This is a genomic window from Corynebacterium sp. KPL2838 (assembly GCF_040225455.1).
Lineage (GTDB): Bacteria > Actinomycetota > Actinomycetes > Mycobacteriales > Mycobacteriaceae > Corynebacterium > Corynebacterium rhinophilum.
Genome location: NZ_JBEHFT010000014.1, coordinates 1 through 57,477, shown reverse-complemented (window position 1 = coordinate 57,477; position 57,477 = coordinate 1). Strand labels below are relative to the sequence as shown.

Below are 57,477 nucleotides of genomic sequence, written 5' to 3'. Positions count from 1 at the left end.
CGTACCCTGTTTCGTCAGCAGGTGATCGGCCTTATCCAACGAAACGAGGGATTTGGGGTAGCGGGTCATGCGGAAGATATTTTGCGCATTGTCGATGCCCACCGTCTGATCGATGGGGGAATGCAGGGACAAGAGGGGCTTGCGCAACCGCGGTAGGTATTCTTCCGGATTGGTTTCTGCCAGATCCTCCAGGAATTTACGCGAAATGGTCAGGGCCCTGCCTCCCAAGACGACCTCGACCTCGCCATTAGCGTCTACCTCGCCGATCTTATCCGCGTAGTGCAGCACGGAGTGCGCCGGATCGAAGGGGGCGCCGATGGTGGCAACGGCCCGAATCTTTTTCATTGCCGTGGCGGCCTTGAGCACCGCCGCACCGCCCAGGGAGTGGCCAATGAGCATCTGCGGTGCGGAATAATGTTCTTCTAGCCAGTCCGCTGCGGCGCGGATATCGTCGACATTCTGGTTAAACGTAGTGTCCGCAAACTCGCCTTCTGATTGCCCCAAACCGGGGAAATCAAAGCGCAGCGTGGCGATGCCGAATTCCGTTAATTGCTTCGAGGTGCGGGCCGCGCCAGGGGTATGGCGCGAGCCGGCAAAGCAATGCGCGAAGACGGCGAAGGCGAGAGGTGGAGCATCAGGAAAGTCGATGGTTCCTGCCATCTCGGTTCCTCGGCTGGACAGCAGCTTAACATTGACGGATTGCATGGCACCTACAATAACGGCCCCATAAGTTCCAAGCCAGATGAGGTTGACTAGAGTCGTAGGCAGCCAGCCCCTAAAGGAGGAATTGTCGTGGGAGCATTCGATTGGTTCTGGAAAGCGATGGGCTCGCAAAGCGAGCGAAACGATAAGAAATCCAAGGCCATCGTGGATGAAGCTCGCTCCGCCGCGGAGAAATTCGCGCAGAGCGACGATGCTGCCGTGGCCCAAGCCGCCCGCGATGCGGTGCGCGGCGGCGAGGTCGCAGACAAGGCCCAATTCCTGGGTGCCCTTGCCGTCGCGTGTGAACGCACCCTGGGCCTGCACCCATTCACCGTGCAATCGCAGGCGGTACTGCGACTGCTTACCGGCGATGTCATTCAAATGGCTACCGGTGAGGGCAAGACTCTCGTTGGCGCGATGGCCGCAACGGGTTTCGCGCTGACTGGAAAGCGCGTCCACGTCGTGACGGTCAATGACTATCTGGCCAGCCGCGATGCCGAATGGATGCGGCCTGTCGTGGAATTTTTTGGGCTGCAGGTAGCCTCCGTCACGGAGGGCATGAGCGCGGATGAGCGCCGCGCAGCCTATGCGCAGAATATTATTTATTCCCCGGTCAATGAATTGGGATTTGACCTATTGCGCGATAACCAGATCACCGAACGCGCACAGACGGTGCAGGCGCCTGGCGATGTCGCCTTGGTGGACGAGGCCGATTCCGTCCTAGTGGATGAGGCCCTCGTGCCCCTGGTTCTAGCAGGAAATCGCCCCGGTGAAGCTCCCACGGGGCAAATTACCAATGTGGTCTCCCGCCTCCGAGAGAACCACGAGTACGTCATCTCAGATGACGGGCGCACGGTGCAGCTTACCGATGTCGGCGCAGCCCGCGTAGAGCGAGAGCTCGGCATCGATTCCCTTTATTCCGAGGACAATATCGGCACCGTCCTCGTCAAGGTCAACTTGGCGCTGCACGCAAAGGTGCTGTTGATACGCGATATTCACTACATCGTGGTGGACGGCAAGCTGCAGCTTATCGATGCCTCCCGTGGTCGCGTCGCCGATCTGCAACGCTGGCCCGACGGGCTGCAGGCAGCGGTAGAGGCCAAAGAGGGCTTGGAAGTCTCTGAGGGCGGGCGCATCCTCGATACGATTACCCTGCAAGAACTCATGCGACGGTACCCGCTGGTCTGTGGAATGACGGGTACTGCGGTAGAGGCCACCGACCAGCTGCGGCAATTTTATGACCTGCACGTTTCCGTTATCGATCGGAATAAGCCACTGCAGCGCTTCGATGAACAAGATCGCATTTTTGCCACCATAGGGGAGAAGTCAGCGGCCATCGTCGAAGAAATTGCCCACCTGCACGAAGCCGGTCAACCAGTGCTTGTGGGAACCCAAGACGTTGCGGAATCAGAAAATTTGGCGGAGGCCTTGCGCGATCGCGATATCGAAGTCAACGTGCTCAACGCCAAAAATGACCGCGAAGAAGCACAGATTGTTGCTGAAGCCGGCGATATTGGGCGGGTAACCGTCTCCACACAAATGGCCGGCCGCGGCACCGACATCAAGCTCGGTGGTGCCGATGAAGCCGACCACGATGAAGTAGCTGAGCGCGGCGGCCTTGCCGTGATCGGCACCTCCCGGCACCGCACGGCGCGGCTCGATAACCAGCTGCGCGGGCGTGCAGGGCGCCAAGGAGATCCTGGCCTGGCGCTGTTTTTTGTCTCCCTGGAAGATGATGTGGTGCAACAAGGCGGCGCTGGGGAAAAGGTCAGCGCGCAACCTGGCCCTGGCGGGCTCATCGAATCCAAGCGGGTGCATGACTTCGTAGCCCATTGCCAGCGGGTGACAGAGGGCCAGTTGCTAGAGATTCACGCCCAGACCTGGAAGTATAACCAGCTCTTGGCGGATCAGCGCATCATCATCGATAAGCGCCGTGCAACGCTATTGGATACGGACCAAGCCTGGCAGGAACTAGCCGAGCGCGCCCCAGAGCGGGCGAGCGAGCTTGCGGATATCCCGGAGGCGGCGCGCATCCAGGCAGCGCGCGAAATCATGCTGTATCACCTGGACATGGGCTGGGCAGACCACCTCGAGCTGCTCGATGATGTGCGCGAATCCATTCACCTGCGCGCCATCGCGCGCGAGACCCCGATCGATGAGTATCACCGCATTGCGGTGCGCGAGTTTAAGGACTTGGCGCAGCGGGCGGTGGACCAGTCAGTAGAGACCTTCAGGCAGGTGCCTATTGACTCTGAGGGGGCACACCTTGCAGACTCAGGATTGAACCGTCCAAGCGCAACGTGGACCTATATGGTCTCTGATAACCCCCTTGCGGGGCAGGGAAATTCCGTGTTGAGCGGCATCGGAAACATTTTCCGGTGAAATAATTGCCCACTGAGAGATCAAAGACTCGGTAGAGTCGCTATTATTGGTATAAGTAACTCAAAACTAATCCCCGGAGGTAACAATGAGCGAGAACACCGGAACCCCGGAACCACAGGTGGAGACCACCTCTGTATTCCGCGCTGACCTGCTCAAGGAAATGGAAAATGGCACCAAGGGAACCGATACCTCTGCGGTAGGTACGGAAAACCTGGAAGATGGCCAGGCGTTGCTCGTCGTCAAGCGCGGCTCCAACGCCGGTGCCCGCTTCTTGCTTGACCAGGACACCACCACGGCAGGGCGCCACCCAGAGGCAGATATCTTCCTGGATGATGTCACCGTCTCCCGCCGCCACGCTGAATTCCGCAAGAATGATGACGGCCAATTCGAGGTAGTAGACGTGGGATCCCTGAACGGCACCTACGTCAACCGCGAGCCGCGTAACTCGCAGGTGCTCGAGGTGGGAGATGAGATTCAGATCGGTAAATTCCGCCTCGTCTTCATCACCAAGCAGGACTAAAACCGCAGCAGACAAGCCGTTTTGCCGTACTTGGTTAAAGCGGTTTAGTCTCCTTTTTATATCCAACGACTACTGAGACACTTTTAAAGAGATAGACACAGTGAGCGCAGCAGAATCCGCGGCGGCATCAGCTCGCCGCAAAAGCCCGAACACGAAGAAGGCTAAGACCATGTCCATTGGCGTGGTCTTAGAAACGCTGAATCAGCAGTTCCCTGATGTCACTGTGTCTAAAATCCGCTTCCTCGAGTCAGAGGGGCTAATTTCTCCCCAGCGCACTGCCTCCGGCTACCGCCGGTTCACGCAGGAAGACGTGGATAGGTTGCGCTATATCTTGACCACCCAGCGGGATAATTACACCCCGCTTAAGGTTATCCGCGAGCAGCTGGAAGCGATGGATTCTGGCCAGGTCACCGCCATTGTTTCTGCTGGCAATGCGGAGACCTTGCTGTCCCCGCAACAGTTCAAAGCACCCGCGGTAACGCGCTTGACCGATGCCGAGGTAGCAGAGCAAGCCGGAGCATCCGAGGCGGATATTGCCACCTTTATCAAGGACAAGCTCATTAAGCCGGATGCCGCGGGATTTTTCAATACCGATGATGTGGCCATTGCTTCTGCCGCAGTTGCACTGCAGGCTTTTGGCTTTAGCTCTAGCCAGCTGAAGTCCCTGCGAAATAGCGCCCGCCGCCAGGCGGATTTAATCTCCCAAGTCGCGGCCCCCGTAGCGCACTCGAATTCCGATACCGCTCACCAGCAGGCAGAAGAACTGTCCCAGCAGATGACGGCGCTAGTGGTTTCTTTGCATGCCACCTTGGTAAAGACGGATTTGCGCCACGAATTTAACGGCTAACTCACCATGGCTGCCTCCCATGTGGGAGAGTGGTAGCTATGAGTGATGTAACCCTTGAATTTCACGGCATTCACCAGCTTGGGCCAGAAGATGATGTCTGCGCACTGCTGCGTTGGCCCGAAGACAATCGCCTCATTCCCGTCTGGCTTTCGGCCGTAGACGGAATCCAATTGGCTACCGTTTTTGCTGACCAGCGCCCGAACCGCCCCACGACCCACGATCTTCTGTGCGAGGTCTTGGAGGCTGCAGGTGGCGTCGAGGCCATCGAGATTGTCAACCACCATCAAGGCACCTTCATGGTGGATATTCAGACCGCGCAAGGTGAAGTTTTTGATGCGCGTGTAAGCGATGCCTTGGCGGTAGCCGAGTACTTTAAGGTGCCCATCGTTGCCGAATCTGCGCTCTTGGCGCAGGTATCCGTCTTCGCCAGCGAGGAGGACATCAAGGAATACTTCGACCTCGAGCTTCCTACCCCCACACAGGACTGGGAAGACAGCGATGCCTCCTCCGCCGAGGAAAGCACCTCTGCATCCGGAAACGCGCAGGCCGATGCCGATTTCGAAGAGATGATGCGCAGCCTTGGCATGGATGAATCCGATTTCCACACGGGGGAAGAAGACGAAAAAAATTAATGACACGCGTGTGACTAATGGTGACAATGTGGTTTTTAAAGTCTAAAGTTGTACTCGAAGGTTAAGCAAGCACCGCTTGACGGGGGTGTGCGCTTGGCATTTAATTGATCTTTAGAGCTTCCAACAAACCCCATTGGAGTAATTACGTGAGCATCACCGAGGACACTCAGTCCGAGTCCCAGTACGTCCAAGAATCCCTCTTTGATGTGGGACCGGACGAAGAAGTGGGGTACCGCGTGCCCATCGCCTGCCAGGTTGCTGGCATCACCTATCGCCAGTTGGACTACTGGGCACGCACCAACTTGGTCAACCCCTCCATTCGCACCGCCCGCGGCTCGGGTTCACAGCGCCTTTATTCTTTCAAGGACGTCTTGGTCCTCAAGATTGTCAAGCGCCTGCTCGACACCGGCATTTCCCTGCAGAATATCCGTTTGGCCGTGGAATCGTTGCATGACCGCGGCGTTAACGATTTGGCTGAGCTCACCCTCGTCTCTGATGGCACTACCGTGTACGAGTGCCGCTCCAATGATGAGGTCATTGACCTTCTCGCCGGCGGGCAGGGTGTCTTCGGCATCGCAGTGCCGGGAATCTTGAAGGAACTGTCCGGCACGATTACGTCCTTCCCCGCAGAGCGCATCGAGGAATTGCCCGATGACAACGTGGTTGGCTTGGATGAGCTCGCCGCTCGCCGCAACCGCAAGAGTTCCTAAGTCCTCTTAATAAGTTCTCCCTCCAGACCCCAGCTCACGGGGGTGGAGGGAGAACTTTTTTGTTTAAACCCCAGCGGCCTTATCCATCGCGGCGTTGAGGTCCTCCTGCGTACCCGCATCGACGCTAGTGAAGTTGTCAGCGGCGTTCTTTAGCTGTTCATCGATAGCCCCTGGGCCCACGTGGACGACGGATAGCTCTACGTTGTCTGACTTCGCGCCGTCAAGAGCGGCGGCAAACTGGGCATCGTCCATATCGAGCTCGGTGCCCGTTGTCACGAGGAGCACCCGTGCCTTCCGGTTGGTACCGGCGGCCTGATCCGCAGCGGTGTTCAGCGCGGCAATTGTGGCGCTGCGCGATTGCGGCACCCCACCGGTGCCGAATGCCGCGAGCGTCTTCGGCACCGCAGGGCCATTGCCGAATCCGAGGTTATCGCGGTAACCCACCGACGCGGTCTCCGAAATGGGGGACGAATAGTTCCACAAGGCTACCTGGCTATTGTTGTCACTCAATTTTTCCGCGGTGCCAGATAGCGCCTGTTGCGTTGCATCAAACATCGCGGTCATATTCGCAGAAGTATCAACGAGCAGGAGAGTATTGGGGGCCATCTCCACGGTGGAGGAGGAAGCCGAGCCCGAAGCCTCTTTGCCCTCTTCGCCGTCGTCCGGCGTACTCGGAGCGGAGGAGGAGACTCCTGGGCTGCTTTCCACAGGGGATTGGGACGCGGTTTCTGCGGCCGTAGGCTCTCCAGAGTCATCCCCAGCGCGCAACAGGAAAATCAACGGTGCGATGACGGCAAGGATTGCGATGATGATAACCGCGATAACCCAGCCAGCTAGTGCGAATCTGTTTTCCCCGTTTGAGTGCCGTGCCATGTAGTGCCTTTCTCCAAAACTCCCGAGCCAGCGCATGATGCGTTTAATCTAGTGTAACTGGCAATAAGCCCTTTCCATTACTGCGACAAGCCGCTCGCGCAGCGGTTGCGCTCGCTGCGCGAGGCCCCGTTGACGATTGACATACGTCGCCTTGCCCTCTGGTGTTTCAATAGGAACTACCCCAAGGCCCCAGTTACGGCAATCGTACGGGGAGGCCTCCATGTCAAGGATGCGGGCATCGATAGCCAGATCCAGGCAATCGAGGAAGAGATCACCTGGGACCAGGGGGCCCAGCTTCCACGCCCATTTATAAAGATCCATGGTCACGTGCACGCAGGCTGCCTGGTCGTTGGCAGGTTGATCCTCACGGTGGAGCACCGTCAAGTTGAGCGGACGCGCGGGCGGGGTAAAGAAACGGAACGCATCATAATGCGAGCACTTTAGGGAATGAGTATTAACGACGCGGTTGGTTCCTTCTGCGCCTAAGCGCAGCGGGAGATCATGGCGTGGGGAATCGGTGTGGTAAACCATCGCCCATTCATGCAGACCAAAGCAATCAAAGTGCACCGGGTTGGTGGCAGAGCGCCGCAGCAGATCCAAGATATAGTCAATCGAACTTCCGCGCCGTTGCATATAGGATTCCACGTCCACGGTGATGCCGTCCGCAGTCTCGTGGTAATCGCGCCAGCTAGCCTGCGGCGCGTTACCCTTGAGCGCCGTGTCGATGCCCGGGTGCCAGCGCTTTAGGTGCGATGGGCGGACAGGGTAGTACTCAAAGAGGAAATCAAATACGGGATGATAGCTGCCCGGATGGCGAAACCTCTCCAGGCGGTCCGCCGCCCGCCGTTCGTGCTCATTCATGCGGGTTGTCCAGTCAGCGGTAGATAAAACCTGCACGGGCGTCTCCTCCTTTCTATTGTGCTAGCGCTTAGCGACGCCGCCCCTTACCCCTCCTGGCTCCACCAACCTGCCGCTTTTGTTGGCGTGGGGGTTGTTTCTTTTGTTGCTGGCCCGCGCCGTTAGACCCGTCTTGGCCCGGCGGTGGAAGGGCCGGTCCGTGCGGCTTGCGGGCGCCGGTGACCGTGCGCAGCTCAGGAGCACCGGCCGGATTTTCGCGGTGGGAAATATCGTGTTCGGTAGCGCTCACACCGGCCTTCTTGATGAGGGTAGCTACTTCTGAGCGCTGTTCATCGGTGACCAAGGTAACCACCGTACCTGTTGCGCCGCCGCGCGCAGTACGCCCTGCGCGGTGGAGGTAGGCCTTGTGTTCTGCAGGCGGATCCACGTGGACGACGAGTGAAACGTCTGCAATATCGATGCCGCGCGCCGCGATATCGGTGGCAACCAGGACTGGAATGGAGCCATCGGCAAAGCCAGAAATGGCGCGGGTGCGCGCGCCCTGGCCCTTATCCCCGTGCAGTGGATAAGCGTTAATGCCGGCACGCCGAAGCTTTTTCACCTGCCTATCCACGCCGTGCTTGGTACGCATGAACATGATGGTCTTGCCTGCGCGCGCGGCGATGCGCATAACCACCTCGTTGCGGGCGGGGCGATCGCCGACGAAAAACAGGTGGTGCGACATCGAATCCACCGCTGCGGCAACTGGAGCAGTGGAGTGGACCACGGGATCGTGCAGGAATTGCTCGACCAGCTTATTAACATCCCCATCGAGGGTCGCAGAAAAAAGCAGCCGCTGACCGGTGGGTGGGGTGTAGTTTAAAAGCTTGCGCACCTGGGGAAGAAACCCCATATCGGCCATCTGGTCCGCCTCATCCAAGGTAGTGATCTGTACCTTGTCAAAGGACAACTTGCCTTGTGCGATGAGATCCTGAGCGCGACCAGGTGTGGCGACTAAGAGGTCCACTGGACGCGCCAGAGAGCGGATGTGGTGGTTGATATTGACGCCGCCGACCACCGCGAGAACGCGCAGCCCTAATGCGGCGGCGGGTTCATCGAGGCGTTGCTGGATCTGCGTCGCTAACTCGCGGGTGGGGGCGAGCACGACCGCGCGGGGCTGGCCCGGGGTAGAGGCGCCCGAGCCAGCCAATCGGGCCAATGTGGGAAGCCCAAAGGTAAAGGTCTTTCCGGAACCGGTAGGCCCGCGGCCAAGTACGTCTTTGCCTGCGAGTACATCCGGGATGGCTGCGGCTTGGATGGGAAATGCTTCCGTGATTCCTTGGTTGTGTAGAACGTGAACCACGCGCTGAGGTAAGCCGAGTTCGGCAAAAGTAGTCATCGTTGGGCAATTCTAACCGGTGGGTGCGCAAAATCCTGCATCGGGCAGCGCACGATTGGTGGACCACCGTACAAGTGAGAAATCCCATAGCAAAAATAGGTCCCTACTTTAGGTATTTCACTGGTTATTACCTAACGTGGAAGGTGGTGCTGGGAAGCACGCAAGATTTATTCCTCCACTCACCGGCCCCCCTCCAAGGGCCACACCGAACTGTTAAGGAGTCGTCTCCATGGCTCAAGCACAAGCAACCGCAGCCAGTTCTTCTTCCCACTCCTCGCCGCAGGAATCTACAGAACCCACGAAGAAGGAGAAATTTCACCTTGATGCCGTGTGGTTCGCGCTGGCCTTCCTGGCCCTAGCGGTCGTCTTACTTATCCCGATTCCGGGACTCGACTGGCCCGCTAAAGTGGCCCTAGGCATGCTGGCCTTTGCGGTGATCATGTGGGTGACCGAGGCCTTGAGCTATCCGGTGAGCGCCTTGCTGATCGTCGGCCTTATCTCCCTACTTTTGGGGCTCGGGCCGGATCCAGAATCCGATGGTATCTACGGCACCTCCAACGCCCTCAAGGTCGCGATGGCAGGATTTTCCTCGTCTGCGGTAGCGCTTGTGGCCGCGGCGCTAATCTTGGCCGGAGCGATGCAGGCTACGGGCCTGCATAAACGGATTGCGCTGTACGTGCTGAAGATCGCGGGGGAGAAGACCTCCCACATCGTTATCGGCGCCATCGCGATCGCCATCATCTTGGCCTTCTTCGTTCCCTCTGCCACCGCGCGTGCGGGCGCCGTGGTGCCCATCTTGCTCGGTATGGTGGCCGCCTTCGGCCTATCCTATGAGTCGAAGCTGGGTGCCCTACTCGTCATTACCGCAGCGCAGGCCGTCTCGATCTGGAATGTAGGTATTAAAACCGCAGCCGCACAAAACCTCGTGGCGGTGGGATTTATTGAGGATCAAATGGGGCAGTCGGTCTCCTGGGGGCAGTGGTTTATTTGGGCCGCGCCCTGGTCCATCCTGATGTCCATTGCGTTGTATTTCATCATGCGCGCTGTCATCAAACCGGAAACGGAACGCATTGAGGGAGGAAAGGAGCTCATCGCCAAGCAGCTAGAGGACCTCGGGCCCACCTCACCGGAAGAGAAAAGGCTCATCGGATTTTCCCTTCTCCTGCTCTTCTTCTGGGCCACGGAGGGACTGCTGCACCCGATTAGCTCGGCCGTCATTACTGCGGTGGCCGTTGCCCTGATGCTGTTACCGAAGATCGGCGTGTTTACCTGGCCAGAAGCGCAAAAATCCGTGAGCTGGGGTACCCTCATCGTCTTTGCCATTGGCATTTCCCTCGGCTCGTTCCTGCTGGATACGGGCGCCGCAACGTGGCTATCAGAAAAGACCTTTGGGTTAATGGGGCTGGATTCGCTGCCGATTCTGGCAACCATTGCGCTGGTATCGCTATTTAATATCCTGATCCACTTGGGCTTTGCCTCTGCTACCTCGCTGGCCTCCGCGCTCATCCCGGTCTTTATCGCCTTGGCCGCCACACTGGATGTGCCCAACGGCGGCATCGGCTTCGTGGTCATCCAACAGTTCGTCATCTGCTTCGGATTCTTGCTGCCTGTCTCGGCGCCGCAAAATATGCTGGCCTATGGCACCGGTGCCTTTACTACTAAGCAATTCCTGCGCTCCGGTATCCCGCTGACCATCGTCGGATACCTGCTCATCCTGCTGCTTTCTGCCACCTATTGGGCGTGGCTCGGCTTGGTCTAACACCAGGTACTAAAAAGGGAGGGCCTGCACGGTGCAGGTCCTCCCTTTTTATATGCAGCGCTTAATCCGTCTGCGTCAGGCTGCGATCGCCGGACCACTCGACGTGGAAGGTGCCGGGCTTGTCGGTGCGCTTGAAGGTGTGCGCACCAAAGAAGTCGCGCTGGCCCTGGATAAGGGCGGCGGGCAGGCGGGTGGCGCGCAGGCTGTCGTAGTACGACAGCGAGGAGGCAAAGACCGGAGCCGGCAGGCCCATCTGGGTTGCAGCGACGACGACGCGGCGCCACGGTTCGATGAGGTCTTCCAGCTCACCCTTGAAGTAGGGATCCAGGATGAGGGCAGGAAGCTCTGGATTGGTATCAAATGCCTCGCGGATGCGGTCCAAGAACTTAGCGCGGATGATACAGCCGCCGCGCCAGATGGTGGCCAGGTCACGTGGATCGACATCCCAACCGAATTCGGCGGAACCAGCCTTGATCTCATCGAAGCCCTGGGAGTAGGCGATGAGCTTGGCGGCATACAACGCACGGCGAACGTCTTCGATGAACGCATCCTTGTCGATGTCGAAGTCCGCGTTCGTGCCTGCTGGAAGCTGTCCCTCCTGCGCGGCGGCGCGCTGTTGGCTCGAAGAAGATAGTGCGCGGGCGAAGACGGACTCGGCGATGCCGGTAATCGGCACGCCCAATTCCAAGCCATTGATGGCGGTCCAGCGGCCAGTACCTTTCTGGCCGGCGGCGTCCAAGATGACATCGACAAGCGGGGCGCCCGTGTCCGGATCCTTCTGGGCCAGTACCTCGGCGGTGATCTCGATGAGATAAGAATCCAGGTCGCCGGAGTTCCATTCCTTGAAAATCTCCGCGATTTCGGCCGGCTCCAGACCCGCGCCGTAGCGCAGCAGCTGGTAGGCCTCGCCGATGACCTGCATATCGGCGTACTCGATGCCGTTGTGGACCATCTTGACGAAGTGGCCGGCGCCATCCGGGCCGATGTGGGTCACGCACGGGGTGCCGTCCACCTCGGCGGCGATGGATTCCAGGATGGGGCCCAAGGTCTCCCAGGACTCAGCAGGCCCACCGGGCATGATGGATGGGCCATTTAGGGCGCCTTCCTCGCCGCCGGAAATGCCCGCGCCGACGAAGTGCTTGCCGCGCTCGGCCACTTCCTTTTCGCGGCGAATGGTATCCGTAAACAGCGCATTGCCGCCATCGATGATGATATCGCCGTCATCCATGGCGCCGGCAAGCTGATCGATGACCGCATCGGTAGCCTTGCCCGCCTGCACCATGATGATGGCCTTGCGGGGGCGCTCCAAGGAAGCCACGAAATCCGCGATGGACTCGGAAGGAATAAAGTTTCCTTCGTTACCGTGGGCCTCGATAAGGGCGTGGGTCTTTTCCGGGCTGCGATTATAGACGGCGACGGTATTGCCATTGCGGGCAAAGTTGCGGGCGAGGTTGGAGCCCATTACCGCTAGGCCGACAACACCAATGTGCGCGAGTTCGTTCTTTTCAGTCATGTTGCCTATACTACGTCAACGCCTCACTTTCGCCGCGCTGGCGGCTAGGCTGGAAGACTATGTCAGATACCCAGATACTCAATGACTTACTTCATACCGCGCATACGCGCCTGCTCAACGAGGAGGAACTGGAGAAACTAAATGCGGTTAACGGCGGGCTTGCTGAGTTCATCGGGCTCACCTTCGACCGCGTGGGCCCGACCGAGGCCCGCGCACACCTCACCGTGACTCCTCAGCACCACCAACCGTGGGGCGTGGCGAATGGCGGGCTATATTGCACCATCGCGGAAACGGTGGCCTCCCTTGCCAGCGTCGCGGCTGCCGATGCCCCAGCGATGGGGGTCAATAACTCCACGGACTTCATCAAGGCGACAGGTGAGGGCGAGCTAGAAGCTGTGGCCACCCCCATTCAATTGGGCACGCGGACCCACGTGTGGAGCGTAGAAATGTGCCAAGGAGACACCCTAGTTGCACGCACCACGCTGCGCACCATGATTATGGATAAGCGCAGCTAGAGCCAGTGGTTTTTGCGGAACCACGCCCACAGGCCGCCCACGACAGCGACCATGATGATGATTGCCATGGGATACCCAAAGGCCCAGTGCAGTTCCGGCATGATATCGAAGTTCATGCCGTAAATACCCGCGACGAGGGTCGGCGCGGCCCACATGCCGACGACCGCGGAGATGGTGCGCATATCGGAGTTTTGCTGCATGGTGACCTTGGCCACCGAGGCATCAATAAGCGAGGTCAGGCGTTCATCGAAGCTGGCCACCAAGTCATTGACCACGAGCTCGTGGTCATAGACATCGCGCAGATAGGACCGGATCTGCTTAGAGATGAGGTCCTTGTGATCCGAAACCATCGCCTTTAACGCCGCAGACAGCGGGTAAATGGCGTGCTTCATTTCCAAGACTTCGCGCTTGAACATATATATGCGGTCGACGTCGAATTTGAGGTTGGGGGTAAAGATTTCCTCTTCGAGTTCATCGACTTCATCGCTAATTAGGCGCGCGACCTCGGAGTAGCGGTCAACCATCATGTCCAGGATCTTCCAGGCCATGGCGACGGGGCCGAGCTCCACCAAGTCCTGCTCGTCTTCGACTGTGTAGGCCAAGTTAGGCAGCTTTGCACCGTGGCGGACGGTGATGATGAAGTTAGAGCCCATAATCATCTGAATTTCGCCCGTAGAAATGATCTGGCGCTTATCTTTTACCTCATCGTGGTCGCGGTAATTCACCGAGCGCGCCACCACAAAGAGCTGGTCATCGTAGCGCTCCAGCTTCGGTCGCTGGTGGGCCATAACGGCGTCTTCCACGATGAGCTCGTGGATGCCAAATTGCGAAGCGATCTTCGTCATCTGGGATTCATAGGGCTCATGCAGGCCCACCCAGACAAACCCGCGGCCATATTCCGCCACGGTTTCCAGGGCGGAATGCGCGGAATACTCGCCGGGTAGGGCCTCACCATCGACGAAGACGCGGCAGTGCTCGATGGCGCGCTCCGCGGGAACCGGTGGGAAGGAAGGCTGACTAGGAGGCGTGGGTTTCTTTCGGCCCCTAAAGGGCGTGGGTACGGACGGCATCGTTTCAGCCTCCTTTGCACGGTAGTGCGGATAGTAACGCAATCAAGTAGTAAAACGGGCCACGTTTTAAGCAGCGGGTAAAGCTTACACCGACGGTGGGTAATATAATCGAATCTATGCCTACGTGGAAAGAAGTTACCGAAGCCAATCCCGCCCACTCCCATAATTTCGCCCGCAAATGGAAGATGCTTGAGGCGCAGGGCAAAGACATTCATGGGGAGGCCCGGCTTGTCGATGCCATGGTGGAACGCAATTCCACCATCCTCGACGCCGGCTGTGGAACCGGCCGCGTCGGCGGGGAATTGCTGCGCCGCGGACACAGCGTGGTGGGCATCGACGTGGATCCCATTTTGATCGAACACGCCGAACATGACTTCCCAGACGGCGAATGGTTCGTCGGGGACCTGTGCACCGAAGAGGTTCCTGAAGGACCCTTTGACCTCGCTGTTTCTGCGGGAAACGTCATGGGCTTTTTGGCCGTGGACGGCCGCGAGGAAGCCCTGCGAAATATTTTTAACTCTCTGACCCCCGGCGGGCGCTTCGTCACTGGCTTTGGGGAAGGCCGCGGTTGGGATTTCCAGGACTTCCTCGATATGGCGCAGAAGGTGGGCTACCGCGTTGACTTCACATTCTCTTCTTGGGACATGAAGCTATTTTCGGAGCATTCCACCTTCTTGGTCGCCGTGCTTTCTAGGCCTGGCGCGGATCTATTGGCTTAAGGTTTTAAAAGCGCCGGTCCGCTTGGTCGAAGAAATCGACCTCGTGGATGCTGGCGCTGATAAAGGCGCGCTCGGCACGGGTCCGAGTGGCCTCATCCGCCTTTTCTAAAGTTTCCTCCACAATCTTGATGCTCTCGCGCACCCCGGCGAGGAAATCTTCCCCGCCGTAGACCTCCAACCAAGCATGGTAGGGGTGATCGGGCGAGTCGAATTCTGCCAAGTGCAGGCCTACCTCTGCATACAGCCAGTAGCAGGGAAGTACCGCCGCGATGCCAACCGCATAATCATCCGTGTGCGTGCTGCGGATGAGAAAATCCGTATAGGCACTGGTGACCCGCGATGGCGCCGTAGTAGCAGAATCCTTCAACCATCCGCGGTGCAGTTCAGCCTCCTCCGCGAGGCATTCGTAGGCGCCCTGCGCCCAATGCAATTGCTGTGCGGTATCGGGCGCTTGGCTGGCCAGGCGAGCCAAGGCCTTCGAGTAGGACGCCAGGTATTGCGAATCCTGATCGAGGTAGAAGCTGAAAGCATCGTTGGCAAGTGCCCCGGACCCCAGCTTCTGAATAAAGGGTAGTGCCTTTACCTGCTCCCAGTGCTCCGCCGCGATATTCCACAGGCGCTGCGTGTACGGGCCAGCGGCCGCTACTCGCGGCTGTTCCGGATTTTCTACCTCTTTCACAGGTCCAGCCAAGTGAGGAAGCGGTACGGACGACGCAGCCCGCATCAAGCGCTGCGAGCGGTGCAGGTGGTCTACCGGCCCGCTGCCTTTGCCGACGGCCAGCGCATCCGCGTTGGCAATCGCCTCGTGCAGCCAGTCCGTGGACCACTCTAGGGCGGTGACGGCATCATCGCCTGCACCTAGCCGCGTTGCTAGGGCAGAGGAGAGGGAGCAGCCCGTGCCGTGGGTATTCTTGGTCTGCACTCGAGCCGATTCCACGCGGTGAACCTTGCCATCGGCAGTGACCACGGCGTTATCGGCAATCGCCGAGTCGAGGTGCCCGCCCTTGACGATGACCGCCGTATTCGCCTCAGCGGCCCACGTCTTAGCCACCTCGATGGCACGGTCCAAATCCGTGGCTTCCTCCGTCTGCGTCAGCACGGCCAGCTCCTTGAGGTTGGGCGTGATGACATCAGCTCGGGAACACAGCTCGCGCACCGCCTTTTCCGCCTCTGGGTCCAAGAGGCGGTCGCCACTGGTGGCCACCATGACAGGGTCCAAGACCACGGGGACGGACGGGTCGATCTGGTCGAGGAACGTGCATACGAGGTCGGTGATGGGGGCATCGGCAAGCATGCCGATCTTGATGGCATCGATGTTTACGTCTTCGCGGACGGAATCCAGCTGCTCTTGGAGGAAATCCAGCGGCGGGACGTGGACGCTGCGCACGCCCTGGGTATTTTGGGCCACCAGCGCGGTGACCACGCTCATTCCATACCCGCCCGCGGCGGCGATGGACTTCAAATCGGCCTGGATACCGGCTCCGCCTGTGGGATCGGTTCCAGCAATCGAGAGAATACGGGGGTAGGTTCCTTTAGCCACAGTAGGCCTCCTTTAGGTTGTGTGCTGCCGCTGCCGGGTCATCGGCAGCCATAATGTCGCTGACCACGCAGATCCCTGCGAAGTCGCTTGCAGAAAGTTCGTGGACATTGTGTGCCTTGATGCCGCCGATGGCGACGGACTCGATGCCGCGTTCGCGCGCCGCGGTGGCAAGCCGCCTGGCGGCCTCGGCACCGATTCCCGCTGGCGCATTCTTCTTGGTCGCCGTCGAGTGAACCGGGCCGATGCCAATGACATCGGGGGCCTCCTGCGGGTCAATGGCGTCCAGCTCTTCCCGCGTGCCCACAGAAAGCCCGATGAGCTTATCGGGGCCGAGCAGCGTGCGGGCTTGGTTAAAATCCATATCGTTTTGGCCAATGTGCAGGTGGCATCCCACCCTGGCCGCTACCTCGGCGCGGTCATTGATAAAAAGCGGTACGCCGCCTAAGACCTTTATGAGTGCGCGGGCGGTAGCCTCGACCTCCTCGTCGCTGGCTTCTTTATCGCGCAATTGCACGACGGTAGCCCCGCCGCGCACCGCCTCTTGCACGATGGGAACGACCTTGTCCCGCCCGCCGGCGAGCTCAGGATCGGTGATGAGATACAGCGTCCAATCGATGCTCATGACAGCTCCGCAATGTCTGCGACCTCGGAGGCAGAGATGCGCTCCTCGATTGCATCGGTGGACAGCCCATACAGCGCATCGAGCCAGGCAACCGCAAAGGAGCCGGGCGCCGTGGATTTCTCCGCGGCAACGCTGCCTGCGGCCCCGACATGCGCATGCGCTGCGATGATCGCTGTGAATGGATCCTCCCACGCTGCCAGGTAAGCCGCGCAGATAGCGCCCAGCGAACAACCCGTGCCGATGACGTTTTGCAGCATCGGGTGTCCAGACCCGAGGCTTACCGCACGCGGCGTTTCGCCTGCCTGCACGATGAGATCCGTGGGGCCAGACACGGCAATTACGGCTCCAGTATCCCGGGACAGTTTGAGCGCTGGTTCCAGTGCCGCCTCCACGCCATCGGTAGATTCCACGCCGCGCCCGCCGGCTCCGGTTCCGGCCAAAGCGATGATTTCGGAGGCGTTGCCGCGAATCGCCGTCGGGCGCTGCGGCAAGACTTCATGCATGAACTCGGTGCGCTTTTGCAGACCACCCGCGCCGACGGGATCGAGGACCCACGGGTTTCTAGCCGCGGTCGCACCGGCGATTGCCTCTCGCATGCCGGCGTATTGCTCGGAATTCGGGGTTCCGCAATTGATAAGCACACCGCTGGCGATCTTCGCAAAATCTTGCGACTCATCTGGGGTATCTACCATTGCCGGGCTGGCGCCGATGGCCAAAAGCGCATTGGCAGAAATATTGCTGACGACCTTATTGGTCAAGCACTGAATAAGTGGAGCGGTATCGCGCACCGCATCGTGGGCGCGGAGAAATGAACAATCCACAACAATCCCTTCGCTAGTTCTAACTGAGAGCAGGTTCAATGGGTGTATCTCAGCCACTGCGTGGCACCCCATGTTGTAATGCCCAAGCCTAACAAAAATGGGAAAATAGGAACGAAAACCACAAAAGCCGCCGCCCACAGCCCCATAGCGGGGTAGTAGGACAGCGGCTGGTACCGAGGAGGATTTAGTTCTTTTCTTCTTCCGCCTCATCGATAAGGTTGCGGGCGATGCGCTGCTGGGTAGTAATCTCCAGGTTGCCGCGGTTGCGGGAGAGGATATTAGCCGCCCAGTTGACCAATACAGCCAAGCGGCTGCGTAGACCAACGACGTAGGTCAGGTGCAAGGCCAGCCATGCCAACCAGCCTGGGAAGCCGGAGAATTCGGTCTTGCCCAGCTTCACAACGGCATTGAAACGGGTCACGATGGCCATCGATCCCTTGTCGAAGTACTCGAAAGGTTCCTTTTCATCGGCCGTGGACTCCTCGTCCACCTTGGTCTCGATGAGCTTGGCGACGTGCTCGCCACCCTGAATTGCCACCTGTGCCAAGCCCGGCAGGCGGTTCAGGGACATCATGTCACCGATGATGTAGACGTTGTTGAAGTCACCAACGGTCATGTCATCGTTGACGGAAACGCGGCCCGCGCGGTCAGCCTCGACTCCGGCCTGGTCAGCGACCATCTTGCCCAGTGGGGAAGCGGAAACACCAGCGGACCAGATCTTGGTCGCGCCCTCGAGGGTGACCTCTTCCCCGGTCTTCATGTTCTTGTAGGTCACGGAGTCTTCGTTGACGTTGGTCACCATGGCGTTCAGGCGAACGTTGACGCCTTCCTTCTCTAAAGTGCGCTGAGCACGGCGGCCGAGGCGCTTGCCAAACGGAGGGAGTACCTGCGGCGCGCCGTCGAGCAGGTAAATCTTGGCGGCGGAGGTGCCGTAGGTGGAGTAGACATCGCTAAGCGTGCGGTTAGCCAACTCAGCGATCTGGCCGGTGAGCTCCACACCGGTCGGGCCGGCACCGACGATGATGAAGGTCAGGAGGCGCTCGCGCTCAGCGGGGTCATCGGTAAGCTCAGCTTTTTCGAAGGCGGAAATGATGCGGGAACGCAGCTCCAGGGCATCATCCAAGGTCTTCATGCCAGGGGCAAACTCCGCGAAGTGGTCGTTGCCAAAGTACGACTGGCTGGAACCAGCGGCAACCACGAGGGAGTCGTAGGAGTAGGTGCGCGAAAAGTCATCGAGCTCGGCGGTAACCGTCTGGTCCTCCAGGTTAATGTCGGTCACGTTGCCGTTGACAAAGTCCACATTATCCTGGTTGCGCAGCAGCTGGCGGGTCGAGGGGGCAACCTCACCAGCGGAAATCATGCCGGTAGCCACCTGGTAGAGCATTGGCTGGAACAGGTGGTGGTTCTTCTTATCGATGAGGGTGATCTCAACATCGGCGTTCTTCAACTTCTTCACAGTGTTAAGACCGCCGAATCCACCGCCAACCACGACGACGTGGTGACGGCTTCCGTTTGGACGATAAGGGGTATCAGTCATGGAATTAATGCGACCTTCCTCGAGAAAGCTTATTTAAGTACCCGTATAGTGTAAACGCTCGTTACATAACGTGCATACTTGATACCCATTTACATGCGTTTCAGGTTTCCTTTCATGCGGAGCGCCTTAACCGAAACCGCTCAGAATCTGGCTAAAATAAGCCCAACCGTGACCCTTGCACCCAGGAGCGCTCCCCAAACCATGAGTTTTTCCACCCCCGAGCATCTACGCTCCATCGACGCGGAGGCATGGCCCAATATCGCGACCGTGCCATCGCAGCGCTGGGCGGCGCTAAAATCCCGCCGGGCCGAGGCAGAATTCGCCAAGGCCTGCGATAATGCCGGCTTGGAACTGGAACTCGATGCTGCTGGCGGCCCCGATTTGAAGATAGGCCACGATGCATTATTCGAGCGAATCGCCGCCACCGGATGGTTAGGCTTCGCCGAAAGCTATATGGCAGGCGAGTGGACCGTCTCATCCTCCACCCAATTAGTGAAAGTTTTAGGCAAACTCCTGCAGGTGGGGTATCTTCCCAAACCGCAAGGGGTAAGCGTGCGCGATTCTGAGCCAGGGGAGCTGCCTCTCGACCTAGTGCGCCTCTATGCTGGCGATGGTCTAAGCCACGTTGGCGGGATCTTCTCCAGCGGCGTGCCGACGACGATCCGGGAAACGGTCGAAAGCTTTAGTCCAAAGGCCGGCGGCAGGGAACCGAAGAGCCACTTTGTCGATGTCACCACGGTGAGCGAACCCACCAACGTAGACCGGGATGACTTGGGCGAGGCGCAGCGTAGGGCGGCGGATTGGCTTCTCGATGCCACCCGCACCGGCGCCGGCACCCACCTTCTGGTCTATCCCGCGGCCGGAATGCAGGCCGCGATACGCGCTACCAAACGCCGCGCCACTGTCGATGTCCTGACCAGCGATGTTGAACAAATCACCCAGATGCGCGAGGCGCTTGTCTTCGCCGGAACGGAGGACTCTATCCACGTAGAGCGGATTCCGGATTCTGTTCCGAGCCCGAAGCAATGGCGCGGGCACTACGATGCGATCATCAGCGTGGAAAAGTTCGAGCAATTAAGCCCGCGAGAGCGAAAGGCCTATATCCGAGTCCTCGACCGATTCCTTACCGCAAACGGTCGGGCGGCTTTTCAATCCATCGTGGCCACCGAGTCCATGTCGGAGGCTGCCCGAGCATCCTTGCAGGCCATGCGGGCCTATATCTGGCCAGGACTCGACTATCCGCTGACTATGGACGTGCACCGGCTCGTAGATAAGAACTCTCACCTGCGCATCGTGTCCGAAACGCACGTGGGCAGCCACTATATTGAATCCCTGCGCCAGCAGCGATCCTTTTTTGATGGGCACCTTCGCGAGGCCGCCGCTGCCGGCTTTGATCCGGTTTTCCGCAGGTTATGGACCTTCCAATTCGCACTTCGCGAGGCGCTCATGACCCTCGGAATGATCGATTCCGTCCAATTCGGCCTGACCCACCGCAATCGCGGCGGGCGCCGTTAGGCTTTCTAGTGCTTTTAGTGCGGAAGCTCATCGAATTCGTCTAGCAAATCGACGCTCGGGACGAAAAAGTTCGTTCCAGTCAGGGCGGTGGAGAAGTCCAGGATTCGGTCATAATTGCCTTCGGGATCGCCGATGAACATATTGCGCAAACGCTCGTTGATATCTTCTGGGTCCTTGGCATATCCGATGAAGTAAGTACCCATCTCACCTGCGGCAAAGGAACCAAAGACCATGTTCTCGCGGTAGATATCTTCCTCGAGGTCATTGAGAGCGACGTGGGAATTTGATGGCTGTGCATCCTCATCGAGCTCCACGTCATCGGCCTTGGTGCGCCCGATAACGCGTTCTTGCTCTTCGGTGCTGATGCCGCTCCACTTATCTAGGTCATGCGTGTATTTTTGCACAGTGACGTAGGAGCCGCGGGGATAATCGGCGTCATCGGCAAGCAGCACTGTCTCTAGGGCTTCCTCGGGGAGGGGATTAGCGGTGCCGTCCACAAAGCCCAGGAGATCGCGCTGGTCCAGGTACTTGAAGCCCTGGGTCTCATCGATGACGGTGGCGGCATCGCCCAGCTGACGCAAGACCTGGCGCGCCATCTCGTGGCAGAGGTCATAAGTATTCGCGCGGAAATGCAACAGGATATCGCCGGGCGTGGAAGGCGCCTTGTACGCGCCCTCGAGCGGCTCGAACTCCTTGAGCTTGTCCGGCCGGGGAGCGCTGGTGAGGCGTGGCCACATGGACGCACCGATGCCAACGACTGTATACAGCTCGCCCTCATTGTGGCGGAAATTGACGGACTTGAAAGTATCGCCAAATGCGGAGAGCATGTCCCGAGTGGCTTGCTCGCCGCCTTCCGCAATGTCCAAGACCAGGAACAGGGCGGCGCGGGAAGGCTTAGTGACAACGCGTTGAATAGTCATGAGTTCCAGCATATGTGTTGGCTTTCGGCGGTGCACGTTTGGTGTCGTGTGCTGACGCCGCTTGCTGACGCCGCTTGCAGGCGTGAGGCGTTGGCATGGCGTGATGCGTTTTTGCAAATAGCGAGCCGATCTGGGGGTTTCGAAGGCCACTACTTGTAAATTTGGAACAAACTGCGCCCGGAGTGGCTTTGCCATTCTTGGATGAAAGGCCTCGGCACGATGGGAGGGGCGTTCATGGATCTAAAATGACATAATGTACATTATCGGACAATAATGGAGATCCACAGGTTAAGTTGAGGGCGGTTTGAGCATAATCCCTTAGGCTCGTGGATTCACTCCGAGGTTTGGCTGGCCCACCTGTTGGCGCGCGCTAAGACCTTGAGAGACTCGAAGGTTCTGTGGCCAAGGTGGGCTCGATCCCTAAGCTGCCAGAGCTTAGATGCCTGAAGCGAGCCGTGCTTGAGGATTCGTTTCGGCGAGGCTCGTGTGGGGTGTCTGGCAAGCGGCACGCCACGACCTCGGAAGGCTCGGACATCCGATTGGGCGCAGATTCGCTTCAGGCGGGCCTTTCCTGCCGCTGGACCTTGGCACACTTATACCCCGTCATTTAGTCACTGTGACGTTAAAACAAGAGGAACGCTATTTATTTTTGTAGCCGCTCCACAGCTGCCAGATGGTTAATACGGCTAGCAATGCTGCAAACGCCGTGACTAGCCACATCTGTTGAACCGCAACGAAAATCGAGAAAGCTATGACGACTACGAGGCGGAACCACAGTACGGAAATTAAACGTCGAGAATTCACGGTCTAGTCCTTATTTAAGGAGACGCGCAGGTTGATCTCGCCGTCCTCGGCAACCTTTGCCGCCAGCATGTCTGGCGTCTCCACGTTGTAGTCCAGGCGGTTGATCGGAACGTCTCCGCCAATGACGATATCGTCACCGTCGCGCAGGACATCGAACTCGTGGGTGATTTCCTGCGTTTTATCCTTGATCGTGAGGTCACCGGTGAGCTTAACGGAGCCGATGGTGCCGTCTTCGGGGACATCGGAAAGCGAGGCGGGCTTAGTAAGTGTGAAGGAAGACTCTGGGAAGTCTGAAGTCTTAAAGAGCTTGGACTTCATGTTTTGGTCGCGGACCTTCTTGTCCGTGGTGAGGGCATCCATATTGACCGTAATGGTGGCGGATTCCAGCCTGGAATCGGAAATCTCCGCCTGGCCGGTAACCTCCGTGGTCGATCCAGAGGTGGACGTCCTTTCCGCCGGTAGAACCTCGTCGAAGGTAAAGCCCACCGAGGTGTGATTATCGGCGCGGCCCTTGGCCACGGACCAGGAACCCTCGAGCGGAGTTGAGGCTGCCTCGGCGCCATCGGCAGTCACGGGCTCTGTCTTGACGCCGCCGCTTTTGAAAAGCGAGTACACAATCGGGCCGATCGCTACGGCGGTAAGCACGAGGATTAAAACCACGAAGATGGAAACGACGAGTTTCCGGTTATAAAAAAGCTTTTTCATCTACTATCGAAGTCCTTCTAAACGCCGAGCCAGCGAAATAAGCTCCTCACACAGACTGGAAAGCTCTTCCGCGCTCGCGCCTTCTTCTGCGGCGGTTTGAATGTCTTCTGCGGAGCACCGCAATTCAAAAAGGCCGTCGCGCAAACCTTGCACTTTATCTGGGCTTAAGATTACTGCATCGGCAGGAATATCCGTGCCACTAACATTGTTTCTTTGTTCATAGGCACGCTGTTTGCACGAGGCGCTGCAAAACTTACGTGGTCGTCCCCTACCGCCTTGGTCAATATCCTTTCCACACCATTGGCAGGAACCGACATTGCTTTCACGACTAGCTGTACGGATCACTAGATACACTTTAGTCCATTAAACGGCGGGCTGGGAACAATACCGCGTGGGTGTTCGTTATAATAAATAGCTCTTAGGCGAAACTATCGCCGTCAATCAGGGATCTCTTTGAAAAGGATGATGTTGCATGGCAGATCGCGTACTCCGTGGCAGCCGTATGGGTGCAGTCAGCTACGAAACTGACCGCGACCACGACCTCGCACCGCGCCAGATGGTGAAATACCGCACGGACGATGGTGAAATTTATGAGGTGCCCTTTGCACATGAGGCAGAAATCCCTGAAGAATGGATGTGCAAGAATGGCAAGCTGGGCCACCTCGTAGAGGGCGAAGGCGTGGAAGCTAAGCCCATCAAGCCACCTCGCACCCACTGGGATATGCTGCGGGAGCGCCGTTCCATCGAGGAACTCGATGAGCTTTTGGAAGAGCGCATTAACCACCTGCGCTCCCGCCGTCGGACCGCTGCTCGCCTCCTCAAGGAGCAAGAACAGCAGAAGAAGTCTTAAAGGCTCAAGCGGAATTAATTTAAGCCCGTACCCTGGCTGCCATATTGGCACGGGGTACGGGCTTTTTAGCTGCCTAGGTTATTTCTTCTTGGTCAGCTGGCCCACCTGGTGCTTGACCAAGTATCCCAGCTCATTGGCCAAATTGGTGGCCCAGCCCACACCGTTGCGCGCCTTCTGGCCAGCATTGTGAACGGAGCCGTGTTTGACCTCGTGGTCCGCCAGCTTGGACATCTCGCCGGCAAAATCTTTCACCTGCTCCGCGCGGTGGGCCACGCCCCACTTGGTTACCTCGAAGAGAGAGTCCTTGACAAAGGAACCATCCAGCTTGGACTCGCCGTACTCGCGCTCGGTGAAGGTGATGGGTACCTCGCGGATATCGTATCCAGCCTTGACTGCGCGGAAGGCCAGGTCCACCTGGAAGATGTAACCGGCCTTAGACAGCTCATCAAAGTCGATGTCTTCCAAGAGTTCGCGGCGGAAGGCGCGGTAGCCGGCGGTCATATCGGACAGGTCGGTACCGAGCGCGAAAGAGATGTAGAGGTTGCCCAAGCGGGACAGGTACTCGCGGGATGCCGGCCAGTTGACGGTCTCGCCACCCGGCACGTAGCGGGAACCGATAACGAGGTCAGCGCCCTTGTCACTCTCTTCCAGCAGCAGGTGCAGCTGTTCTGGGGCGTGGGAGCCATCAGCATCCATTTCACAAAGGACCTGGTAGTCGCGCTCCAGTCCCCATTCAAAGCCTGCGATATAAGCGCCCAAGAGACCGCCCTTGCCCTCGCGGTGCAGCACGTGAATGTGGTCATCTTCTGCTGCGAAAGCATCGGCTTTCTCGCCGGTGCCGTCGGGGGAATTATCATCCACAACGAGGATGTGAACCTCTGGCAGCGCCTCGCGGACACGGCCGGTAATCAGGGGAAGGTTTTCAATCTCGTTATACGTTGGGATGATAACCAGCGTCGCAGAATCAAGAGTGCTCACAGTAATTAATGCTCCTACTTTTCTTTAGCGCCGACACCGCGAGGTGTACGACCCAATCGGTTGGTACGCACGGCAACGAGTGCGCAGACGGTACCAATAATAACCATCAGCCACTGCATGAGCGAACCGTAGCGCACCGAAAATGTTTCACCGGATTTCAGCGGCAGGCTTTCTACCAGTGCCGCGGGCTCAAATAGCTCCGTGGATTGGCTCACGCTGCCGTCTGGGTGCACGAGTGCGGAGACCCCGGAGGTGGCTGCAACCACGACGGCGCGGTCGGTTTCGAGCGCCCGCAGCCTGCTCATGGCCAGCTGCTGGTACGTCATATCGGAAAAGCCGAATGTTGCGTTATTGGTTGGCGTCGTAAGAATCTGCGCGCCGTTTTTGATGGATTCGTGGAAGGCGTTATCGAAGGAGACCTCGTAGCAGGTCGCCACACCTACCGCGACGGTATTCATGGAGACCACACCGGGCCCGTCCCCTGCCTTGAAATCTCCAGCAAGGGCAACGTAGTCCGAGAAATGCGCGAAGAAGTCCCGCATGGGCATGGTCTCACCGAACGGTTGCAGGTACTTCTTATGGTGGTGATCGCCCACACCGTGGCCGGGGGTAAAGACTTGCATGGTATTGCGCGCGCCCACCTCATCGCGGGTGGCGGTACCGACCAACACGGGAGCGTCGATGGCATCGACGGCACCGCTAATGGCCTGGGCTGCTTCGCCGTCGCGGAAAGGATCGATATCGGAAGAATTTTCCGGCCAGATCACCAGATCTATATCGTCTTCGCGGCGCGCGAGTTTCTCCGTTTCCTGGACGTGGTTATTCAGGACCGCGCGACGCTGCCCAGCGAAGTCCAAACCGCTGCGCGGCACGTTTCCTTGGATGGCCGCCACCTTGGTATCTCCCACTTTGGTATCTGCGGGATCGATTCCGCGCCCAGCCGCGAGTCCCGCAACGAGCGGGAGGATGAGCGCGGCGCCAGCGGCTACCTTTACCCGCCCGCCTCGCACTAACAAGCCGGCAAGGCCGCAGGCACACAATGCCGTTGCCACCGTAATCAGCGAGGTCCCGCCCCACGGCGCGAGATTGGCTAAGGGCCCTTCAATTTGTCCCCATGCCAGTTTGACCCAAGGGAAGCCGCCAAAGGGCACCGAGGAACGCAGGACCTCTACGGCGAGGTACACGAAGGGAAAGACCAGGAATCCGTATCGCCACCGCGCCACAGCGGCCCCGAATATCCCTAAAAGGACCGCATATACCGAAAGCCAGATAGCAAGCGCCGCATAGGGAACGGTGCCTACCAACTCGCCAATCCAGGGCAGGCTCAGCAGGTACAGGATCAGCCCGTGTGTCACCGCCAAAAGGGCGCCTAAGGATCCGCGCACCTGCCGCTCACGCCATGGCATCAGGCTCACATACAGCAGGGCGATGCCAATAATCGCGCCCCACCACCAGCCGCGCGGCTCAACAGCGGTAAAGGTCAGCGCACCAGATATGCCCGCTATGACCAAGCGGGCGAAAAATACGGCCACTTATTTTCCACCCTGCGAATTATCATCGCCGCGGGGACCGAAGTCATCAGGATCTAGGTTCTCGGACCAGTTGCGCAGCTCTTCCTCGTCGATTACCTCGTGGGAGTCGCTCTGACCAGACGATTCCCCAAAGGATCCAAAATTGCCATAGCTATCGTGCTGCTGTGCCATGGGCGATGCCTCGTAGATGCGCACACCCATCTTCTCTACCTTGCGGTAGATGGATACGGCCATAAACTTTCGAAAGAGCGACCGCGTTGGGGCGAAGATGAGCAGGATCCCCATAAAACTAGTCAAAAATCCGGGCAGGGACAGCAGCATGCCACCGGCCAGGGTGAGGCCCACATTCCCGGCGGTTTTGCCCATATCGTTATCGCGGACGTAGTAGGTCCCGTCACCGGCCTGCTCTACTTGTTTACCCATCAACCGGCGCACCTCAATGCCGGCGATGGACATGCCAAAGAACATGGTGATGAACAGGGCAATGAGCGCCCAAAAGACACCAATCCACTCGGCGACGGCCCAAAACGCTAGGGTTTCCGCCAGCATATAGAGGACGAGATATAAAAACGGCATAGTTCCCAGTTTAACGAGCAAAGCTGACGATATGCTGGCAACACTCGTTTCCGGCGCAGGGCTTCTCACCGGCTACACTGGCAAGCTATGCATTACCCCAAATTTTTCCAGCATCCCGAGTCCGGCACCTGCCTGCGCCTGCACGTTGTGGGCGGTTTTACCAGCCCTAATGATTGGATCCATTTGGGTTATTGCGCGGCGCACTGGGCCGATGGCAGCGTTTATATTCGCCCCAATTCCGCCATCGAGTTGCGGGGAGTTACAGACAAGGCCCAGCTTGCGGCGGAGCTGGATAAATTAGAGCTGCTAAGCTTCCACATTCCCGTGCTGGCCTCTCCCCTTGCTCCCGCGGCGCAGCAGGCAGCGCGCCAGCTGACCACGCACCTGAATACCGAACAGCCGGGCTTGGAGTCGCTCGCGATTACCACTGACGCCGACGACCTGCCGGTTTCTGCCGCGCAGGTCAGTATGCAGCTGCTTGACGATGCCACCTTAAACATCACCCATTCCCCTGCCACCAACAGCCCGACCGCGGGCCTCTCGCTTGCCGATGCCGCAGCCCACCTCCGTCGCCTCGGTGCCTTGCGCACCGAGGCGAGGAATACCGAAGCAAAAGGCACTGGGGCAGCTGGTGTGGAACTCGCCGCAGAGCCTGGCCCCATTGGCTGGTTGGATGAGCACCAGGCAGAAGGCGTGGTCGACCTTGGTGCGGGGGTCTACCAAGGCGCCATCCCGGCGCAGTTCACGCAGCTTATCGGTCAGCTAGAAGTGGACATCACGGTCACCCCGTGGGGAGGCCTAGTCTTTCACGACATCGCAGAGGGCGATGCCGAGGTCGTCCTCCGCATGCTCGCCCCGCGCGGTTTCATCTTCGATATCAATTCGCCCCTGCTACGGGAGGGCGAGGCCGGCTAACGCGGCATGTGCCGCCACACGGGCCGGGGCACGAGCCGCATGACCCAGGCCAAGGCTTGCAGGGCCTTCGGGATCCACAGGGTGTGGCTGCGCGCCTGACCGCGGCGGTCGTCGTTGTCTATGCAGACAACGACGGCATCGGCGACATCGCCTGGCCGCACCGATAGCGGGGCCGGTGTCATCCCCTGGGTCATGGACCCAATGACGAACCCGGGGCGCGCGGTAATCAGCCCGAGCCCACTGCCGTGCAGTCTGTCCGCAAGGCCCTGGCAAAAAGCATCCAGCCCAGCCTTGGTGGAACCGTAGACATAATTGGCGCGGCGGGCCCGCCACCCAGCGATGGAGGAAAAGGCCACGATATGGCCGCGCGGCATCGACTGCGCCGCTACCGTGAGCACGGAGACCTGGGCGGTGTAGTCGATAGTGGCGATCTGTGCTGCGTGGGACGGATCAGTTTCCGCCTTATCTTGATCTCCTAGGATTCCGAAGGCGACCACAGTCAGCTCGATGGCGCCGACGCGTTCCTTGGCCTCGGTAAAGATCTGGCGGTGTTGGGAGAAATCCTCCGCGTCAAAGGACAGCTGGTGGACGCTGCGTGCACCTGCGGCCTTAAGCTGGGCGGTAATCTCCTCCAGCCCGTGGGTCCCGCGGGCGGCGAGGACGATGTCGTTACCGCGGGCCACGCGTCGGGCGATTTCGCCGCCGATATCGCTGCGCCCGCCCAGGATCAGTACGCCAGCCACTTAACGCACTTCGCGTTCAACGACGTTGAGGGACTCGTAGCCATCCTTGGTAAGTACCACGATGTCTTCCAGCCGCATGCCCCACTGGCCTTCTAGGTAAATGCCTGGCTCAATGGAAAAGGCCATGCCCTCTTCCAGCGCTAGGTCATTTCCCTCCATGATGAAGGGCTCTTCGTGGGTCGAGAGACCAATTCCGTGGCCGGTGCGGTGGACGAATTTATCGCCCCAGCCGGCATCGGCAATAGCCTTCCTAGCAATCCCGTCGATTTCTTCAGCCGTGCTGCCGGGCTTGGCGGCGGCGCGGGCGGCCGCTTGGGCATCGTAAAGCACGGCATATGCGTCTTGGAAGTCCTGCGGCGCCTGGCTGAGATCGCCGCCTACGACGTAGGTGCGGGTGCAATCGGAGTGATAGCCGGAGGGCAAGGTACCCCCGAGATCCACGACAACGGGCTCGCCCGCAGCCAGCTTCCGGTCAGAGAAGCTATGGTGCGGATTGGCGCCATTCGGGCCAGAACCTACGATGACAAAGTCAATAATGGAATGCTCTTTGAGGATGAGCTTTTCCAGTTCATGCGCCACCTCGGCCTCGGTACGGCCGGACTGCAGGAGCTCAGGAACCTGGGCGTGCACGGCGTCGATGGCCTGGCCGGCTTTGCGCAGCTCCGCGATTTCCGCCTCGTCCTTGCGGGTAAACAGCTCCGCGAGCGCGTAGGTAGCAAGAACGTAGTCCGCCTCAGATACAAGCGCCTGGAACTGCAGGATGTGGTCTGCCGTCAGGGATTGGCCCAGCGCTATTTTTCCGATGGTGGACGCAGCGCCCTGCAGCGCGAGCTCGTAGGGATTATCGCCGTCATTCCACCCCCGCAGCTCAACGTCAAGCTCGCCCACGGGTGCCGATTTAATATCCGTAATATCCGTATTCGGCGACACAATCCACGGCGTGCCGGTTTGGGGAACCGCCAGCACCGTCAGGCGCTCGTGGGACGAGACCCACGAGCCGGTGAGGTAGGCGAAATCGGGGCCAGTGCCAATCAGCAAGAGGTCAATACCCTGCTGGGCAGCCGCTTCTTGCGCAGCCGCAAGCCGACGCGAATAAACTTCCGGAGAAAAAGCCTGAGTAGTCATGCCCCATAGTCTACTAGCGAGTAGTCCGCGCTAGCTTAAGCCCCGATCGCGACGACCCCGCGCTGAATAGCATCGATGGCGCGGCGCGCGTTCCGCTGGATCTGGCCATCATAGCCAGTCTTGGCGATTTGCTGCAGTAGGTCCACAACTTGGCGGCACCACCGCACAAAATCACCAGGGGTAAGCTCCGCGCCCGCCTCATTGGCCGCCGCCATGCAATAGCCCAAGGGCGCACCCGCCGACCACTGGTGAATGGCCAGCGCAAATCCGGCTTCAGGCTCGCGCGTTGGGGGCAGGCGGTGGCGGCGTTCATCGGCGCCGAGCTCGGTATAGATGCGCCAGGTCGCATTCATGGCATCGGCCATGCGATCCGTTGCCGCCTCCGGCTGGCCCCCAGTGGCCTTCCTATTTTCAAAGCAGCACAGAGATGCAACGCCGGCCAATTCCGCCGGATCCAGCCCATCCCAAATGCCTCGCTTCAGGCATTGGGCAACGAGCAGATCGGATTCGCTATGAATCTTTGCCAGGCGCTCGCCTTCCTCAGTGATGACCGGCGTGCGATCATTGCCGGCACCAGAGAACTCGACATAGTCCATCTCCGCGAGCAGATCCACGATGCGTTCAAAGGTTCGGCCCAATGTATCGGTCGCCTTATTCACCTTGGCCTGCAGCTTTTCGAGGTCGCGCTCGCGGCGCGCCAACTTCTGCGCCACGCCGGCCAGTTGCTCCCTGTCGGTGGCGGGCCAGTCGTGTGCAGGGTGCTCGCGAATGGCATCGCGCAACTCGCCTACCCGCTTATTGGGTCGCAGGCGCGGCTTCGACTTCATCCGCTTTGGGCGGTCAAACTTTTCGCGGTGGAAGACATCCTGGATGTACTTGGTATTGCGCCGCGGATTCTTCCGCACCGGCTTCGGGATCTTAATACGGCCCAGTTGAATCGGCGGATTGCTAATGCCAGTGGCATCGATGCGCCCTGACCACCCAGACTCCGTGGTCACCCACGGGCGAGGATCCTCAGTCTGGTTGGCCGGGGTGACCACCGCGGCAAGAGTGGGCCGCTTCTTTCCGGCAAGCGCGATGACATCGCCCAATTGCAGGCGGGCTAGCACCGCGACTACTTCCTGGGTGCGCTGGTGTTCCTTATCGACCTTGGATTGCTTTTCTTCCGCCGTCAACTCGCGGCGCAGCCGGATATAATCCATGAGCACCTCGGCGGGATCCTCGCCGTCCTTGGCTGGTGGTGCGAGGGCATCCACGGCATCGTCAAGCTGCTCACGCAATTCGCGCACGCGATGCTCCGCGCGCTCTAATTCGCGGGTTTCTTCCACCACGGAACCATCGGCCTGGAACTGCGCGAAAGACTTTTCCAGTAGCCGCAGCGAGTCCTCAAAGCCGAGCATGCCCAACAGGTTGATGGCCATGTTATAGCCCGGCGCAAACGTAGAAATGAGCGGATACGTGCGCGTTGAAGCTAAACCGGCGACAAAACGCGGATCCATAGCCGGTGCCCACTGCACGACCGCGTTGCCCAGGGTATCGATTCCGCGCCGGCCGGCGCGCCCGGTCAGCTGCGTGTATTGGCCTGGCGTGAGATCCACGTGTGCTTCGCCATTGAACTTGATCAACTTCTCGAGCACCACCGTGCGGGCGGGCATATTAATGCCCAAGGCAAGGGTCTCGGTAGCAAATACGGCGCGTACTAAACCGCGGACGAAGAGATCTTCTACGATGTGGCGAAACGCCGGGAGCATCCCTGCGTGGTGGGCGGCAAAACCACGGGAGAGCGCTTCGCGCCACCGCCGGAAATCCAGGACCTGCAGGTCTTCTTCCGGAATGCCCTCAACGCCGGCATCGACGATGGCCTTGATCTCTTCTGCTTCCTCTTGCGTCGTCAGCACCATTCTGCTGCGCAGGCACTGATAGAGCGCGCCATCGCAACCGGCGCGGGAAAAGATGAACGTAATCGCGGGCAGCATATCTTGCGATTGCAGCACCTTCAGCACCTCAGGGCGTCCTAAGGGGCGGTAGCGATCTTGCGGCCGGGAGGAACCGGAACGCCCGCCCGCTTTACCATGAAATTCGCTGCGCCCGCCGCCCTTGTGGCGCGCCCTCGCGCGAAAACCCTTGCCGGATTTATAGTCCGCGTGCCCATCATCGCTATCGCCTGCCTCCAAGCGCTGAATGCGGCGCTCTAATTCGGAATTGACCTGGCCGCCGGATTCCGGCTCAAAGAGCGGGTAAATCTTGCGGCCCAGCATCATCCATTGATCAAGTGGGACCGGCCGGTGTTCGGTCACAATGACAGAGGTATCGCCGCGGACCGTGGCGAGCCATTCACCGAATTCCTCGGAATTGGACACGGTGGCAGACAGCCCAATGATGGATACGTGGTCCGCCAAGTTCAAGATGACTTCTTCCCAGACCGCGCCGCGGGAGGCATCTGCAAGGAAGTGGATTTCATCCATGACCACGTGAGTAAGTCTATCCAGCGCGGGAGAATCCGCGTAGATCATATTGCGCAGCACCTCGGTGGTCATGACGACGATTTCGGCATCGGCGTTAATGGAGACATCGCCAGTAAGCAGACCGACGGCATCCTCGCCGTGCTCAGCGACGAGGTCGTGGTATTTCTGGTTGCTCAGCGCCTTAATCGGGGTGGTATAAAAGCACTTCGTGCCGCGGCTTAGTGCCAAAGAAACGGCGAACTCGCCAACGACGGTTTTACCTGCACCAGTTGGGGCGCAAACGAGCACCCCTTGGCCATTTTCTACCGCCTCACACCCCTGCACCTGGAACTCATCCAAGGGGTATGGGAGGCCGGCGGCGAAGGTATCCAGGTGAGTTTCAGTCATATCTCACAAGGCTACCCGTGCTTAAAGCACATCGTCGAAAAAGCCGCCTTCATCGGTAGGTCGCTGCGGACCCTTGCGATCCTCAGCCCGTTGGGAAGTGCTATCCGAAGCCCGATTTTCCGTGCGGACGGTCTGCGATGACGCCCCAGCTGCCGCAGGCTTAGGCGAGGCATATACGCCCGACGGGGCATCGACAGGCGCGGGCCCGCCCACACCAGTGGGGCTTTCGTCTAGCGCAGACGCGGATTCATCATCAAGATCCATCCAGTCAGGACGCTGCCGGTTCTGGCGCTTGTCGTGAATGCGGCAGAACTGGAAGGCAATCTCAATAAGCAGCATCAGGCTGGCGGACAATACCACCATCGTGAAGGGATCTTGGCCTGGGGTCACGAAGGCGGCGAAGATCATCACCACGACGATGACGATGCGGCGCTTATCCTTAACGTGGTTATATTCCAAGACGCCGATGAGATTGAGCGAGACGATTAACAGCGGAATCTCGAAGCTGATGCCAAAGATGAGCAACAGCGCCAAGAGGAAGTAGAAGTATCGCTCACCAGTTAATGCTGCGGTTTGATACTCAGCGCCAATGCCGACGAGGAATTCCAAGCCCACGGACAAGATGAAGTAGGCCAAGATGGCGCCCGCGAGGAAGAGGGAGACGGCCACAACGACGAAGCTCAAGGTGTAGCGGCGCTCATTCTTATACAGGCCTGGCACGATAAATGCCCACACCTGGTAGAGCCAGACTGGGGACGAAATAACCGTACCTGCCAACGCACCGACCTTCAGGCGCAAAATGAGCATCTCGAAGGGGCTGGTGGCAAGCAAGCGGCATTCGCCATCGTTATTGAAGTTGGCTCGTTTATCTTCCGGCAATGAGCAATAAGGCTCGCGCAGGATTTCTCCCAGCGGTGGAATCCGGAAGGGCGCCTGCTGGTACCAAATAAAACCGATGATCGCGCCGATAACCAAGGCAAGCAAGGAAATAATGATCCTTCGCCGCAGCTCTTGCAGGTGCTGCACTAAGGTCATCTCGCCCGTTGGGTTCTTGGGCTTGCGTGAAAAACCTCGCCGCTTGCGGCGCACGCGGGATCCGTGTTCACCGGCAGGGTTGGACTGTGAGGACATCAATTTGGCTCTTTCAACGCACAAGAACGAACACTACCCTGCCCACTCGAATTCTGAGGGCCGGTCTCCGACACGGCCGACGAGTGCATAGGCAGAGCGTGTTCGCCTTTTTAGCTGGCAGGCGTTAATTCTGGGAGGAAGAGTTTCCCTGCTGGTGGCCAGGCTGCATATCTGGGCGGTTCCAGAACTCCTCATCGGACTGCTGGCGCTTCTGGCTCAGTTGAGCTTGGGTCTCAGAGCGCTTGGTGTCCTCCGATTGCATTTCATTGACCTCAGATTTGAAAATGCGCATCGAGCGGCCCATGGAACGAGCAAGATCGGGCAATTTCTTCGCGCCAAATAGCAAGATGATGACGAGAACAATCAGGCCGATTTCCAATGGTCCTAAGGTCATAAGATCCTCTTTCGGTTCTTCTTTGCCTGCGCCAGATGGCCGCCGCGCTCCCTGACTTCGCGGGAAAATTCGCGAGGCAATTTTTAGACGCATGTGCGTGCAGTAACTGAATTTTAAGTATAGCCCTTCAACGCGACATTTCCGCGTTCCGCAATGAGATTCACAATAGATTGAGGGGCTATAACGCGTAACCTATCGGCCTGTCCGAGGGCGAAACGAACCAGCCAATCAGCGGACCCCACCTGCATCGTTGCAGCTATAGCGCCGTTTTCCAGGCGTTTGCCTAGTTGCATATCGTAGTATTCTGCAAGCCAGGTGAATTCTTCATGAATGATTAATTCCACGGAATCCGCCGTACCTAAATTAAAGGGTGCTGCAGCGTCGAAATCCAGCTCTTTAAGGCGCGGATGAGCAGTCTCCTCGGTCAACTCGGCATGCTTGATGCGGTCAATACGAAAGGTCCTGTGCCCCTGCTTTTCTTCTTCCCACGCCGCGAGATAGGGCTCGTCATCCACGATAAAAATCCGGGCCGGATCTACCAGGCGCTCGGTTTCCTTATTTGATGAAGCGCTCCAATAGCGCATCCGGATGCGCCGTTTTTCATTAAGCCCGCGGTTCAAGGTTGCCTGGATGTCGGATTCTTGCGGGTCCACCGTCGATAACGTGTCATAGATGCTCAGCGTGCGTTCATCCATAATGGAGCGCAATTTCGCGGCGGAAGACTTAATCGCCCGCGCATCCAACAGCCCAGGCATAGCCTCGAGGGACTCAAGGGTAAGTAAGAGCGCGCCCGCCTCGGTCGGCGTAAGCCGCAATGCTTGCCCCAAGCCTTGGTCATTGTAGATGGTGACCCCATCGCGGTAGCTGAAAGAGAGATCGATGAGCTCTTCGGTATTGCGGCCGGTCCCAGAGCAAAATAGCCGGTCCACGGCATCTTTGAGCTCTCCTGGGTCCATCCCCAAATCCGCGGCTGCCTCCATCGGGGTTTTATCCGGATGGTTTTGAAAATACGGGATGAGGTTCAGCGACCGGACGAGCGCTTGCAGTTTATGAGATCCATCGGCCATGGTTTACTCAGCTCCGTTGTGGTTGGCGGCTGCGCGCAAAAGGTTAATGATGTCAGTGCGCACCTCGGGGGGATCGAGCACTTTTACTTCTGGGGCATAGCCCGCTGCGGTGCGCACCAACCAATCCTTCTGGACCCCGCTAAGCACTACGGTGCCTTCGACGGTGCGCTCCCCCGCGCTTTCTAGCTCTTGGGCTTGACCTTCAGGAATATACAAGGTCGCGTCCACCTTTTCGCCGCGTTGTAGCGCCTCTTTGACGAGCTTGTCGATGTCCACCGTCGGCTCGGAATGCTCAGCCGGCTGGTGTGACCTTTTGATATCGGAAAGCCGCAGGGCGCGGAAGACGCGCGGGGCGGCGCGGTCAACATCGAAGCCAACGATATAGATGCGGCTTTGATGGTTGACCACTCCCCAGGGATCCATGGTGCGTCGCACGGTCTCTGCCGCTGGGTGGGGGCGATAGGCAAAAGTAATCCGGATTTTATTACGCACGGCGGCCAAAACAAAAGTGATCACCTCGGGGGCAAGGCGGGTGATGTCATTGACCGCGGTATAAACGGGCGCGCCCTCCAGGTTCCGGGAGGCGCCCGAGGCGGCAATCTTGGTCCACCCGGACAGGGAGAAATCGCTCAAGCCACCAGGGGTTCCCACTCCCCCTGCGATGCCTAGCACCATCGCTTCTTCCGGTGAAAATTCCACCGGTGGGAGCTGGTAATTGCTTTGGTCGAGGCGGTACGAGGCACCGTCTTCCCCACCGGTGTGCACGATGGGGACTCCGGCGCGTTGCAAGGTGGCGATATCGCGCGCCAGGGCCTTGGTAAAAGCCTCGTCGGATTTATCGCTATAGCCTGCGACGTGGCTGCGGATCCAGGCCGCAGAGCGGTCCGGTGAACCACCCGAATTCGCCGCTCCTTGCAGCGCAAAGGATAAGTTGGTGAGCCTTTCTACAGCCGCATCCTGCCGGCTCGGCGTGGATCGTGATGCCACCACGTTGTCTACTCTCCCCAGTGCTCAATGTGCACGCCCTAGGCGTGATTATCGTGCATATAGTCTAGCAATGCCGCAACGCGCGGATCGGTGGACGCGAAAGGATCCAGCAGCTCCTCGGTGCGAGGTTCTGGGCGGTTGACCTTCAGCCGCGTCCAATCCACGGTCACGTGCGCACCGCAGTCTTCGGCGGCAGTCAGGAACGCGCCGCGCAAGGCCGCACGCGTGGTCGGCGGCGCGGTCGATACTGCACGCTCGATGTCTTCATCTTCAATCCAGCGCTCGATCATCCCGCGGCGCAGCAGCACGTCGTACAAACCTCGCCCTGGCCGGATATCGTGATAGGTCATATCAACCTGCGTAAGTTTCGGATGCGCCCAGTCACCGCCCAAGCGCGAGCGGTAGCGCTCGAGCAGCTCGAACTTGATGACCCAATCAATCTCGCGGTTTACGCCGGAGAAATCTCCGGTCTCGATGGCGCGCAGGATGCGCTCCCACAGGTCAACGACACGCTCCAATTCCGCCGTGGGGGTGCCGGCATCCTCGCGGTGAGCGAGCCAATCGCGCGCCCGCGCACAGAGCTGTTGCTGGACTTCTAGGGCCGTAATGGTTCCCCCGCTAACAAGCGGCAGCGGCGTAGAGCCAGTCAGATCGCGCGCGATGGTGCGAATGTGGTGGATGGGATCTGCGATCTCGAGTTCGGGCAGCTCGAAGCCTGCCTCCAGCATCTCTAACATGAGCAGGGTGGAGCCGACCTTCAATGCGATGGTGGGCTCTGCCATATTGGAATCGCCGACGATGATATGCATCCGGCGGAAGCGCTTGGAATCCCCGTGCGGCTCATCGCGGGTATTGATGATAGGCCGGGAACGGGTGGTCGCAGACGAGACACCCTCCCATACCTGGTCGGCGCGCTGGGATAAGAGGAATTGCGCGGGTTGATCGCCCTTGGCAGGCTGCACCATTCCCGCCCCGCAGATAAGTTGGCGGGTAATCAGGAAAGGCAAAAGTGCCACGCCCAGATCTTTGAGCACCATATGCCGGCTAATGAGGTAATTCTCGTGGCAGCCAAAGGAGTGCCCGGCGGAATCCACGTTGTTCTTAAACAGGTAGACCGGCCGCTCGTTTCCTTCTGCGGCCAAAGCATCTTCCGCTTGCAGCGCAAGGCGGTTCATCACGCGGTCACCGGCGCATTCATAGGCGATGAGCTGGCTAAGGCTATCGCACTCGGCGGTAGCTACTTCTGGGTGCGAGCCGACGTCGAGGTAAAGGCGGCTGGCATTGGTCGCGAAGATATTGGACGAGGCGTATTTTTCGACGATCGGCCGGAAGAGCACGCGCGCAACCTCATCCGGGCTTAATGCCCGCTGGCTCTTCGGCGTCGCCGTGGACAGGCCATATTCGGTCTCGATACCCATGATGCGCCGAGCAAAAACGGGACGGGTGGATTCCACGCCTACTGTCCGCCCTTTTGGACGTAGGAGCGGACGAATTCTTCCGCGTTATTTTCTAGCAGGCCATCGATCTCATCTAGCAGGTCATCGGTGCCAGAGGTGTTGATATTGAGCTGGGTTGCGGTAAATTCTTCCTCTGACTCGGGGTCATTTCCCCCGTTATTGCTAGTGACCTGGCGATTCGAATTGGACACGATGTCATCCTTTCGTCGTATTAGGTGATCATTACTTACGATACTCGGGCTGGATACCGATGGCAGCAAGGCCTTCGAGCAACTCTTCTACGCTGCTTGCGCCATCGATGATGTCTTCGCAGTCCGCGCGGGTGAGCCCGCGGGCATCATCCATGGCCACGGTGGCCCAGACTCCGTTTCGGGCGTGTCCGTCCTTATCACCACGGCGCAGAGTGAGGCTTTGCCAGCTGGCAGCGATGATATCTTCGCCGAATTTCTGCGTTATGCGCCCGCGGAAATATGCCCGCGTATCAGCGGGCGGCTCGGCCGCAGCGCGGTGCAAATCTTCGGCGCTAAAGAGCTGGCGCATCTGGCCCTTGCGCACCAGCGCATGGTGCAGCGACTTCTCCGGATCGATTTCCGCGTATTGCAAGTCGATGAGGCGCAGCTTGGGATCATCTGGGGCAATGCCGCGGTCCAGGTAGCTTTTGATCAACCGGTACTTGGCCACCCAATCTAGGAGGTGGGAGGCCTTGAGGGGGTCATCGGCAAGCAGCTCTACTGCCTCGTCCCAGGCCGCCAGCACCTTGCGATCGGCGTCGGTCTCCGGCTGCAGGCGGCGGCGGTATTCGTTGAGCAGCTCGAGGGCGGTGAGCGTGCGGCCATCGGCAAGCGTGAGCCGGTGGCGCAATTCAAGATCGCGGCTTACCAGGGGAACCTCCGCGACGGCATCGGCCAAACGCAGATCGCTAAAGTCTGTGCCCGCCTCAATGGCATCGAGCACCAGCGAGGTCATGCCCAATTTCAGCAGCGTCGAGGTCTGCGACATATTCGCATCGCCAATGATGACGTGCAGGCGGCCAAAATCATCGTGGATGGCATGGGGCTCATCGCGGGTATTGATAATGCCGCGATTGAGGGTGGTTTCCAGAGAAATTTCTTGCTCCATATAATCCGCACGCTGGGAAATCTGGAACCCCGGTTCCTCCCCAAACTCGCCGCGCCCCATGCGCCCAGCACCAATGACGACCTGCCGGGCCACGAAGAAGGGGATCAGCGCCTGGGCCATGACCGAAAAATCGGTGCTGCGGGCATACTGATAATTTTCATGCGAACCGTAGCTGGCACCCTTGCCATCGACGTTGTTTTTATACAACCGTAGCGGCGGGCACGGCAGCCGGTCCGCCAAGACGGACTTTCCCTGTGCTGTTAGCTCCGCGACGGCATCCCGGGCCTGCAGCAGTGTGAAATCGCCGGCGGCATCATAGAGCGTTGCGTCCCAAGCATTCGTGCACTCCGGAGCCGAATACTCGGGGTGGGCGTGGTCCACATAAAACCGCGCCCCGCTCGGGGTGACAACATTGGCTACCCCCACCGCATTGGGGTCTACCACGGGAACCGTATCGTAGCGCTTGAGATCGAAACCGCGCGAGTCCCGCAAGGGGTGTTCCTCCGCAAAATCCCAGCGCGAACGCGCCCCCGTATACAGCGCGGCATAGGCCACAACCGCATGGGTCGAGGTAATGATTGGGGATTCCTCCGGCGAATCCGGCGTAGAAATACCGTATTCCGTTTCCGTTCCTAGCACGCGGGCCACGTACAGCTCCTTCCGCTTAAAAGTTCCACACTGGTCACGCGCGAACCGCTGTGATCCGTGGAGACAATCTTGCTCCATTCCTCGGGGTTGGTTGAGGTGGGCATGTATTCCGATTCCTCCTGCTCAGCGGCGATGGCTGCGCGCAGGTGCTGCTTGCCGATGCCCCCTTCAACGCCCCCAGTGCCTTCCTCCACGGCGCGCTCCGCACCGTGGTGCGATAAAGCTTCCTTGATGGCCAGCTTTTTAGCCCGGGCCAAAATATTGGCAATCATCGCGCCAGAGACGAAATCCCGGTAGTGCAGGACTTGGCGCTGCCCATTGCTAAAGTGCAGCTGCGCAAACGGCCTATCGCTATACAGCTCATCCACGGCATCGCCAATGAGCTCGTCAATATCACCCACATGTGGAATGGAGGGATCGAAGTGGCGGGCGAAAATCTCGCGCGCGCCGCGCTTGGTGGGGCGGTTGATGCGCACCTTCATATCCAGCCGACCCGGGCGCATGATGGCGGGGTCAATGAGCTCTTCCCTATTGGTGGCGCCGATGATGACCACATTGCTGAGGCCCTCCACGCCGTCGAGCTCCGTTAGCAGCTGTGGAACGACGGTGGTTTCCATATCGGACGAGACCCCGGATCCGCGGGTGCGGAAAATGGATTCCATCTCATCAAAGAAGATGACCACCGGGCGATCCGCGCTGGCCTGGGCGAGCTCGCGGGCGCGCTCAAAGATCAGCCGGATGCGGCGTTCTGTTTCGCCGACGTACTTATTCAGCAGCTCTGGGCCCTTAACATTGAGGAAGTAGCTGGATCCGTCTCCCCCCATTTGGGTAGACAAAGAGTTCGCCACTGCTTTAGCAATGAGCGTCTTTCCGCAGCCGGGTGGGCCATAAAGCAATACGCCCTTGGGTGGTTGCAGGCCATATTCCCTGTAGAGCTCTGGGTGGATAAAGGGCAGCTCGACGGAATCGCGGATCTGCGAAATTTGCTCGTCTAGGCCGCCGATATCCTCGTAGCGCACATCTGGCACTTCCTCCAGCGAGAGCTGGGATACCTCTGCTTGATCCACCTTTTCCACGGCCACGGAGGCCTTGGTATCTAACAGCACGACCTCGCCCGTGCGCACGCTTTCTTGCAGCGCTTGTGCGAGGAGAACGACGCGGTTATCCCCCGCGGAATTAGCCACGACGGCCCGGCGCTGGTCCAAGCGCTCGACCACGGTGGCAAGCTCGCCAGTGCTCGTGGGGGCGCAGCCTTCGACGACCACGAAGCCATCTCCCAACCGCACCTGTTGGCCCACCTGCAGGCTTCCCGGCTCCACGTTGGGAGAGACCTTGAGCTGCATGACGCGGCCGTTGGTATACACCTCCGCCGTAGTGCCTACCTCGCTTTGGTGCGGCGAGTAGGCCAAAAAGACACCGTAGGTAGAGGCAGGCTCTGCAAGTGCATTGACCTCAGCAAATAACTGCTCAAGCTCGGCGCGCGATTTCTGTAAAAGCTCCACCAGCTTTTGATTGCGCGCAGCAAGCTGGCTGAGTTGCCGCTTATTATCCGTGGCTTCATCCATGCACACCACTTTAACGCGCGAAAAGGTATGAGCGAGGCCACTTTAGCAATTAATTACATCCGTGTACTTAAATAGTGCGCATACTATTTGCGGGCGCGGCGCTGGGGGCGCGGCGGGGTGACGCCATCGGCAAGCCGCCTGGTCCAAATGAGGAATGCGGTATGCGCATTCATGCGGTGCTCTGGGCGAGTGGCCAGGCCTTCTACCTTCCACTCGCGCACCAGGGACTCCCATGCCTTCGGCTCTGTAAAGCACTGCAGCTCGCGAATGCCCTCCATGACCTTCATCAGCTGCGGGACCGTTGCCACATAGGTCATGAACACGCCGCCGGGGATCAGCAGATCGCGTACGGTCTCCAAGTTCTCCCAGGGCTCAAGCATGTCCAAGATGATGCGGTCAACGGGGCCACCGAGATCGTCAGCGGTGACATCGCCAAGATCGCCTAGGCGCGGCGACCACCACTCGGGGTGGCTGCCAAAGTATTCCTCGACATTATCGACCGCATACTCCAAGTGATCCTCACGGATTTCGTAGGAATAGACGTGGCCTTCGGGGCCCACGGCGCGCAGGAGGGACATCGACAAGGCACCGGAGCCCGCACCAGCCTCAAGCACGCGGGCGCCCATGAAAATATCGCCCTCGACCAAAATCTGTGCGGCGTCCTTGGGGTAGATGACGGCGGCGCCGCGCGGCATCGAGAGGACGTGATCCACCATGAGGTGGCGGAAGAGCAGGAAGGACGAGCCCAAGGTGGACTCGATGACGGAACCTTCATCCATTCCCACGATGTCATCGTGGTTGATTATGCCTTTATGGGAATGAAACTGGCCTCCTTCTTTCAAAATGACCGTGTAGTGGCGACGCTTGGCGTCCGTCAGCTGCACGCGGTCGCCATAGGAAAAGGGGCCAGAATAAGCCATGCCGCAAAACTCCTCGAGGTTGTGGGAAACTAACCCTTCAAGTATGCCTCAAGTGCCCGCGAGAGCCATACTTGGTCCTGCTCGCCCACCATCTCGCGCGCGGAGTGCATCGATAGCATCGGCACGCCCACATCGACGGTGTCGATGCCCAATCGCGTTGCGGTAATGGGGCCGATGGTCGATCCGCACGGCACATCGTTATTGCCCACGAAACGCTGCACCGGAACCCCAGCCGTGGCACACGCGGTCTCCCACAACGCGATCGTCTGCGCATCGGAGGCATAGCGCTGGTTGCCATTGATCTTGGTCACTGGGCCCTGCCCAATGATCGGCTGGTGGGTGGGATCGTGCTTATCCGTGTAATTGGGGTGCACCGAGTGCGCGGCATCGGCAGACACGCAGCTTGAGCGGGCGAACATCTGGAATCGCTCTTCCTCATTGGCCCCCAGCGCGCGGGCAGTGCGGGTCAACACGTCCTGCAGGATGGGCCCGGCGGCACCATAGCGGGAGCTCGAGCCCACTTCCTCGTGGTCAAAGGCCATCATGACCAAAATATCTGAGCCGTCATAGTCCTGCGCAGCGCTTTGCATAGCCTCGAGCGAGGCGTGCACCGAAGACAGGTTATCCATGCGGCCAGCCGCGATAAACTTTTCGCCCGCGCCAAAGACCGCGCCTCGGGCGGCATCGGCCGTAATCAGGTTGAAGGACGCGATATCCTGCTTGGCGATGCCCGCCTGCTCCCCCACCACCTGCAGGATCGACGCATCTGCATCGCCCACCGTCAGGACCGGCTGCATGTGCTTTTGCCGGTCCGGTTTGAACTCATCCTTGCGGTACAGGTGGATAGCTAACGAAGGAAGGCGCAGAACTGGGCCCGTATTCACGAGGTGCTGGTGCCCATCCGTGGTCACAACTTGGCCGGCGACGGTAAGTTCGCGGTCAAACCACGTGTGCAGCAAGGCGCCGCCGTAGATTTCTACCGCGACCTGCTGCCAGCCCGCAGCAGAAAAATCGGGCGTGGGCTTGAGCGCCAGCCCCGGCGAATCAGTATGCGAACCGATAACGCGGAAACCGGAATTCTTATCGGCGCCTTCCGGCACGTACCACGCGGCAACTGCACCGCCGCGGACCATCACGTGCCCGCCCGGTGCCGCCGACCAGTCCTCACGCTCATCCTGGACCTGGAAACCAGATTCTTGCAGCTGGCGCGCTACCTCATGCGCGGCGTGGTACGACGACGGCGAAGCCGCCAAGAAATCAAGGAACTTATCGGTATAACTCATACCTTCTAGCTTGCCACGAAACTATCAGCGATAGGCTAGGTACACCATGGCTACTTCATCTACTCCCCGCCCTCTTGCCCTGTCGCCCTCGCGCGCCTCCGACTACCAGCAGTGCCCTCTGCTCTACCGTTTCCGGGCCATCGACAAGATTCCCGAGCCCAAGACCATCGCCCAAGTTAAGGGAACCCTGGTCCACGCGGTCCTAGAAGAAACGCATAAACTCCCGCGCGAAGAGCGCACTTACCCAGCCGCAGTAAAGATGATTAAGCCAAGCTGGGCAGCGATGACGGAACAGGACGCTGAATTGCTCGAGCTCGTGCCCGAAGACGAGACGTATGATTTCTTCGTCGCCGCCCGCGAGCTGCTCAAAGGCTATTTCCAGATGGAAAACCCGCAGGGCTTCGACTGCCAAGAAACCGAGATGTATGTCAACACGGTTCTGCCCAACGGCGTGCCCGTGCGCGGGTTTATTGACCGCGTGGACCGCGCCCCCACCGGCGAGGTGCGCGTCGTGGATTATAAAACGGGCAAGAAACCAGCACCGCGCTTTTCCCACAGCGCCCAATTCCAGATGCGGTTTTATGCCCTAGTGTATTGGCGCCTGTTGGGAACAATCCCCCACCAGCTACGGCTGATGTATCTAAAGGTGCTGGATTCGATGTTTTTAGCCCCTACCCAGGAGGAACTCGAATACTTCGAGCGCGACCTAGGCCAGCTGTGGGCCAAGATTGAGGCAGATGGGCGCGCCGGGGATTTTCGCCCGAAACGCTCCAAGCTCTGTAATTGGTGCGCGCATCAGGCGATCTGCCCCGAATTTGGCGGCACGCCGCCGGAGTACCCGGGTTGGCCGGGCTCCGCGGCGGATTAACTCCTTTTAGAACAGTCCGGATACCGTGCCATCGGCGGCGACGTCGATATTATTGGCCGCCGGCTTCTTGGGCAGGCCCGGCATGGTCATCACGTTGCCGGTAAGCACCACGATAAACCCCGAACCGGTGCGCGGCAGTAGCTCGCGCACGTGCAGCGTGTGGCCTTCCGGAGCGCCCAATGCGGTTGCTTCATCCGAGAAGGAATACTGCGTCTTGGAAATGACCACGGGTAATTTATCCCAGCCATTGTCCTTGATGTATTGCAAGTCCTTCACAGCCTTTGAACCGTATTCCACGCGGTCCGCGCGGTAGATCTCGCGGGCGATGGTCTCGATGGAGGCCTCGATGCCTTCTTCAGGATCATAGAGCTGCTGCGCGCCGCCCTCGAGGTTCTCCAGCAAGGTCTCGGCCAGCTTCGTCGCTCCCGCGCCGCCTTCGGCCCAGACGTTGGCCTCTTCCAAGGCCACGCCGAAGTCCTTGGCCCAATCGCGAATAAACTGGCGCTCCGCCTCCGTATCGGACCAGAAGAGGTTCAGCGCGACAACGGGCTTGATACCAAACTTGCGCAGGTTTTCTACGTGGCGCTCAAGGTTGACGATGCCCTTCTGCAGAGCCTCAACATTTTCCTCGGTGAGCTTATCCTTGGCAACGCCCCCGTTGTACTTCTGCGAGCGGATCGTCGCCACGACCACCGCGCCGGCCACGTCCAGGTCACCAAACCGGGACTTGATATCCATAAACTTCTCGCCGCCGAGATCCGCGCCGAAGCCGGCCTCAGACAACACGATATCGCCGAACTGCAGGGCAGTCTGCGTCGCCAGCAAGGAGTTGCAGCCGTGCGCGATATTGGCGAAGGGGCCACCGTGCACGAGTGCGGGCACCCCGCCGAGGGTTTGCACGAGGTTCGGGTTCAAGGCATCGCGCATCAGCGCGGTCAGCGCGCCTTCCGCATCGAGCTCGCGCGCGGTCACCGGCCGCTGGTCATAGGTGAACCCGACGGTAATATCGCCGAGCCGCTGCTTGAGGTCTTCGAGGCTCGTCGCCAAGCACAAAATCGCCATGATCTCGGAGGCCGCCGTAATGGTAAAGCCCGTTTCTGCCGGCACGCCGTGTGCCGATCCGCCGAGGCCGGTCACCACATTGCGCAATGCGCGGTCGTTCACGTCGACGCAGCGCTGCCACGTCACGCGGCGCGGGTCGATGCCCAGCTGGTTGCCCTGGTGAATGTGATTGTCGATGATGGCCGCAAGCGTATTCGTAGCCGCGGCAATGGCGTGGAAGTCACCGGTGAAGTGCAGGTTGATATCCTCCATCGGCACAATCTGGGCGTAGCCGCCGCCCGCGGCACCACCCTTGATACCCATTACCGGGCCTTGGGATGGCTCACGGAGCGCCACGATGGCCTTCTTCCCGATCTGATCCAGCGCATCGGTCAAGCCGATGAGGACCGTAGATTTTCCTTCCCCGGCAGGTGTTGGGGACACTCCTGTCACCAACACGAGCTTGCCGCGCTTATCCTTGGCGTAGTCCACCTTAGTGATATCCACCTTGGCTTTTGTGGTACCAAAAGGAATTACTGCATCTTCGGGGATGCCTGCTTTGTCTGCGATTTCCGCAATCGGCTGCAGGTTATGGGCTTGTGCGATTTCAACATCGGATGGCTGCGTAGTCATGGCACCTACCCTACCGATTTCTGACATTAGCCAAGTCGCATGGGGGTATAAACTGTGAGGCAGAACATTTCTTTTGGTGAAGATTCCGCATAAAAGTGGCGCCCTCTCCGCGGAGAAGACGCCACAAGGACCTCGAGTTCGAAGACTCGCTAAATGATTACCGCACCGAGTGCGTAGCCAAGGAGCACGGAACCGACGATGCTGACCACGCCGGGGATAAGGAATGGGTGGTTGAATACGGCCTTGCCAATCTTGGTCGTGCCCGTATCATCCATTTCGACAGCTGCCAGCAACGTTGGGTACGTCGGCAGGATGAACAGAGCAGATACTGCTGGGAATGCGGCCACGGCGGTAACCGGGTTAACACCTAGCGCCAATGCGGCGGGCATGAGCGCCTTGGTGGTGGCAGCCTGCGAGTACAGCAGGGCTGCGGCGAAGAAGAGCACCACTGCCAGCAACCATGGCGAAGCTTCGATGACGTCGCCGGCCAGCGCTTGAATATCGTCCAAATAGTGGTTGATCAAGGTGGTTCCCAACCACGCAACACCCAACACACAGATGCAGGCGGACATACCAGATTTAAATACCGGAGTATTGAGCACGTCGCCGGTCGGAATCTTGGTTTTCAAGACGATGATCGTCGCGGCCGAGAGCATGACGGTCATGATTGCCTCATTGCGCGGCAACGTGGGATCCGTAATCAGGCCAACTTGTTCGGAAGAAATGGTAGCCCACGCCATGACGACGACGATGGCGATGAGGAAGATGACTACGGAAGACTTAGCGCCTTCCTTTGGCTCATATTTACTAGCACCAATCGGTTCTTTGACTAGGCCTTGGGCCTTGCGCTCTTGGTATACAGGATCATCTTCTAGTTCCTTGCCAAACTTATTGGCAAGCCAAGCTGCCGGGAAGATGGACAGGAAGGTAGCTGGAATCAGCACTCCGAGCACCTGGAGGTACCCCACCCCCATGGGCTCAAGCAGACCAGCCAGGATGACAACTGCAGCAGAAATCGGCGAGGCACAAATGCCCATCTGCGCAGCGACAACCGCGATAGATAGCGGGCGCGACGGGCGAACCTTGCCTTCCTTGGCTACCTCTACGATGACCGGCAACGTGGAAAAGGACGTGTGCCCGGTACCGGCCAAGACCGTCATCAACCAGGTCACAATGGGTGCGTAAAACGTAATCTTTTTGGGGTTTTTGCGCAGGAACTTCTCGGCCACGTGAACCAAATAGTCCATGCCGCCGGCCTTTTGCATGGCGGCGATGGCCGCAATCACCGTCATAATAATGGCGATGACGTCGAACGGAATGTCTTCCCTGGTTACGGGAACTCCCGTAACGCCCAAAAGGAGAACGCCTAGGCCGCCGGCCATGCCGATGCCTATGGACCCAATTCTCGCACCCAGGATAATGGCCGCGAGAACGATGACAATATGAATAATAACCATGGATACGCTCCACACGTTCTCAACTACACGTGGTGGACCCGCCTTAGCCTGCCGGTCGTGGACCACCCTTACACTTCTATTTTGCCCTGAATATGTTGCTTTATTTACATATTCCGCCCTTTTGTGCTGCTTCCCACATGTGTTCTACCTCGCGTTATAAACCGTTCGGTATATTTCCATGCCACTGCACTATGGAACCGTGAGACACCAGTCAGGCATTCACGTAAGAGACCGCACACACCATGGAATACTTTTTCCGCTTTCCACGGAAAAGTAAACACGGTGTGTGCGGAATGGTGGGCGCCTCCATGAGGATGGGCATCGCCCACCTCATGCGGGACTACAGATCGCGAACTTTACTTAGTTGTCATCGAGGAAAAGCTGACCGCGAAATTCTGGGTGCATCAGGTTTTCTACCGACAGGACCTTGTTCAGCGTTGCCTCATCAAGTAAACCCTTCTCCAGCACGAGTTCCTTGACGCCCTTGCCGGTCTTGAGGGATTCCTTTGCAACTTCATCACCGTTGTGGTGGCCAATAAATGGGTTCAAGTAGGTAACGATACCGATGGAGTTCTCCACGTACTGGCGGCACACATCAGCGTTGGCAGTAATACCGGTGACGCACTTCTCACGCAGCGCATCAACCGCGTTGCCCATAATGCGGATGGACTGGAACAGTGCCTCACCAATGACCGGCTCCATCACGTTCAGCTGTAGCTGGCCAGCCTCTGCGGCCATGGTCACAACGTGGTCATTGCCGAAGATCTTGAAGCAGGTCTGGTTGACAACCTCTGGGATAACTGGGTTGACCTTACCCGGCATGATGGAGGAACCTGCCTGGCGGGCGGGCAGGTTGATCTCGCCCAGGCCAGCGCGCGGGCCAGAGGAAAGCAGGCGCAAGTCATTACAAATCTTGGAGAGCTTCATGGCAGCGCGCTTGATGGCAGAGTGCAAGAAGACGTAGGCACCGCAGTCAGAGGTGGCCTCGATAAGGTCGCTTGCAGTCTTCATCTCCAAGCCGGTGACTTCAGACAGGGCGGCGGTTACCTGGTGACGGTAGCCGGCTGGAGTGTTAACGCCGGTGCCGATGGCGGTTGCACCGAGGTTGATCTGCAGCAAACGGCTCTGTGCGTCGCGCAGAACGGCCTGCTCCTCGTTCAGGTTATTAGCAAAGCCCTTGAATTCATCGCCCAAAGTCATGGGCACGGCATCCTGCAGCTGGGTACGGCCCATCTTCAGGATGTCTTGGAACTCATTGCCCTTGTCCTGGAATGCGGAACGCAGGCTGTCAATGCGCACGATGAGGTCATCGATGGCAGCGTACAGGCCCAGACGGAAGCCAGTTGGGTAAGCGTCGTTGGTGGACTGGGACATGTTGACATCGTCATTGGGGTTGATGATGTCGTAGGAGCCCTTCTCCTCCCCCAAGTGCTCAAGTGCCAGGTTGGCAACGACCTCATTGGTGTTCATGTTCAACGAGGTGCCGGCACCGCCTTGGAATACATCGAGCGGGAACTGGTCCATGCAGCGACCCTCGTCCAAGATCTGGTCACATGCCCAGATGATGGCCTCTGCCTTCTTCTTCGGCAGCACGTGCAGGCGACGGTTGGCCATCGCGGCGGCCTTCTTGACCTTCACCATGCCGCGGATGAAGTGCGGAATGGTGTTAATGGTCACGTAGGAAATCTGGAAGTTATCCATCGCGCGGACGGTGTGGACACCAAAGTAGGCGTCAGCAGGAATTTCCAAATCACCGATCAGGTCGGTTTCCGTACGAGTGTTTTTGCTCGACGTCTTTGGTTTCTTCTGCTCAGCTACCTTTTGCTGTGCAGAATGGGTGGTCTTATCCTCCTGCTTATCCTCCGCTTGCTTTGCGGCAGACTTAGTGTCTTTTTCTTCTTTCTTAGACGACTTTGCCATGATGGCGCGGCTCCTTTGCCTGTCGAGAATGATGTCCGAGTGAATAATCTCAAGCGCCAATGGTAGCCACGTTTCGCCCCAGTTGGGACGACCAAGAATTTAATACTCCCCCTAAAAGCGGGCAATACGGAGATCGGAAGCCAAAATTGCCTCCGCACCGAGTTGGGAAAGTCGATCCATAATCTGGTTGGCTTCCTTTTGCGGAACCATCGCACGCACCGCCACCCAGTCCTGTCGCGCCAACGGTGAAACCGTCGGCCCAGTCAGGCCCGGAGTAACACCAGCTGCTTTGTCCAGATTTTCTTCCGCGATGTTGTAATCGATCATGAGGTAGGTGCGAGCGTGCAAAATACCTTGGATGCGGCCCAAGACAACCTGCTCTTCCGGCGTCACCTCTGCATCGTGGCGTTTAATGACGACAGCTTCCGAGCTGACGATGGGCTCACCAAAAGGGGCCAAACCCTGCTGTCGCAGCGTAGTACCAGTTGACACGACATCGGCAATGGCATCGGCCACACCTAAGTGGATGGATATTTCCACCGCGCCGTCGAGACGGATCACATCGGCGGAAATCCCCTTCTCCGCCAAGTCCTGTCGGACCAAATTCGGGTACGACGTTGCTACGCGCTTGCCCTCAAGGTGAGAGATATCCCACCCTTCTCCTTGGGGTGCGGCGTAGCGGAATGTTGAGTCACCGAAGCCAAGTGAGAGGACTTCTTTAAATTGGGCGTTGGAATCGAGCGCCAAATCGCGCCCTGTGATCCCGAGGTCGAGCACGCCGCGGGCGACATAGATTGCGATATCCTTCGGGCGGAGGAAGAAAAATTCCACCCCATTGTCTAGATCCACCACATTTAGGGTTTTGGAGTGACCGCGTCCCTTGTATCCGGCCTCACCAAGGATTTCTAAAGCCGCTTCTGATAGGGAACCTTTATTTGGTACTGCAATTTTGATCATGCTGTTCTCCAGGAAGTCTGCTCCACCGCAGGTGGGCAACAAGTTATAGGTATTTATAAATATCTTCAGGCCGCAGGCCGCGCTTGATCATCATGACCTGCGTCCAATAGATAAGCTGCGACATTTCTTCCGCCAGTTCCTCGTCGGACTGGTATTCGGCGGCGATCCATACTTCGCCTGCCTCTTCGATGATCTTTTTGCCAATATGATGGGCGCCTTCCTCCAACGCCTGGACGGTCCCAGAGCCCTCGGGCTTCTGGTCTGCTTTGTTCAGTAGCTCAGCAAAAAGTGTCTCAAAATCCTTCACAGCTACCTATTGTTCCACAGGTAAGCGGTCAATGCGAAGGATTTTATTTCATTTCCTGGATAGCCCGGAACCATTCATAGACATCTACATGGCGTGCGCCCGCAAGGTGGCGAGAATCGCGCAGCCGGGAGATCTCCACTACCCCCTCCGGTACTTCCACGCCTTCATCCTCGGGCAAACCGATAACGGTGCACCCCGCGGCAACGGCCGCGCGCATACCGGCCGGAGAGTCTTCGAATACGAGGCACTGAGCTGGATCAAGTTGAAGGCGCCGAGCCGCTTCCAAGTACATGTCTGGAGCGGGCTTGCCATTTGGGACTTCATCACCGCAAATAGTGTCCACGAAATACTCCCGGCCTATTACCGCGATGGCTGCGTCCGCGACGTCGCGATCCGTATTAGTCGTGACCATCATCGGCATGCCGTCTTGGTGCAGCGCGGTTAAAAGCTCCGGGATTCCGGGAAAGATTTCTAGGCGGCCAGCAAAAAGAGTCTTCACATAATCAAACATCTTGCGCCGGTAGGCTTCGACGTCGCCTTCGCCCAAGGAAACTCCCGCATTATCAGCGCAAATGCGCAGCGTCGTAGGAAAGGTAGCCCCGACCGTATCCATGCGTTGCCTGGGTGTCAGGCGCTTGCCCAGCACTTCCGAAAGATAGTACGTCGCCTCACCCCACAAGGGCTCTGAGTTGGTCAAGGTGCCATCCATATCCCAGAAAATCGCCGCGGGACGGGACAAAGGCTGGGAATCACTTTCTGTGGTCATACACACTCCACTGGCTTTTCCGGCATAGAACTACGGCCCAACGGGGAGGAAATATTCGCGCTGCGCGGTGATCAATCAACGTCACCGTAGAAATTTACCCACAGTAGGCTGCAGCCGTAAAGGTTTTTAGAAGTCCAATTCGGGGATCTGTGAGAGTGCCTCATCGTCGGCACCGGTAGCCGCAGAAGCGTTGTACATAAGCTCGGCGATTTCTTCCTTTTCCTCCGGCTCCACCACGGCATCGTGCTGTTTGCGATTAAAGGTAGCGAGTTTTTGCACGGTCTTATTCAATACCGCGGCGAGCTGGCCGCCATCAGGATCGTCCGGCAAACCGTCCAGCCCATCCAACATCTGCTCGAGATGGCCTTTAAGTTCTGGGAGCACCGCCGCGTCAAACGGCGCCTCCCAGAACTCTTTCTCCTCGTCCTTGAGGTAATCGCCGGTGGCAAAGGACTTAAGATCAGCAATGAACTCATCAACGGTGGGTTGGAAATCTGCGCGAATGCTCATGCTATCGATATTGCCTTAAGTTGGCTAGGCCTGCACGCCGAGCAGCGAATTAAGTGCTGTACGCACCAACTCTGCAGCGCCTTCCTCGTCTTCGCCACGGTCGCTGCCTGCCCAATCGTCGATGGCGCGCAGCGCAGTGGGGGTATCGAGGTCATCGGCAAGTGCTTGGCGAAGCCCCGCTACCGCACCTTCCGCAGCCGACAGGGACCCAGGGGTTTCCAGGGCAGAGTGCCAAGTGGCCAGGCGGTTCTTGGCCTGGTCGAGCACCTCATCGGACCAGTCCCGCTCGGCGCGGTAATGACCGGAAAATACGCCGAGGCGAATGGCGGAGGGATCCTCGCCCTGCTCCACAAGCTTGTGTACGAAGACCAGGTTGCCCAGGGACTTGGACATTTTTACGCCGTCCAGGCCGATCATTCCGGTGTGGACATAAAACTGCGCCATGCGGTCAACGCCCAATGCGGCCTCTGCATGCGCGGCGGAGAATTCGTGGTGCGGGAATTTCAGATCGCTGCCGCCGCCCTGGATATTAAAGGTGCTACCCAAGTAGTTGGTGGCGATAGCAGAACACTCGATGTGCCAGCCGGGGCGGCCGAGACCGAAGGGAGACTCCCACGCCGGTTCACCTTCGCGGTGGGCGCGCCAAATAAGGGCGTCCATGGGGTGCTTCTTGCCTGGGCGATCGGGGTCGCCGCCGCGCTCGGCAAAAAATTCCTGCATTTGTTCCATCGAGTAGTTGGATTCATAACCAAATTCCTCGGTGGCATCGATGGAGGCATATACATCCGGGTACTCAGGGTCATCCACCACGTAAGCGGCGCCGTTATCCAATAGTTTTTGCACCATGTCCACGATCTCATCGACCGCTTCCATGGCACCAATAAAGTGCTGCGGCGGGATGACCGATAAAAGCTCCATATCGGAGCGGAAAAGGTCAATCTGGGAGGTGCCGAGTTCGCGCCAATCAACGCCGTCGCGCTCCGCGCGCTCAAAGAGTGGGTCATCGACGTCGGTGATATTTTGCGCGTAATTGACCTTCTTGCCTGCATCCAAGAACTGCCGGTAAATCAGGTCAAAGGTGAGATAGGTGGCTGCGTGACCCAAGTGGGTCGAATCATACGGGGTAATGCCGCACACGTACATGGTGGCGGTATCCCCCTTTACCTGCACGGGGGCCTTGGTTTGATTCGCGGAATCGTAGAGATAGAGCTGTGCCGCATCGCCGGGGACGGGGCTAAAAGAAGGTGTTGGCCAAGAATGCATGGCACCTATACTAACGCTTCTTTATGGGTGGATTTAAATGGGCTGTAGGACTCCCAAGGCCAGCAGAATCATCACGATAATGCCCACGGGAATGCGGTAGGCCGCAAACCATGCAAAGGAGTGGTTGCCCACGAAGTTCAGCAACCACGCGATCGAGGCGTAGCCCAAGGCAAAGGCGATGCCGGTACCGACGAGCAGCTGCATACCGGAAGCTGCTTGGCCGGCCTCGGGCGCGAAGGCATCGGGAAGCGAAAAAAGCCCAGAAGCCAGCACTGCCGGAATGGCCAAGAGGAAGCTAAAGCGCGTGGCCACCTCGCGATCGAGCCCCAAGAAAAGACCACCGGAAATGGTGCCGCCCGAACGCGACACGCCAGGAATCAACGCCAAGCACTGGCACAGACCCATGATGATGGCATCTTTCATCGTCAGCTCCTCAAAACCGCGCTTTTTGGAGCCGACGCGCTCTGCGGCAATGAAGACGAAGGAAAAGACGATCAGCATCGTGGCGGTGATCCACAGGTTGCGCAGCGCCCCACGAATGGCGTCTTCAAAGACCAAACCGATGACGCCGATGGGAATGGATCCGACGATGACCATCCAGCCCATGCGCCAGTCCTGCCCGCGCGAGGCGGGATTGGTCCACCCGCGGAACCACCCGGATAAGATTTGCCAGATCATCGGGGCGAAATAGACCAGCACGGCAAGCTCGGTGCCGAGCTGGATAACGGCGGTAAAAGAAGCGCCGGCGTCGTTGCCCCAAAAGAGCTCAGAAACAATGCGCAGGTGCCCCGAGGAGCTGACTGGGAGAAACTCCGTAAGGCCCTGCACAATGGATAAGACGATAACTTGTGCCCAAGAAACTGCTTCGGTCGCGGTATCAGAAATCACCCGCCATACACTACCGTCGCGCACGGCTTCGGGAAATCACAACGCGCGCTGTTAGGATAAGTATCCGTGAAATCACGATCCCGCTCCACACTCGTACTATCCAGCTTGCTAGCACTCTCCACTGCTGCGCTGGCCGCCTGCGATTCCACCGTGGGCGTAGGCGGTGATCCCGAAACCGCGGTAAAGGGCAACGCCACCCCGGCCGCATCTCCCAGTGACACCGATCCTACCGGCACGGTCATCGATTTCGATGAAGACATTACGGATCTGGCTGCGGTAAAAGATACGATTGCCGTTCGCACCGCAGACCAGGTGCACATTGGCAGCCAGGATGACTTTGGGGCCAACAAGGCTAAGAGCATCGATATCGATTCCACCTGCGGCGATTTAAGCTCTTCTGAATCTGGATTCGTTTTGGCTTGCCAGGACAAGGTCTTGCTCATCGATCCTTCTGCGCCGGAATCACCGGAAGAAATCAACATGGATGAGGACTTCCAGGTCACCGCCGCTACCCAGATTTCGACCGGCGAGGTCTTTGTCACCGCAGACGATTCCGCTGTGGTGGGCCGGTACAAGGATGGCACGCGGGACGGCGAAATCTCCGTAGAGGCCGGATCGGACCAGATGCTCGCCGTTCCCAATGCGGACGGCGATGACGGGATTGTGCGCATTCAGCGTTCGGATTCCACGATCCAGAATATCGATTGGCCCAATGACCGCGCCGGCGGCCGGTTGCGCGCTGGCCAGGGTGTCGGCCAAATCGCGGTGGGTAATAACGGCGTCGTGCTCGCCTCCGATACCGAGGGCGGCCGGATCGCGGTCTATACCTCCGATGACGTCGTTCGCCTGCACCAATACGGCGTGGTGGACGGTACTCCCTGGGCGGTAACCTGGGATGACTCGCGCGAGCTCGCATGGGTCACCACCACCGATAACAACATCGCGCACGCCTATTCCATTGACAAGGGCGTTCCCGAATCCCGCGGCGACTTTGCCACGCTTGCCGATGCCCAAAATATTTCCGCTCTTTCCAATGGCACCATCGTGGTTGCCTCCGCATCCGGCCAGGGGCTGCAGTTCGTGGCGGATCCGCACCTGAAAAAGGAGTCTTAATCCATGGTTTCGACCTTTGATTCGCTGCGCAAAAGCGCCTATCAGCTGGCGTTGCGCGGGATGTTTCGCTTAAGCCCCGAGCGCATCCACGGCATAATCAACTCCGGCCTGCACATCCTGCACGCGGCAGGGCCCGCCAATCGCGCGCTTGACCGCATCCTGCCTGTCAATGATCCAGTCTTGAAACAAGAAGTTTGCGGGATCACCTTCCCGCGCCCGCTTGGCCTCGCGGCCGGTTTTGATAAGAACGCCGCGGCTGCCGATGCCTGGTCGCCGCTTGGTTTCGGCTACGCCGAACTGGGCACCGTCACGGCACAGGCGCAGCCGGGCAACCCGACTCCCCGCCTTTTCCGCCTCAAAGAAGACGCATCCATATTAAACCGGATGGGCTTTAATAATGAGGGCGCTGCCGCCGTGGCAGAAAACCTGCGCAAGCGCCGGTACAACGACGTCATCGGCATTAATATCGGCAAAACCAAAGTCACCCCGGCAGAACGCGCCGTGGATGATTACCGCTGCTCCGCTTCCGTTTTAGGCGGTCTGGCGGACTACCTGGTGGTCAATGTCTCCTCCCCCAATACCCCCGGGCTGCGGGACCTGCAGGCGGTCGAATCGCTTCGCCCCATCCTGCGCGCCGTGCAAGAATCCACCGATGTTCCCGTCATGGTCAAGATCGCACCGGATCTTTCGGATGCCGATGTCGATGCCGTCGCCGATCTCGCCGTGGAACTGGGCCTTGCCGGCATCGTCGCCACCAATACCACCATCTCCCGCGAGGGGCTTAACACTCCCCGCGCGGAGGTAGAAGCCCTTGGCGCCGGTGGAATTTCCGGCCCACCCGTAGCCGAGCGCTCCTTAGAGGTGCTCCGCCGACTTAACGCGCGCGTGGGCTCGCAGCTTGTTCTGATTTCCGTCGGCGGGATTACCACCCCGGAGCAAGCGTGGGAGCGGATTGCCGCCGGTGCCAGCCTCCTCCAGGGCTATACCGGCCTTATCTACGGTGGTCCGGACTGGATTCGGGATATTCACAGGGGCATCGCCAAGCAAATTCGCACCCATGGCCTGAACAATATTTCTGAGGCCGTAGGCTCCAATCTGCCGTGGAAGGCGATAAACTAGCAGCCCACCAGATAGCACAATGCCACGTGTATAAACACGTGGCATTGCTTGTTTGAAGGGCTGCTTAAGAGGTCGCCATGACGCTGCGCCGCAAAATTAAGGCACAGATGGCGGACATGCCGGCATAAAAGAGCAGCCAATACTGCTGCTGAATCAGAAGTTCGTGCTGCGGCAGAAAGCGGCTAGCAATGATCAAGGCCACCGCCACTGCCAGGGCGATAATCTGCGCGCGACTACCGGCATGCTCCTTGCTCATCGTGCTGAATGCACCCACCATCACCGCAGCGATAATGATCGCGAGGTTGCTGTAGGTCCAGACAAGCTGTAGGTCCAGACAAAGGGTGCGCCCCATCCATCGCTAAAAACGGAGATGAGGGCGAATAGGACCAGCACAAAAGCGACGACCAAAAAAGCGCCGCCCACCCGCAGCGCTGCGGGTGGGGTCACTGGGTTTTTAGGAGCGGAACTCGCCATTACTTGGCCTCGTACCAGCCCCAAAGGATTGCCCGGCCCAATGCGTGGAAGTGCAGGTTGAAGCCGAGGACGGTCGGGGAAGAATCCGGATCGATATCAAGGGTTTCTACGTCTACGGCGTGGACCGCGTAGAGGTAGCGGTGCGGCGCGTGGCCGGCCGGTGGGTTGGCACCAAAATGGGTGCGGTTGCCGGAATCATTGCGCAGGCTGATAACACCGTCGATGCCAAGGTCCTCTGCCGCACCGGCATTGGTAGGCAACTCGGAGACATCGGTGGGGATATTAAAAACGGCCCAGTGCCAGAAACCGGAGGCAGTCGGTGCATCTGGGTCAAAACAGGTAACCGCCAAAGACTTGGTTCCCTCCGGCAGTCCGGACCATGCCAGCTGTGGGGACACGCTTTCCGGCGCGCGGTGCTTTTCTGGGATCTCATCGCCTTCTACCAAGTCGGTAGAAGACAGCCCGAAGCTGGGGAGATCGCGCAGCGGAGCGTAGGGGTCAGGTCCGGGGAATCGAGTGTCATCTGCATAAGAAGTCATGTACCCCTTTGTACCGCAGATCACACGCACTTGTCGATGCCCCTCCCACTCGCCCCACAACCGTGCGACCTGTTTCGTACCGCGTACCTGCTTGGACGCTACGGCAGTCCAAGTTACAAGGATGTATTTCCCCGCCTTGAAATCGTGCGGTTTATGAGGATTTACCTGGCGATTTGTATTCCGATAGCGGAACACGATAAAGTTTCGGGGTGCCCAACCGAGAGGTTGTAAACACCCTGCCCGGGTGGCGGAATGGCAGACGCGCTAGCTTGAGGTGCTAGTGTCCTATTAACGGACGTGGGGGTTCAAGTCCCCCTCCGGGCACACTGTGAAGTCTCGAGACATCGTTCCTATGGTGTCTCGAGATTTTTCTATAAGTACAGCTCTTTTCTATCAGCCAGGCCGAGCCGACTACGATACAAACGCATGACCACTTTCCGGGATTGGATACGCAGCTTTGGTGGGTTAAACGACAAAACGTGTTGTTTTTCGGCGTGTCGAGTTAAACGACATTTTGTGTTGGTGGGGGTAGGGGTTT

The 57,477-nt window shown here is 58.7% G+C and carries 54 protein-coding genes, 1 tRNA gene and 1 riboswitch (1 of these 56 only partly in view); of the genes, 15 read left to right on the top strand and 40 right to left on the bottom strand.

Annotated features, from left to right (window positions below):
* On the bottom strand, positions 1-705 hold the 5' portion of the coding sequence (locus ABRP98_RS06560; protein WP_349858181.1) for a bifunctional alpha/beta hydrolase/OsmC family protein. It extends 456 nt beyond the left edge of the window; only the first 705 of its 1,161 coding nucleotides appear in the window; the start codon lies at positions 703-705; its stop codon lies beyond the left edge, outside the window.
* Between the two features lie 87 nt (positions 706-792).
* On the opposite strand from ABRP98_RS06560, the gene secA2 reads away from it, so the two are divergent.
* From secA2 to ABRP98_RS06535, 5 genes are all read left to right on the top strand, one after another.
* Positions 793-3,084 (top strand): accessory Sec system translocase SecA2, encoded by a 2,292-nt coding sequence (gene secA2 / locus ABRP98_RS06555; protein ID WP_349858179.1) that lies wholly within the window; start codon positions 793-795, stop codon positions 3,082-3,084.
* 85 nt (positions 3,085-3,169) lie between these two features.
* Positions 3,170-3,604: an oxoglutarate dehydrogenase inhibitor Odhl gene (gene odhI / locus ABRP98_RS06550; RefSeq protein WP_349858176.1), complete on the top strand. Its 435-nt coding sequence runs from the start codon at positions 3,170-3,172 to the stop codon at positions 3,602-3,604.
* A 100-nt stretch (positions 3,605-3,704) separates the two neighbouring features.
* Positions 3,705-4,451, top strand: a complete 747-nt coding sequence (gene ftsR, locus ABRP98_RS06545) for a transcriptional regulator FtsR (RefSeq protein WP_284782844.1) — start codon at positions 3,705-3,707, stop codon at positions 4,449-4,451.
* 38 nt (positions 4,452-4,489) lie between these two features.
* Positions 4,490-5,083 (top strand): bifunctional nuclease family protein, encoded by a 594-nt coding sequence (locus ABRP98_RS06540; protein WP_284771855.1) that lies wholly within the window; start codon positions 4,490-4,492, stop codon positions 5,081-5,083.
* Positions 5,084-5,229: 146 nt separating this feature from the next.
* Positions 5,230-5,793 (top strand): MerR family transcriptional regulator, encoded by a 564-nt coding sequence (locus ABRP98_RS06535; RefSeq protein WP_005282882.1) that lies wholly within the window; start codon positions 5,230-5,232, stop codon positions 5,791-5,793.
* A gap of 63 nt (positions 5,794-5,856) precedes the next feature.
* Here the strand turns inward: ABRP98_RS06535 and ABRP98_RS06530 are convergent, their stop codons facing one another.
* The 3 genes from ABRP98_RS06530 to ABRP98_RS06520 all read right to left on the bottom strand — a co-directional run bounded on the left by ABRP98_RS06530 (position 5,857) and on the right by ABRP98_RS06520 (position 8,902).
* Complete coding sequence (locus ABRP98_RS06530; RefSeq protein WP_349858174.1) at positions 5,857-6,666, bottom strand: vWA domain-containing protein; 810 nt, start codon at positions 6,664-6,666, stop codon at positions 5,857-5,859.
* Between the two features lie 48 nt (positions 6,667-6,714).
* A complete protein-coding gene (locus ABRP98_RS06525) occupies positions 6,715-7,527 on the bottom strand; it encodes a 3-methyladenine DNA glycosylase (RefSeq protein ID WP_502878787.1) in 813 nt (270 codons plus the stop codon).
* 67 nt (positions 7,528-7,594) lie between these two features.
* Positions 7,595-8,902 carry a DEAD/DEAH box helicase gene (locus ABRP98_RS06520; protein WP_349858169.1) on the bottom strand — a complete coding sequence of 436 codons (1,308 nt, stop codon included), beginning with the start codon at positions 8,900-8,902 and terminating at the stop codon, positions 7,595-7,597.
* 229 nt (positions 8,903-9,131) lie between these two features.
* Between ABRP98_RS06520 and ABRP98_RS06515 the strand changes: the two genes are divergently transcribed.
* Complete coding sequence (locus tag ABRP98_RS06515) at positions 9,132-10,661, top strand: SLC13 family permease (RefSeq protein WP_349858167.1); 1,530 nt, start codon at positions 9,132-9,134, stop codon at positions 10,659-10,661.
* Positions 10,662-10,722: 61 nt separating this feature from the next.
* Here ABRP98_RS06515 and gnd read toward each other — a convergent pair whose 3' ends face one another.
* Positions 10,723-12,174, bottom strand: a complete 1,452-nt coding sequence (gene gnd / locus ABRP98_RS06510; RefSeq protein ID WP_349858165.1) for an NADP-dependent phosphogluconate dehydrogenase — start codon at positions 12,172-12,174, stop codon at positions 10,723-10,725.
* A 59-nt stretch (positions 12,175-12,233) separates the two neighbouring features.
* Here gnd and ABRP98_RS06505 point away from each other — a divergent pair, with 59 nt between their 5' ends.
* Positions 12,234-12,689, top strand: a complete 456-nt coding sequence (locus ABRP98_RS06505) for a PaaI family thioesterase (RefSeq protein WP_349858163.1) — start codon at positions 12,234-12,236, stop codon at positions 12,687-12,689.
* Here ABRP98_RS06505 and corA read toward each other — a convergent pair.
* Complete coding sequence (gene corA, locus ABRP98_RS06500; RefSeq protein ID WP_284637338.1) at positions 12,686-13,759, bottom strand: magnesium/cobalt transporter CorA; 1,074 nt, start codon at positions 13,757-13,759, stop codon at positions 12,686-12,688. The two genes, ABRP98_RS06505 and corA, sit on opposite strands and share 4 nt — an antisense overlap.
* A 116-nt stretch (positions 13,760-13,875) precedes the next feature.
* Here corA and ABRP98_RS06495 point away from each other — a divergent pair, with 116 nt between their 5' ends.
* Entirely contained in the window at positions 13,876-14,478 is a 603-nt protein-coding gene (locus ABRP98_RS06495; RefSeq protein WP_023017516.1) for a class I SAM-dependent methyltransferase, read from the top strand.
* A gap of 4 nt (positions 14,479-14,482) precedes the next feature.
* On the opposite strand, the gene ABRP98_RS06490 is transcribed toward ABRP98_RS06495, so the two are convergent.
* The 4 genes from ABRP98_RS06490 to ABRP98_RS06475 form a co-directional block, all read right to left on the bottom strand.
* Positions 14,483-16,018, bottom strand: coding sequence for a bifunctional hydroxymethylpyrimidine kinase/phosphomethylpyrimidine kinase (locus ABRP98_RS06490; protein ID WP_349858160.1), 1,536 nt, complete (start codon positions 16,016-16,018; stop codon positions 14,483-14,485).
* Positions 16,011-16,640 (bottom strand): thiamine phosphate synthase, encoded by a 630-nt coding sequence (thiE, locus tag ABRP98_RS06485; RefSeq protein ID WP_349858158.1) that lies wholly within the window; start codon positions 16,638-16,640, stop codon positions 16,011-16,013. The genes ABRP98_RS06490 and thiE overlap by 8 nt, the downstream gene beginning before the upstream one ends.
* On the bottom strand, positions 16,637-17,461 hold the full coding sequence (gene thiM, locus ABRP98_RS06480; protein WP_349858156.1) for a hydroxyethylthiazole kinase: 825 nt from the start codon (positions 17,459-17,461) through the stop codon (positions 16,637-16,639). Before thiM ends, thiE begins: the two co-directional genes overlap by 4 nt.
* Positions 17,449-17,542, bottom strand: a riboswitch (TPP riboswitch). (Overlaps the previous gene by 13 nt.)
* Positions 17,543-17,645: 103 nt before the next feature.
* Positions 17,646-18,998 carry an NAD(P)/FAD-dependent oxidoreductase gene (locus tag ABRP98_RS06475; RefSeq protein WP_349858154.1) on the bottom strand — a complete coding sequence of 451 codons (1,353 nt, stop codon included), beginning with the start codon at positions 18,996-18,998 and terminating at the stop codon, positions 17,646-17,648.
* 201 nt (positions 18,999-19,199) lie between these two features.
* On the opposite strand from ABRP98_RS06475, the gene ABRP98_RS06470 reads away from it, so the two are divergent.
* Positions 19,200-20,513 carry a class I SAM-dependent methyltransferase gene (locus tag ABRP98_RS06470; protein WP_349838509.1) on the top strand — a complete coding sequence of 438 codons (1,314 nt, stop codon included), beginning with the start codon at positions 19,200-19,202 and terminating at the stop codon, positions 20,511-20,513.
* A gap of 14 nt (positions 20,514-20,527) precedes the next feature.
* On the opposite strand, the gene ABRP98_RS06465 is transcribed toward ABRP98_RS06470, so the two are convergent.
* The 3 genes from ABRP98_RS06465 to ABRP98_RS06455 form a co-directional block, all read right to left on the bottom strand.
* Positions 20,528-21,433, bottom strand: coding sequence for a Dyp-type peroxidase (locus ABRP98_RS06465; RefSeq protein WP_284796137.1), 906 nt, complete (start codon positions 21,431-21,433; stop codon positions 20,528-20,530).
* Positions 21,434-22,240: 807 nt separating this feature from the next.
* The gene (locus tag ABRP98_RS06460) at positions 22,241-22,942 is read right to left on the bottom strand and encodes a YceI family protein (RefSeq protein ID WP_349858152.1); all 702 of its coding nucleotides are present in this window, start codon (positions 22,940-22,942) and stop codon (positions 22,241-22,243) included.
* 3 nt (positions 22,943-22,945) lie between these two features.
* Entirely contained in the window at positions 22,946-23,287 is a 342-nt protein-coding gene (locus ABRP98_RS06455; RefSeq protein ID WP_042403724.1) for a hypothetical protein, read from the bottom strand.
* Between the two features lie 127 nt (positions 23,288-23,414).
* Between ABRP98_RS06455 and ABRP98_RS06450 the strand changes: the two genes are divergently transcribed.
* Positions 23,415-23,792: an RNA polymerase-binding protein RbpA gene (locus ABRP98_RS06450; RefSeq protein ID WP_005279221.1), complete on the top strand. Its 378-nt coding sequence runs from the start codon at positions 23,415-23,417 to the stop codon at positions 23,790-23,792.
* Between the two features lie 78 nt (positions 23,793-23,870).
* Here ABRP98_RS06450 and ABRP98_RS06445 read toward each other — a convergent pair whose 3' ends face one another.
* From ABRP98_RS06445 to ABRP98_RS06435, 3 genes are read right to left on the bottom strand one after another with little or no spacing between them, the layout of a single operon-like run.
* Positions 23,871-24,770 carry a polyprenol monophosphomannose synthase gene (locus ABRP98_RS06445; RefSeq protein WP_349858150.1) on the bottom strand — a complete coding sequence of 300 codons (900 nt, stop codon included), beginning with the start codon at positions 24,768-24,770 and terminating at the stop codon, positions 23,871-23,873.
* Positions 24,771-24,784: 14 nt separating this feature from the next.
* The gene (lnt, locus tag ABRP98_RS06440) at positions 24,785-26,302 is read right to left on the bottom strand and encodes an apolipoprotein N-acyltransferase (protein ID WP_349858148.1); all 1,518 of its coding nucleotides are present in this window, start codon (positions 26,300-26,302) and stop codon (positions 24,785-24,787) included.
* Entirely contained in the window at positions 26,303-26,878 is a 576-nt protein-coding gene (locus ABRP98_RS06435; RefSeq protein ID WP_349858147.1) for an FxsA family protein, read from the bottom strand.
* A gap of 87 nt (positions 26,879-26,965) precedes the next feature.
* On the opposite strand from ABRP98_RS06435, the gene ABRP98_RS06430 reads away from it, so the two are divergent.
* A complete protein-coding gene (locus tag ABRP98_RS06430) occupies positions 26,966-27,793 on the top strand; it encodes a precorrin-3B synthase (RefSeq protein WP_349858145.1) in 828 nt (275 codons plus the stop codon).
* Here the strand turns inward: ABRP98_RS06430 and ABRP98_RS06425 are convergent.
* From ABRP98_RS06425 to ABRP98_RS06365, 13 genes are all read right to left on the bottom strand, one after another.
* Positions 27,790-28,536 carry an SDR family oxidoreductase gene (locus ABRP98_RS06425; protein ID WP_284852409.1) on the bottom strand — a complete coding sequence of 249 codons (747 nt, stop codon included), beginning with the start codon at positions 28,534-28,536 and terminating at the stop codon, positions 27,790-27,792. The genes ABRP98_RS06430 and ABRP98_RS06425 overlap by 4 nt on opposite strands.
* On the bottom strand, positions 28,537-29,661 hold the full coding sequence (locus ABRP98_RS06420) for a M24 family metallopeptidase (protein ID WP_349858143.1): 1,125 nt from the start codon (positions 29,659-29,661) through the stop codon (positions 28,537-28,539). It lies immediately after the preceding gene.
* A 35-nt stretch (positions 29,662-29,696) separates the two neighbouring features.
* Positions 29,697-32,513 carry a DEAD/DEAH box helicase gene (locus ABRP98_RS06415; protein WP_349858142.1) on the bottom strand — a complete coding sequence of 939 codons (2,817 nt, stop codon included), beginning with the start codon at positions 32,511-32,513 and terminating at the stop codon, positions 29,697-29,699.
* Positions 32,514-32,534: 21 nt separating this feature from the next.
* Positions 32,535-33,644, bottom strand: a complete 1,110-nt coding sequence (gene tatC / locus ABRP98_RS06410; protein ID WP_349858140.1) for a twin-arginine translocase subunit TatC — start codon at positions 33,642-33,644, stop codon at positions 32,535-32,537.
* A gap of 124 nt (positions 33,645-33,768) precedes the next feature.
* Positions 33,769-34,038, bottom strand: coding sequence for a Sec-independent protein translocase subunit TatA (gene tatA / locus ABRP98_RS06405; RefSeq protein WP_284770669.1), 270 nt, complete (start codon positions 34,036-34,038; stop codon positions 33,769-33,771).
* 113 nt (positions 34,039-34,151) lie between these two features.
* Positions 34,152-35,105: a helix-turn-helix transcriptional regulator gene (locus tag ABRP98_RS06400; RefSeq protein ID WP_349858138.1), complete on the bottom strand. Its 954-nt coding sequence runs from the start codon at positions 35,103-35,105 to the stop codon at positions 34,152-34,154.
* Between the two features lie 3 nt (positions 35,106-35,108).
* The gene (locus tag ABRP98_RS06395) at positions 35,109-36,095 is read right to left on the bottom strand and encodes a helix-turn-helix transcriptional regulator (protein WP_349858136.1); all 987 of its coding nucleotides are present in this window, start codon (positions 36,093-36,095) and stop codon (positions 35,109-35,111) included.
* Positions 36,096-36,130: 35 nt separating this feature from the next.
* On the bottom strand, positions 36,131-37,510 hold the full coding sequence (pafA, locus tag ABRP98_RS06390) for a Pup--protein ligase (RefSeq protein WP_349858184.1): 1,380 nt from the start codon (positions 37,508-37,510) through the stop codon (positions 36,131-36,133).
* Positions 37,511-37,548: 38 nt separating this feature from the next.
* Positions 37,549-37,740 (bottom strand): ubiquitin-like protein Pup, encoded by a 192-nt coding sequence (locus ABRP98_RS06385; RefSeq protein ID WP_284637330.1) that lies wholly within the window; start codon positions 37,738-37,740, stop codon positions 37,549-37,551.
* Between the two features lie 31 nt (positions 37,741-37,771).
* On the bottom strand, positions 37,772-39,316 hold the full coding sequence (gene dop / locus ABRP98_RS06380) for a depupylase/deamidase Dop (RefSeq protein WP_349858134.1): 1,545 nt from the start codon (positions 39,314-39,316) through the stop codon (positions 37,772-37,774).
* The gene (gene arc, locus ABRP98_RS06375; RefSeq protein WP_296089330.1) at positions 39,301-40,881 is read right to left on the bottom strand and encodes a proteasome ATPase; all 1,581 of its coding nucleotides are present in this window, start codon (positions 40,879-40,881) and stop codon (positions 39,301-39,303) included. Before arc ends, dop begins: the two co-directional genes overlap by 16 nt.
* 83 nt (positions 40,882-40,964) lie before the next feature.
* The gene (locus ABRP98_RS06370) at positions 40,965-41,801 is read right to left on the bottom strand and encodes a tRNA (adenine-N1)-methyltransferase (RefSeq protein WP_284770664.1); all 837 of its coding nucleotides are present in this window, start codon (positions 41,799-41,801) and stop codon (positions 40,965-40,967) included.
* A 29-nt stretch (positions 41,802-41,830) separates the two neighbouring features.
* On the bottom strand, positions 41,831-43,084 hold the full coding sequence (locus tag ABRP98_RS06365; protein ID WP_349858131.1) for a M18 family aminopeptidase: 1,254 nt from the start codon (positions 43,082-43,084) through the stop codon (positions 41,831-41,833).
* Positions 43,085-43,130: 46 nt separating this feature from the next.
* Here ABRP98_RS06365 and ABRP98_RS06360 point away from each other — a divergent pair, with 46 nt between their 5' ends.
* Positions 43,131-43,952, top strand: coding sequence for a RecB family exonuclease (locus ABRP98_RS06360; RefSeq protein WP_284771884.1), 822 nt, complete (start codon positions 43,131-43,133; stop codon positions 43,950-43,952).
* Positions 43,953-43,958: 6 nt separating this feature from the next.
* On the opposite strand, the gene ABRP98_RS06355 is transcribed toward ABRP98_RS06360, so the two are convergent.
* The 9 genes from ABRP98_RS06355 to ABRP98_RS06315 all read right to left on the bottom strand — a co-directional run bounded on the left by ABRP98_RS06355 (position 43,959) and on the right by ABRP98_RS06315 (position 53,694).
* A complete protein-coding gene (locus tag ABRP98_RS06355; RefSeq protein ID WP_349858129.1) occupies positions 43,959-45,626 on the bottom strand; it encodes a formate--tetrahydrofolate ligase in 1,668 nt (555 codons plus the stop codon).
* Positions 45,627-45,775: 149 nt separating this feature from the next.
* Positions 45,776-47,083, bottom strand: a complete 1,308-nt coding sequence (locus ABRP98_RS06350) for an anaerobic C4-dicarboxylate transporter (RefSeq protein WP_284770660.1) — start codon at positions 47,081-47,083, stop codon at positions 45,776-45,778.
* Between the two features lie 360 nt (positions 47,084-47,443).
* A complete protein-coding gene (gene aspA, locus ABRP98_RS06345) occupies positions 47,444-49,003 on the bottom strand; it encodes an aspartate ammonia-lyase (RefSeq protein WP_284770659.1) in 1,560 nt (519 codons plus the stop codon).
* A 111-nt stretch (positions 49,004-49,114) separates the two neighbouring features.
* Entirely contained in the window at positions 49,115-49,960 is an 846-nt protein-coding gene (gene hisG, locus ABRP98_RS06340; protein WP_284850138.1) for an ATP phosphoribosyltransferase, read from the bottom strand.
* Between the two features lie 43 nt (positions 49,961-50,003).
* Positions 50,004-50,267 carry a phosphoribosyl-ATP diphosphatase gene (locus ABRP98_RS06335; protein WP_005279188.1) on the bottom strand — a complete coding sequence of 88 codons (264 nt, stop codon included), beginning with the start codon at positions 50,265-50,267 and terminating at the stop codon, positions 50,004-50,006.
* A gap of 43 nt (positions 50,268-50,310) precedes the next feature.
* On the bottom strand, positions 50,311-51,033 hold the full coding sequence (locus ABRP98_RS06330) for an HAD family hydrolase (protein ID WP_349858127.1): 723 nt from the start codon (positions 51,031-51,033) through the stop codon (positions 50,311-50,313).
* 126 nt (positions 51,034-51,159) lie between these two features.
* Positions 51,160-51,543, bottom strand: coding sequence for a hypothetical protein (locus ABRP98_RS06325; protein ID WP_284782771.1), 384 nt, complete (start codon positions 51,541-51,543; stop codon positions 51,160-51,162).
* A gap of 24 nt (positions 51,544-51,567) precedes the next feature.
* Complete coding sequence (mshC, locus tag ABRP98_RS06320) at positions 51,568-52,806, bottom strand: cysteine--1-D-myo-inosityl 2-amino-2-deoxy-alpha-D-glucopyranoside ligase (RefSeq protein WP_349858126.1); 1,239 nt, start codon at positions 52,804-52,806, stop codon at positions 51,568-51,570.
* 33 nt (positions 52,807-52,839) lie between these two features.
* Positions 52,840-53,694 carry an undecaprenyl-diphosphate phosphatase gene (locus tag ABRP98_RS06315; protein ID WP_284770654.1) on the bottom strand — a complete coding sequence of 285 codons (855 nt, stop codon included), beginning with the start codon at positions 53,692-53,694 and terminating at the stop codon, positions 52,840-52,842.
* 66 nt (positions 53,695-53,760) lie between these two features.
* Between ABRP98_RS06315 and ABRP98_RS06310 the strand changes: the two genes are divergently transcribed.
* Positions 53,761-54,807 (top strand): NHL repeat-containing protein, encoded by a 1,047-nt coding sequence (locus ABRP98_RS06310; protein WP_349858124.1) that lies wholly within the window; start codon positions 53,761-53,763, stop codon positions 54,805-54,807.
* A gap of 3 nt (positions 54,808-54,810) precedes the next feature.
* Positions 54,811-55,926: a quinone-dependent dihydroorotate dehydrogenase gene (locus ABRP98_RS06305; protein ID WP_349858123.1), complete on the top strand. Its 1,116-nt coding sequence runs from the start codon at positions 54,811-54,813 to the stop codon at positions 55,924-55,926.
* A gap of 64 nt (positions 55,927-55,990) precedes the next feature.
* Here ABRP98_RS06305 and ABRP98_RS06300 read toward each other — a convergent pair whose 3' ends face one another.
* Positions 55,991-56,278 (bottom strand): hypothetical protein, encoded by a 288-nt coding sequence (locus ABRP98_RS06300; RefSeq protein WP_349858121.1) that lies wholly within the window; start codon positions 56,276-56,278, stop codon positions 55,991-55,993.
* Positions 56,279-56,399: 121 nt separating this feature from the next.
* On the bottom strand, positions 56,400-56,939 hold the full coding sequence (locus tag ABRP98_RS06295) for a YbhB/YbcL family Raf kinase inhibitor-like protein (RefSeq protein WP_284785136.1): 540 nt from the start codon (positions 56,937-56,939) through the stop codon (positions 56,400-56,402).
* A 238-nt stretch (positions 56,940-57,177) separates the two neighbouring features.
* On the opposite strand from ABRP98_RS06295, the gene ABRP98_RS06290 reads away from it, so the two are divergent.
* Positions 57,178-57,263 (top strand) — tRNA-Leu (locus tag ABRP98_RS06290).
* Positions 57,264-57,477: the final 214 nt, after the last annotated feature.

Bases quoted from the DNA above. Each gene is read 5' to 3' on its own strand.
- odhI (WP_349858176.1), top strand. From the start codon at position 3,170: ATGAGCGAGAACACCGGAACCCCGGAACCACAGGTGGAGACCACCTCT.
- ABRP98_RS06540 (WP_284771855.1), top strand. From the start codon at position 4,490: ATGAGTGATGTAACCCTTGAATTTCACGGCATTCACCAGCTTGGGCCA.
- ABRP98_RS06530 (WP_349858174.1), bottom strand. From the start codon at position 6,666: ATGGCACGGCACTCAAACGGGGAAAACAGATTCGCACTAGCTGGCTGG.
- ABRP98_RS06525 (WP_502878787.1), bottom strand. From the start codon at position 7,527: ATGAATGAGCACGAACGGCGGGCGGCGGACCGCCTGGAGAGGTTTCGC.
- ABRP98_RS06520 (WP_349858169.1), bottom strand. From the start codon at position 8,902: ATGACTACTTTTGCCGAACTCGGCTTACCTCAGCGCGTGGTTCACGTT.
- ABRP98_RS06515 (WP_349858167.1), top strand. From the start codon at position 9,132: ATGGCTCAAGCACAAGCAACCGCAGCCAGTTCTTCTTCCCACTCCTCG.
- gnd (WP_349858165.1), bottom strand. From the start codon at position 12,174: ATGACTGAAAAGAACGAACTCGCGCACATTGGTGTTGTCGGCCTAGCG.
- ABRP98_RS06505 (WP_349858163.1), top strand. From the start codon at position 12,234: ATGTCAGATACCCAGATACTCAATGACTTACTTCATACCGCGCATACG.
- corA (WP_284637338.1), bottom strand. From the start codon at position 13,759: ATGCCGTCCGTACCCACGCCCTTTAGGGGCCGAAAGAAACCCACGCCT.
- ABRP98_RS06495 (WP_023017516.1), top strand. From the start codon at position 13,876: ATGCCTACGTGGAAAGAAGTTACCGAAGCCAATCCCGCCCACTCCCAT.
- thiE (WP_349858158.1), bottom strand. From the start codon at position 16,640: ATGAGCATCGATTGGACGCTGTATCTCATCACCGATCCTGAGCTCGCC.
- ABRP98_RS06475 (WP_349858154.1), bottom strand. From the start codon at position 18,998: ATGACTGATACCCCTTATCGTCCAAACGGAAGCCGTCACCACGTCGTC.
- ABRP98_RS06470 (WP_349838509.1), top strand. From the start codon at position 19,200: ATGAGTTTTTCCACCCCCGAGCATCTACGCTCCATCGACGCGGAGGCA.
- ABRP98_RS06465 (WP_284796137.1), bottom strand. From the start codon at position 21,433: ATGACTATTCAACGCGTTGTCACTAAGCCTTCCCGCGCCGCCCTGTTC.
- ABRP98_RS06460 (WP_349858152.1), bottom strand. From the start codon at position 22,942: ATGAAAAAGCTTTTTTATAACCGGAAACTCGTCGTTTCCATCTTCGTG.
- ABRP98_RS06450 (WP_005279221.1), top strand. From the start codon at position 23,415: ATGGCAGATCGCGTACTCCGTGGCAGCCGTATGGGTGCAGTCAGCTAC.
- ABRP98_RS06435 (WP_349858147.1), bottom strand. From the start codon at position 26,878: ATGCCGTTTTTATATCTCGTCCTCTATATGCTGGCGGAAACCCTAGCG.
- ABRP98_RS06430 (WP_349858145.1), top strand. From the start codon at position 26,966: ATGCATTACCCCAAATTTTTCCAGCATCCCGAGTCCGGCACCTGCCTG.
- ABRP98_RS06420 (WP_349858143.1), bottom strand. From the start codon at position 29,661: ATGACTACTCAGGCTTTTTCTCCGGAAGTTTATTCGCGTCGGCTTGCG.
- ABRP98_RS06415 (WP_349858142.1), bottom strand. From the start codon at position 32,513: ATGACTGAAACTCACCTGGATACCTTCGCCGCCGGCCTCCCATACCCC.
- tatC (WP_349858140.1), bottom strand. From the start codon at position 33,644: ATGTCCTCACAGTCCAACCCTGCCGGTGAACACGGATCCCGCGTGCGC.
- tatA (WP_284770669.1), bottom strand. From the start codon at position 34,038: ATGACCTTAGGACCATTGGAAATCGGCCTGATTGTTCTCGTCATCATC.
- ABRP98_RS06400 (WP_349858138.1), bottom strand. From the start codon at position 35,105: ATGGCCGATGGATCTCATAAACTGCAAGCGCTCGTCCGGTCGCTGAAC.
- pafA (WP_349858184.1), bottom strand. From the start codon at position 37,510: ATGGGTATCGAGACCGAATATGGCCTGTCCACGGCGACGCCGAAGAGC.
- arc (WP_296089330.1), bottom strand. From the start codon at position 40,881: ATGGATGAAGCCACGGATAATAAGCGGCAACTCAGCCAGCTTGCTGCG.
- ABRP98_RS06370 (WP_284770664.1), bottom strand. From the start codon at position 41,801: ATGGCTTATTCTGGCCCCTTTTCCTATGGCGACCGCGTGCAGCTGACG.
- ABRP98_RS06365 (WP_349858131.1), bottom strand. From the start codon at position 43,084: ATGAGTTATACCGATAAGTTCCTTGATTTCTTGGCGGCTTCGCCGTCG.
- ABRP98_RS06360 (WP_284771884.1), top strand. From the start codon at position 43,131: ATGGCTACTTCATCTACTCCCCGCCCTCTTGCCCTGTCGCCCTCGCGC.
- ABRP98_RS06355 (WP_349858129.1), bottom strand. From the start codon at position 45,626: ATGACTACGCAGCCATCCGATGTTGAAATCGCACAAGCCCATAACCTG.
- ABRP98_RS06350 (WP_284770660.1), bottom strand. From the start codon at position 47,083: ATGGTTATTATTCATATTGTCATCGTTCTCGCGGCCATTATCCTGGGT.
- aspA (WP_284770659.1), bottom strand. From the start codon at position 49,003: ATGGCAAAGTCGTCTAAGAAAGAAGAAAAAGACACTAAGTCTGCCGCA.
- hisG (WP_284850138.1), bottom strand. From the start codon at position 49,960: ATGATCAAAATTGCAGTACCAAATAAAGGTTCCCTATCAGAAGCGGCT.
- ABRP98_RS06330 (WP_349858127.1), bottom strand. From the start codon at position 51,033: ATGACCACAGAAAGTGATTCCCAGCCTTTGTCCCGTCCCGCGGCGATT.
- ABRP98_RS06325 (WP_284782771.1), bottom strand. From the start codon at position 51,543: ATGAGCATTCGCGCAGATTTCCAACCCACCGTTGATGAGTTCATTGCT.
- mshC (WP_349858126.1), bottom strand. From the start codon at position 52,806: ATGCATTCTTGGCCAACACCTTCTTTTAGCCCCGTCCCCGGCGATGCG.
- ABRP98_RS06305 (WP_349858123.1), top strand. From the start codon at position 54,811: ATGGTTTCGACCTTTGATTCGCTGCGCAAAAGCGCCTATCAGCTGGCG.
- ABRP98_RS06300 (WP_349858121.1), bottom strand. From the start codon at position 56,278: ATGGGGCGCACCCTTTGTCTGGACCTACAGCTTGTCTGGACCTACAGC.
- ABRP98_RS06295 (WP_284785136.1), bottom strand. From the start codon at position 56,939: ATGACTTCTTATGCAGATGACACTCGATTCCCCGGACCTGACCCCTAC.